The organism is Burkholderia sp. Ac-20365 (assembly GCF_017104715.1).
Classification (GTDB): domain Bacteria; phylum Pseudomonadota; class Gammaproteobacteria; order Burkholderiales; family Burkholderiaceae; genus Paraburkholderia.
The window spans coordinates 1-57,671 of sequence record NZ_JAAGPI010000025.1 but is presented as its reverse complement, the minus strand read 5'-3'; the positions used below and the strand labels follow the sequence as shown (position 1 = coordinate 57,671).

Sequence of the window (57,671 nt, the reverse complement as noted above, 5' to 3'; positions counted from 1 at the left end):
AATCGCTTTGCGCACGCGCCAGATAAGCCACACGGTACTTCTGGGTTTGTGCGATTGCAGCACCCGTAGTAGCGAATACGCCCAGCGCCAGAGCGCATGCCATCAGTTTCTTGAACTTCATTTGCTGTCTCCTTGAGTTACGACGTAATGAATTACGACGTTATGTGGTACTTCGCATGCGTTGCCGGACTTCGAGGACGATCAGTTATCCGGCAGCGGAATGTCTTCGACTGCTCCGTCAACTGGTGACCGCTTTGGCGGGCTCTTGCTGCGCGGTCTTTTTCTTCTTCTTTCCATGCTTCGAGGAAATGTCGTACGCCACAGCGAGCACGATGATGCCGCCCTTGATGATCTGCTGGAGATACGACTGGATACCGAGCAGGTTCATGATGTTGCCGAGAAAGCCCATGATGAAGGCGCCCGCCAGCGTGCCGATTGCCGTACCGATACCGCCCGAGAAACTCGTCCCGCCGATAATCGCCGCCGTCATCGCATCGAATTCGAAACCGATACCTGCATTCGGAAGACCTGCATTGACGCGGGACATATAGAGCACGCCAGCCAGCCCGACGAGCGCACCGTTCAGCAGGAAGGCCATCATCTTGATGCGGTTGATGCGGATGCCCGATGCACGCGCCGCTTCCTGGTTGCCGCCAATGGCGTAGATGTACCTGCCAAGCCGTGTGTGATTCAGCACGTACCAGGTCAGCAGCGCGATCACGATCAGAAAGATCACGGGAGAAGGAACACCCAGCACCGAGCCCTGACCCCAGCCGACATAGTTATCGAGCTCGTAGATGTTCTGCCCTTTGGTCATCATCAGCGCGGCGCCGCGCGCTGCCGTCTGCATCGCAAGCGTTGCGATAAAGGCGGGTGTATTGAAGCGCGTGACGATCCAGCCATTCACGAGGCCGCAGGCCGAGCCGATTGCAATGCCGACTATCAGCGACGGCACGAACATGCCCGTTGCCTTGAAGAAGATCACCGACAGCAGACCGGAAAGTGCGAGTACTGAACCCGCGGAAAGATCGATCAGCCCGCAGATAATCAGCAGCGTCTGGCCGAAGGCGAGAATCGTCGTGATCGAAATCTGCCGCGAGATATTGAGGAAGTTCGTCGTCGACAGAAACACCGGACTGATGATCGAACTGACGATGATCATCGCCACCAGAATCAGATAAATGCTATATCTGCCATTCGAGAAGAGCGCCCAGCGAGCAGGCGCATTGCGCGTCACGGTATTCAATTTTCGTCTCCACCAAGAGTAGCCAGGCGCATGATTCCTTCCTGGCTGAATTCGGACTCGTTTAGCTCACCTCTAATGCGGCCGGTCGCCATCACATAGATGCGGTCGCACACTGCAATCAGTTCCGGCAACTCGGATGAAATGACCACGACCGCTCTGCCTTCCTGAGCCAGCTCGAATATGATTTTGTAGATTTCGAATTTGGCGCCGACGTCGATGCCGCGAGTCGGTTCGTCAAGAATCAGGATCTCGGGATCGCAGAGCATCCATTTGGCGAGCATCACTTTCTGCTGATTGCCGCCGCTGAGCAGCCCGATCTGCGTATTGAAGTTCGGCGCCTTCACTTTCATGCGGTGACTCACACCATCTATCAGGCGCTTTTCGCGTTTTGCGTCGCGGTAGCCTCGCCTGATGAACTTGTCGAGTGACACGAGGCCTGTGTTTTCGGTGATGCTGCGCATCGGCACGATGCCGTAGCGCTTGCGGTCTTCGGACAGCATCGCGATGCGGAGCCGAATGGCGTCCTGCACGGTCCTGATACGCACCGGCTTGCCATGCACGCGGACTTCGCCTTCCGTGTACGGATCGAGACCGAACACGGTGCGAACCACTTCCGTCCGTCCTGCGCCCATCAGCCCGGCCAGACCGATGATCTCGCCCTTGCGAACACTGAAGCTGACATTCGAAAAGCGTTCCTCGTCGCCGAGTCCCTTCACTTCGAGCGCGGTCTCGCCGAACGTGCGAACCGGCTTCTCCGGATAGACGTTGTCGAGCTTGCGGCCCACCATCATCTGGATGATCGTCTCGATGTCGATGTCGCTCGCCGCACGCGTCGCGACATGGCTGCCATCGCGGATCACGGAGATATCGTCGGCAATGCGGTAAAGCTCTTCGAAGCGATGCGAGATGTAGACGATCCCCGCGCCCTTCGCTCTCAGTTCATTGATCTTCTTGAAGAGAACATCGACTTCTTTCGACGTGATCGCCGACGTCGGTTCATCGAAGATGATGATGTTCGCCTCGCGCGACACCGCCTTCATGATCTCGAGCATCTGAAGATCCGAGACGCTCAATTCCTTGAGTTTCGTATCGGGGCGGTAATGCAAGCCCTCTCTTTCGAGCAGCGCCTTCGCATCGGAATAAACCTTCTTCCAGTCGATCGAACCGAAACGTGTTCTCGGCTCGTCGCCGAGAAACAGCGACTGCGCGACGGTGATCTCGGGGATGTAGTTGAGCTCCTGCGTCACCATCGAAATCTTCAGCCGCCGCGCCGCCAGCGGCGTATCGATCTCGACCTTCTCGCCATTGACGAAGATTTCGCCGGCATCGGGCTGATAGATGCCGCTGACGATTTTCATCAACGTCGATTTGCCGGCGCCGTTCTCGCCGCAAATCACATGGACCGAGCCCTTGCGGACCGAGAAGCTCATGTCTTTCAGGGCGATGACGCCCGGAAAGCGCTTCTCGATGCCGCGCAACTCAAGAATTGGTGTGTCTCCCATCTTCATCGCCTTGTATCTGTGTGCAAGGAAGGGCCCGAAGCCCGCTCCGCCAGGAGCGCCGGGAGCGAAAGTGCGAACTTGCATGGCTGCCGTGCGACTTTTGCTCAACCGTGAACACACTCTACACATTAAAAGTTCAACATGCAACATCAATGGTTTAGTGTTACCACCAATGCGACACCGTAGAAATTGGTGAAGTTGATGGGAAGATAAGCCACAAACGCCACAAAATAGGGACTTTCAAGAATGCAGACTGGCCGTTGCGCTATCTGGCTCACCTGGGGAATGCCCTGGAAATAATGGTATAGTTTCACCATTCACAAAAGTTGGTGTTATAGTTAGATCACCAGCCAGACGTTTTCCGTCCGCAAGCCGAAGCGGCAGAACGACAAGAAGAGTTTCCGGGCGCCGGACTCCATCAACTTGACGCGAAGTGCAACCATGACCGATTTGAAACAACTGGAGCTACCGAGCCTGACCCGCGACATCCTCGGCGAGATCGAAGCCTCCCTGCGTCAGGTGAACGCCGCCGACCTCGATGCGCTCGTCGCCGAAATCGAGCGGGCTCCGAAGGTCTTCTGCCTGGGCGCCGGCAGGTCTGGCATCCTGCTGCAGGCCTTCTGCATGCGCCTCAACCATCTCGGCGTCGAGGCTTACATGGCAGGTGGATTGCCGTGCCCTCCCGTCGGCGCCAGCGATCTCATCATCGTGGCGTCGGGGTCGGGCGAGACCCGCAGCGTGTCCGCCGTCCTCGAACAGGGCCGGCAGGCGGGCGCGCGCGTTGCGCTGTTCACCGCACGCCGCTCGGGTGCCCGCTCGATGGATGCCGACGTGACCGTGGTGATCCCCGCGCCCAGCGGACTGGTGAACCGCGAACATCCGCAGAATCTGCAGCCGATGCGCACCCTGTTCGAGCAGGGCTTCTTCCTGCTATGCGAGGCGATTGTTTGCTGGCTGAAACTGAAGAAAGGCATTGGTGAGGAAGAGATGGCGCAGCGGCATGCAAATCTCGAATGAGCACCAGAAGACGCTGAACGACTGACGATCCGGCGCCCGATGTACTCCATCGGGCGTTTTGCATTCCAGGGAACGATGCGGCCGTGCACCCGGTGCTGTTGCTTTCGAGCGCAGCAGGTATCGAAAATGTTTATCGGTCAAAATCTTCCGGAGAACACGCGGAGGGCCTGAATGACCGTGTTTTATGGCTTCCGCCCGTCCGCACAGCATGCTTTGGGCCATCTGAACCCCGATTGACACGCGTGCCCGCCTTGCTATCTCATGCGCTTATCCAACGCTGGATGCGCTTCATTGAAGTCCCGTCTGGCGACGCACCATGTCAAGGGATTTTCAGCTATGGCAAAAATCATCGGCGGCCTTGCCGCATCGCACACCCCCACAATCGGCTTCGCGTTCGACAAGAACAAGCGTGACGACCCCGTCTGGGCGCCCATCTTCGAGAACTTCGCGCCGCTGTCCGACTGGATCGCCGAGAAGCGTCCCGACGTGCTGGTGACGATCTACAACGACCACGTCACGTCGTTCTTCTTCGACCACTACTCCGCGTTCGCGCTCGGCGTCGGCGAGCAATGGCAGGTCGCGGACGAAGGCGGCGGTGCGCGCGACCTGCCCGCCATCAAGGGACATCCGGAATTCGCCGCGCACATCGGCAAGTCGCTGATGACGGACGAATTCGACATGTCGTTCTTCCAGAACAAGGCGCTCGACCACGGCTGCTTCTCGCCGCTGTCGATGCTGTGCCCGCACAAGCCCGAGTGGCCGGTCAAACTCATTCCGCTGCAAATGGGCGTGCTGCAACTGCCGGTGCCGAGCGCGCGCCGCTTTTACAAGCTCGGTCAGGCGCTGCGCCGCGCGATCGAAAGCTATCCGGAAGACCTGAAGGTCGCTGTTCTCGCGACGGGTGGCCTGTCGCATCAGGTGCATGGCGAACGCTCCGGCTTCAACAACACCGCGTGGGACCAGCGCTTTCTCGACCTGTTCGAGCGCGACCCCGAGCAGCTCGCGAGCATGACGATTGCGGAGTATGCGGAACTCGGCGGTTATGAAGGCGCGGAAGTCATCATGTGGCTCACGATGCGCGGCGCGCTGTCGTCGAATGTGGTGTGCAAGCATCGCAGCTATTACCTGCCGTCGATGGCGGGCATCGCGACGGCCATCTACGAAGTCGAAGACAGCGAACCGAACCCGGCCAACGTCGAGCGTCATCGCGAGAAGATGGCAGTCGAACTGAAGAATGTCGAGAAGCTCGAAGGCACGTATCCGTTCTCGATCGAAACTGCCGTCCGCGCATACCGTATCAACGACTACCTGCATCGCATGGTCGAGCCCGAGCATCGCGAAGCGTTCAAGCGCGATGAGGAAGCCAGCTTCGAGGCAGCGGGACTCACGGAACAGGAACGCGACCTGATTCGCCGCCGCGACTGGCAAGGGCTGCTCCATTACGGCGTGATCTTCTTCATGCTCGAAAAGCTCGGCGCCGTCACGGGTATTTCCAATCTGCACATCTATGCCGCGATGCGTGGAGAAACGCTCGAGGCATTCCAGAAAACACGCAACGCGCCAGGCGCGCTCTATTCGGTTGCCGGCAAGGGTGGGCAGAACGTGTCGTGGGACAAGTCCTCGTCAGACAAGCAATAGGCTGCACGAGCGCTCATTCATTGCCACCGCTTGCGCAGTCCACGACCTGAAAGAGAAAGCAACGATGATCATTGATATTCACGGCCACTACACCACGGCACCCAAAGCGCTGGAAGCGTGGCGCAACCGTCAGATCGCCGGCATCAAGAGCCCGGCAGACATGCCGCACGTATCCGAATTGCGGATTGGCGACGACGAACTGCGCGAATCGATCGAGAACAATCAGCTGCGCCTGATGCGCGAACGCGGACTCGACCTGACCATCTTCAGTCCTCGCGCGAGCTTTATGGCGCATCACATCGGCGACTTCGAAGTGTCGAGCACGTGGGCAGCCATCTGCAACGAACTGTGCTTCCGCGTCAGCCAGCTCTTCCCGGACAGCTTCATTCCCGCAGCGATGCTGCCGCAAAGTCCCGGCGTCGATGTGAAGACGTGCATTCCCGAACTGGTGAAATGCGTCGAGCAATATGGGAATGTCGCGATCAACCTGAATCCCGATCCTTCTGGCGGACACTGGACGAGCCCGCCGCTGTCGGACCGGTACTGGTACCCGATCTACGAGAAGATGGTCGAGTACGACATCCCCGCGATGATTCACGTGAGCACGAGCTGCAATGCGTGTTTCCACACGACAGGTGCGCATTATCTGAATGCCGATACGACCGCGTTCATGCAATGCCTGACGTCGGACCTCTTCCAGGATTTCCCGACGCTGCGCTTCGTGATCCCGCACGGCGGCGGCGCCGCGCCGTATCACTGGGGACGCTTCCGCGGACTCGCGCAGGAACTGAAAAAGCCGCTGCTCACAGAACATCTGCTGAACAACGTGTTCTTCGACACCTGTGTCTATCACCAGCCGGGCATCGATCTTCTGACGCGCGTGATTCCCGTCGAGAACATTCTGTTCGCGAGTGAAATGATCGGCGCCGTGCGCGGTATCGATCCGGAAACGGGCTTCAATTACGACGATACGAAGCGCTACATCGAAGCCGCAAATGTGGATGCCGAAGACCGGTACAAGATTTACGAGGGCAACGCACGGCGTGTCTATCCGCGTCTGGACGCAGCACTCAAGGCAAAGGGAGTTTGACCATGTATGAAATGGGAGTGGTGTACCGCAACATCAAACGCGCGGACAAGGATGTCGCATCCAAACTGGGCGCGCTCGGTTCAGCCACGGTACACGAAGCGATGGGTAGAAGCGGCCTTCTCAAGCCGTACATGCGCCCGATTTACCCGCACGCGCAGGCAAGCGGCACGGCAGTCACGGTACTGCTGCATCCCGGCGACAACTGGATGATGCATGTCGCGGCCGAACAGATCCAGCCGGGCGACATCGTCGTTGCAGCAATTACGGCAGACTGCACCGATGGTTACTTCGGCGACCTGCTGGCGACGAGCTTCAAGGCGCGCGGCGCAACCGGCCTCATTATCGATGCCGGTGTGCGCGATGCCAGAGTGCTGGAGGAAATGGGTTTCCCCGTGTGGAGCAAGGCGATTTCGTCTAAAGGGACGATCAAGGCGACGCTGGGTTCCGTCAACATTCCCGTGGTCTGCGCGGGTGCTCTCGTTTCGCCCGGCGATGTGATCGTCGCTGACTTCGACGGCGTGGTGGCCGTGCCCGCTTCGGCAGCGGCAGCCGTGCTCGACAAGGCCACTGCGCGGGAAGCACTGGAAGCGGAAAAACGCGCGAAGCTCGCATCCGGCGTGCTGGGACTCGACATGTACAACATGCGCGACCCGCTGAAGCAAGCCGGCCTGCGCTACATCGACTGATCGATGGCGAACATGACGACCGATACCTCGAACACGCCGCTGACCGTCATTTCGTCGATGGCGACGCGTCGTGTGTTGACGCAGCTCGCGCAAGCGTATGAAGCCGCGTCCGGGCTGCCTGTTTCGATCGTGTCGGTCGGTGGCGTCGAAGCGTCTCGCCGTATCCGGGAAGGCGAGCACGTCGATGTCGTCGTCCTCGCCGCCGGAGCCCTCGAAAAGCTCGAGCACGACGGGCATATCGTTACCGGAAGCCGCGTCGACGTCGCACGATCGCAGATCGCCGTCGCTGTCAGGCGTGGCGCGCCGCGTTGCGACATCAGCACCGAGTCTGCCGTACGCGCTGCCATGCTGAACGCTCGCACGATCGGATATTCAACGGGACCGAGCGGAACGCATATCGTCAATCTGCTTCATCGGTGGGGTCTTGCCGATGACTTCGCGAACCGGATCGTCGAAGCGCCACCCGGCGTACCCGTTGCGAGCCTGATCGCCGAAGGAAAGGCTGAAATCGGCTTTCAGCAATTGAGCGAACTCGTCGACGAACCGGGAATCGATGTGAGCGGAGTGCTTCCGGCAGCGATTCAGGCCGTCACTGTGTTTTCCGCCGCGATCTGTTCGACATCGCAGCGACACGAAGAGGCGACCGCGTTCCTCGCCCATCTCGCCTCTCACGATGGCGACGAAATAAAAGTCCGTTACGGAATGACGGCTGTCTGACTTCGATTCAGCCGTAACGCGCTATTTCACATGCATGCGGCCTCATTTGAAATGAGGCCGCATCGTCAATCCCGCGACAGTACGCTCGCGCGTCAAACCCTGCATCTGTTTGCAGTATTTTCCACGCTGACGGATCGCGTACCATCGGCACTCGGCCTTCCGCAGCGCTGACGGGCACCTCGATTCCATTCGTCTGCACAATCGGTCGACGCGCGAAACCTTGCGCATGCACCCGCTGAGGGCATCTTCCACTCACACGGCATACAACGCCAATGCGATCCGGATGAACTGCACGCGCATTGCCGCGAAGACGGGAAAGTAGTGGAAAGCGAGTAAACCGGTACAGAAACTGCTGCAATACCATGTATGGAATTGATCTGAATGCTTTTGAAAGCGGATCATCCGCCCGACCCGGATGCATGCTGCATTGCGACCTGAACCGCCACGATGAGCAAACCTCTCTCTCGACCGGTAAGCACGGACCTGGATGACGCGACTTTGCCGGAAAGCCGTCTGCCGTCCCGCAACTTCGCTCGCGCAAGAAAAGTACTGCTCTTCATACTGGCCGTCACCGTGGCTGTTCCATTGGGATGCCTCGCCGGCTACGGCTATTACACCTATAAGCAGCGCTACAACAATGCAGTCGAAGCGAGCGAACGGATGAGCCGTGTCGCGCAGGAGCAGGCTCTGAAGGTCATGGACCTGAATACCGAACTGGTTTCCCGGGTCGATGAACTGCTCGCCGACCAGACAGACGAGCAGATCGTGCGCGACCAGGCCGACATTCATCGCCGGCTGGAGAAGATTGCAGGCGGCTTTCCGCAAGTCGCGGCCATTTCGGCATTCGGCACGTCCGGGCAGCTTCTCGTGAGCAGCCGCTTCTATCCTGTTCCTGCCGTCAACATCCAGACACGCGACGATTTCATTAATGCAAGGCACTATCAGCCGGAAGCCTATGTGTCGCTGCCGATGCAGGCGAGCGTGTCGAAGGTCAGCGTGTTCAACGTCGCGCAAGCGCGCCGCGCTGCCGACGGGCAATTTCACGGCGTCATTTCGGTTGCATTACGCCGCGATTACTTTTCCAGCTTTTATCAGAAACTCGTCGACGAAGATTCTGCGAATTTCATCGGGCTCTATCGGCGCGATGGCTCGTTGCTCACGAGCTTCCCCAATAACGCTCCCGGTCTGGATGCGCTGGAATCGAACATGCTGGCCAATGCGTTTTCCCGCAATGAGTTTGTCGGTCAGCTGGAAACATCGACTTTCTCAGACGGACAAAAGCGTTTTATCGCTTATCGCCGGGTCGACGGCTATGGCCTTTACGTCGCAGTCGGGTTTCCTGTCGCAGAGCTTTATTCGGTCTGGCTGCATCACTTCATTCTGATTTGTGCACTGGCTGGCCTGCCTTGCATCGGTATCTGGCTGCTGATCGGCTTTTCGCTGAAGCAGCTATCGACGGAAGAAAACTCCTGGATGCAATGGCGAACGGAAGCGGGCCGCCGTCTCGATGCAGAAGAAGCCGCGAGGCATTTGCAGCGCGCGAGTGCGTTGGGCAATCTGGTCGCAAGCGTCGCTCACGACGTCAACAACTACCTCGTGATCGTGAAGTCGAACATGGCCATGGCGAGGTCCAAAGGCTACCGGGAAACCACCACTGAAATGGCTTCGATTGAGCGCGCCACACGCGCTGTCGAGAGCCTCGTTCGCACCTTGATGGGTTCAGCCAGGAAGCAGCCTGTAAAGCTCACGCAGGTGAACCCCGCACATCTGCTGCCGAAAATGCAACAGGTCGTGCAGGCCACGGTAGGCGATTCCGTCGCAACCAGCATCGACGTCGCGCCCGAGATCTGGACCATCCGCACGGATGTCGCGGAACTGGAACTGGCGATCGTGAATCTGGCGCTCAATGCTCGCGACGCCATGCATCGCGCGGGAAAGTTCTCGGTGCGCGCACAGAACGTCGAGGTCGCGTCCCATAGCGTCGGCGTGCCGGCGGGCGACTACGTGATGATCTCCGCGTCCGACAACGGCGAAGGCATGAGCGCGGCTGTCGCTATGCAGGCTTTCGAACCGCTCTTCACGACGAAGACGGGCAGCGCGCATCCCGGCCTTGGCCTGTCACAGGTCATGGCCGTGTGCGAGGCAAGTGGAGGAACCGCGAAAATCACCAGTGAGCCAGGTGTGGGCACAACGGTGCGTCTCTACTTTCCGAGAAGCAGCGTGCGCGATATTGCGGCTGTGAGTGAAATTGCCGATTCATCGCCAGTTGCCGGGAGTCAACAGGTGCTGCTGATCGAAGACAATCACGAAGTCGCGGCAAGCCTGTCTGCCGTGCTCGAAATGATGGGGCACGCCGTCACACACTATCCGAGCGCAGACGACGCACTGCCCGCGCTGCAATCCGGCCAGGCATTCAAACTCGTACTGTCCGACGTACAGATGCCCGGCGACATGAACGGCATCGACCTTGCCGAATGGGTGAAGCAACATCGCCCGGAACAACCGCTTGTGCTGATGACGGGTTACGCGGACGAACTGGAAAGAGCGAAGCATATGGGCGTGCCGATTTTCGCCAAGCCTTTCGACGCCGAAGATCTCGAGGCGCTATTGGGCGCGTGAAAAATGCGGCACTGCCGGTTCAATCCGCCAGTGCCGCATTCTATTCTGGCCGCCGTATTCCCCTCGCCTTTTATCGCCCCTTGTAACTCAACGTCGCCGGATCGCTATTGCGGAAGATGGGGAACCACGGTGAGACCAATCCTCCACCTGCCTTGACGATCGTCTCGCAATCCCTGGTCTTTGTGTCACAGCGACGAAGTTCTCCTGTCGTATCCGGCGCATTGCCGGAAATGGGAATATAAAGTTTCCCTTCGGGACCAAAGACGATCGCCTGCGCGCTCGCGCGCGACGCTCCCGGTTTCGACAACGGCAAAGAATCGATCACTTTTCCGCTTCTCACATCGAACTTGAGAATCCTGTCGACATCATCCGAATCTTTGACGTTACGAAAACTGGTGACCCAGAGATAGCCCTTGTCGTCGAACGCAAGCCCTTCGGGCCGGTGAAAACCCAGATTCAGCTTTTGGTCCCGTACTGTGTCATTCGTTGCAATGACTGCATCGAGTCGATGCGTATCCGGATCGAAGCGAAGCAGATAAGCGAGAAGCGCGACCTTGGGATCGGCCGAAGTCGGGCAGCCTCGCGCCGCGACATACAACATGCCGTCGGGGCCGAACACCACGCCGCGCGGATAGAAACCAGGCTTGAACCTGCTGTGATCGAGCACGCCAATCCAGCCGCCCCACTGGTTGTATTCTCTGATATCGCCTTCGTCCTTCTTGTAGCAGTTCTGGTCGTTCGTGCTCGCGACGATGTCCGCCACGTAATAGTGGTCTTGCTGATAGGGGTGACGCCAATCCCGCGAGCCGCCTCCAAAAACAATGCCCTGCGGCGCATACGCAGCATGCCTGTCGTCGAAAGAAACCAGAAACTGTTTGAACGTACCCTTCCTGCCGTCGAACCTGAGAATATCGCCATTCTCTGTACCGAAGTTCTGATTACTGGCAATCAGTTCTCCGTCTACAAAGATAAGACCCATCACGCCATTCAATCCGTTAGGGAAATTCGTCGAAGCGAACGTTTGCACCACACCCGTCGAGATATTGACCTGTTTGATAGTGCTATCACCGACATCGCCGATAAAGATATCGATCCCGTCATTGCCACGCGACAGTGCATCGTCGGCTCTGACTGCCTGGCCTGCAAGCAATCCGCCCACGACGACAGCGCCCGTGACTAGCGTGCGCATTGAATCCATTTTCATGGCTGACCTCCATGGAACTGTGTCGAAGCATTCCTCGTATAGACCGTACCGGCTGCATCGTCGCAATAGCTCGCACCAGCCGGCGCCACCTGCCACTGACTCATTTCCTGATGATCAAGCAGCCTCCTCAATGCCTGAGTCGCATCGACACGCCGCTGCATACATAGCCAGCGAGCGCCATTGCGAAGGCACGTGAGGCCTGCAAACGTGGCGCGCGGGCATTCGGCCAGGTCAAGCGGCTATTCCGCTCCTGGTTACGATGGGTGTGAATGCTGACGCGCCGGACTTTATTTGAGTTTTATTAAAGCTCTTGAGGAGAAGCTGAAGTCCATTTGAAGCGTTGGCGCCATCCGCTGCCGTGCGAATGCCTTCGCCGCGATCGCGCCTGTCCGGCGCGCGGATTCAAACGACGTAATGCTCGACGTCCGCCTGTCCAATGCCCTCGGATTCATGATGATCCTCGTTTGATCTATTGTGCTTCTGCTTCCTGTTTTGCTACGCCTGAAACCGGTCTGTCTGTTTTTAAACGGGAGCTATTAGCTCCGGATCGAAAAGAAAAAGGCAAAGCGCGGCCATGCCTGCTTGAGCAAGGCCAGATTGAAAAAAAGGAATGAACGTCTGCTGCCCACGCGACAGACTGGCTAACCCAGGTTCCGTTATGTCGATAGTTTTATTCGGGAACCTCGGTTCGATTGAGCATAGGTCGGATGTAGACAAATGCAAGATTCGGCAAGCCGACCGTTAATGTACCCGTTGGTCGAACGTCAGCGACGGGCGCCGCGGCGTCACATGTGTACCCGGCCCTGCCTCCATCCGCTCAAGGTCGAATGGTTGCGAACGCACCCGCGCGCGTTTCGCCATCCGGAATGAGGGTCCGTGTCACAAAACCGCTTGCTGCATGGCAGCGTGAGCGCAATGCGCATCGGAAAAACCCTTTTCGAATTATGAAATTAAACTTGCAAGCGATTGATTTTCATGCATAAAAATCATCGGAGAAGCGATCTATTCCGCACACGCCACGCCCTGCTTCTTCGGTACTCTCTTATACAAGAGGTGACGGCACGACGACCTTCAGTCGCGAATCACCCGGACGCTTTTTTCATACCGTTGGAGATAACCCATGCAGCACGTCTATATCGAACCCGTACCGAAGGGCCGCTGGGGGCCGATCGACGGCTACACCGTCGAATTCAAGGACGGCACGAAAGTCACCCCGGAGATCTACCGCTCGGAAACGCTCGCGGTCGGCGAAATCAAGCTGCGCGGCTATCTGCCGCTGCTTCCGAAAGTGCGCATCACCGACAAGGCCGTGACCGAGCACTGGCAGGCAGCCGAGGAATCGCTGGCGCAAGGCTGAAGCCGGCGAGTACCCGCATCGACGCAATTCACGCGTGCTTCGCGCCCGTCACCGGGCGAGGCACGTGCACGCTTTCCCTCCTGCTCAAAGCTACTCAATGCGCCCGCGCCGATTGTCTCTAATCGGTTGCCAAAGCGTTTCGTCCGCGACGGTTTATCCCGTGCGCTGTCACCGTCATACTGATGTCCATTCGCGCAACGCAATTTCATGGGCAACGTAGATGGTGACCAGACAGATCATCGATTCAGGCGCGTACCTGCAACACTTCGAGTCCTTGCCGGATCTGTGGACGCTCGAACAGATCGACGCCTCGCTCGAAGCAACGCTGCAGGCAAGGCCGGCCGACGCCACATCGACCTGGATCTTCGCGTACGGCTCGCTCATCTGGAACCCGATGATCGAGTTCGACAAACGGATGGTCGCGACGCTGCACGGCTGGCAGCGCAGTTTCTGCCTGCAGATGACGGTGGGCCGCGCAAGCCCCGAGCGCCCGGGCCGGATGCTCGCGCTGCGCCCCGGCGGCCATACGGGCGGCATCGCATTGCAACTGCGCGACACGGCATCGGGCGACGCACTGCGGGCGATCTGGATCCGCGAGATGGTGCTCGGCTCCTACCGTCCGACATGGGCGCCCGTCACGCTCGAAGACGGTAGCGAAACGCACGCGATCGCTTTCGTCGCCGACGAGTCGCGCGAGCAGTTCCAGCCCGATTCGTCCGTTGAGACCGTCGCCCCGCTGATCGGCTGCGCGGCGGGCCCGTTCGGCAGCAATGCCGAGTATCTGTTCATGCTGCACGCCGCACTTGCGGAGTGCGGCGTGAGCGATCCCTATGTCGACGCGATCGTGCGAGAAATCGAGCGCTCGCCGTTGCGCGACGCGTGCGGCGAACGGTAAGCATCGCTTCGACGCACAACGACGCAGCATCGGCAAATTTCAGGCGATGCGTTGTCTTCACGAAAGCAGATTTGGCGAAAGCAGTTTGAGCATCTCGCCTCTATTGGAATGGCGAACGCTTGCTGAACCGGTTGCGTTGTCCGCCTCGCTGGGTCCGGCTGACATCGCTTCGTTCGCGACTACGACAAACTGAAAAACGGTGCCGCGTGGCTGGTTCTCGCTGAACCATATCTTGCCGTTATGGGCCTCGATGATAGAGCGGCAGATCGACAGACCCATCCCCATGCCATGCGGCTTCCTGGTAAAGAGCGGATCGAAGATACGGGAAGCGTCATGCGACTCGACTCCTGTCCCGGTGTCTGCCACGAGTATCTTCACGTGACCGTTCTCGTGAATGCCGGATTTAATCTCCAGTATCCGAGGCTCGTCCCTGTTCGCCATCGAATCGATGGCATTGGTGATCAGGTTCAGAAGCACCTGCTGCAACTGGATCGGGTCTCCCGTTACCTGCGGGAGGCGTTCGTTCAGATCCAGGCGAACCGTGATCCCATGTCGCTGCAGATCGCCTCGTACGAGGGCAACCGTTTCAGGGACGAGGCTGTTGAGTTCGAACGCCACCCTGTTCAGTTCTTTCTTCCTGAACATCACCCGGACCCGTTCGACGACTGCATCCGCGCGACGACCATCGGCTTCGATCTGTTTCAGCACCATCTTCGCTTCGTCGAGATCCGGCGGCGTGAGATTGAGCCAGCGCGTGCCCACCTGGGCTGACAGGACGATCGCGGCCAAGGGCTGCCGCACTTCGTGCGCGATCGTGGCCGCGATTGCATCCCCGGTCAGCAACCTTGCTTCACGCTCGCGGCGTTGGGCGAGATCGGCGCGGACCAGTTGCGTATAGAGCATCGACACTTCATAGAGCAGCACGAACAGCACGAGACAGGCGGACAGAAGCGCACTGATCCGCGCGACGTACCAGCCGAACGTAAAGCGCACTGGAACGGGAAACGCGAGCAGCGAAACTTCGATCACGTACGCGCATAGCACCACTTTCAACCAGAGATCGAGCACCGAGCGACTCCGGAACCAGAGTACAGCGAGCGCGACGATATCCAGAAACACCAGCCCTGCAGCAAGACGCGGCCAGAGCGGCGAAAGGTGGATCGGATCGAGAACGAGACGGGGCATGCGGGCGTCTTCATTTATCACGAGGTAGGTCGCGCCGCACGCAACGACCACACTCGCCACAACGCTCGAAAAAATGGCGGCCCTCGCGGAGCCACGCCACAACCATCGTGTGGGTTCCGCATCCTTCAGCAACGCATAGCCGGTGACAATGAACGGAAAGCTGACGTGCGACACGGTGTAGATCCAGGGCGTGCTCTGCAATCCGGCGCCCAGCAATCCGGTCGGCGCCAACACACCGGGAAACGTGAGCATCCACGGGATCAGCATGAGCGAAGTGAAAAGATATCCACTCGCGATCAAAAGAAGCGCGCTCGAACGCAAGATCGAGAATTGCGCGAACAGCACGATTGCCGTGATCGACCCCGTCACGAACATCGCCGTCGTGTAAGCGGGAATGAACGCGTCGATCCTTCCCAGATGCGTTTTCGCGAGCGGCCCGGCCGCCGAGCAGATGGCGACCAGCAAGGCGAGTACGACCGCCACAGCGAGCCGCTTCTGGGTCGGGCCGGGCGATAAGTCCGAGAGGAACAGATGCTGCTCGTGCGGTGCAATGTTCATGACCATTTTGCGCCTCATGTTCGCGTCTGAAATGCGCAGGAGGAAACGCGTACGGCGATGCGGTTTGCGGAACAGCCGAACTGCGAAGACTTTCGCCGCGTGCACAAGCTGAGCGCACCGGAGACTGTCATCTGAAGCGGGGCTCCGAACTGTCGTTCCGGCCCCCTTGGGTCGACAGATTACGAAGCGAAAATTGAATGTAACCCGTTTTACAGAACCCGTCTTTGAAGCGCTGGATGAATGGCGTCAACATCAGCGAGAAGATCACCAATCGCCACGCGGCCCGGAGGCAAAGCTTTCCGGGCCGCGTGCTTTACTGCGCTATCGTGCGCAACGCCGGTCTCACGCCAGCGTCTTCAGGTCCGTCACGGTGTACGACATCGACACGCGATAACCCGCACCCACACGCACAGGCGAGAGGTCCGAGATCTCTTCGCCGTCGGCCACCGGCAAGCTCAACTGCCCTTCCCCTGCCCATGCATCGACCATGCGCGGATTGTCCATGATCGACATCACGAGTTCGTGCACAGCAGGCGTGTCGTGCTGCCCTGCTGCGAGTCGCGGGAAGTGGCGCAGATTCACGATCGGACGCCCGGCGAGGCTGAGCGTCGACGGGTCGTCGACCTTGCCAGTCAGTCTGATTTCGGCACGCGCAATGCGCTGCCCCGCCGTCGATGCCGTCGCCGCGAAGCGCGCACCCGGCGCGACCTGCGCAGCAGCGAGACTGGGCGCCGCGAACGTGCGCGTCTGATGCACGGCGCCGAGGCGCTTCGGGAAGCCTTGAATCAGACCGCGCATCATCGCCGAGTCGTTGTCGACGAAGATGTACGGGCAGTAGGCAACCGGCTGGCCGTTGTACAGCGCATCCACGAGCACGAAAAATTCGCGGTACTGGTAACGCGCGGGATCCAGCAGTTCATCGTTTTCGCCCGTGAACTGCCAGTCGACGAACAGCGCGCTCGCATGTCCCGGCGACGCGGGATCGATCGTCAGACCTTCCGGCAAGGTCGCGGCCACGGCGGCGGGATCGGCCCAGAATTCGACGATCAGGAAATCGCCCGAATAGTGCCACGGCGGCGGCGGTGCGATGCTCGACAGGCCACGGGGCGAAAGAGGAACGGCGTATTGCTTCGACATGATTTTCTCCAGAATGGAATGTATTTGAACGACGAGTATCGCTGCGTATCAACTGGCCGCGGCGGCTGTCGGGCCATCGGCTGCCGGAGACGGGTTTCGTCCGGCCAGTCCGTTGCCCGCGGACCAGTTCTCGCTGGCCACTTCGATGAGGTTGATGAACACATCGGCAGGCTTGACGCCCGGGTGCCTCGCGAGTCGCGCAACAAGGTGTTCGTAGAAGCGCTGCTTGTCCTGCGCAGAACGTCCGGCTGTCAGCGTGATCTGGACCAGCAGCACGTCGGATGAACGCGTGTGCGGATACGTCGTGTTGACATGAAAGTTCGCGTCGTCGTGTTCGCTGACGGTCATGAAGAACGCTTGCGGATGCACGCCAAGCGACATGTGCAGCGTTTCGTGAATGCCCTCGAGCACAGCGGTGCGGTAAGCGGCCGGCTTGCCGCTGCGCATCGAGACATGAGTCATTGGCATGTGAAGCTCCTGAAGTGCGTTTGCTTGAAATGAATCTTAGGCTCGCACAACGATTACACCAATTCATCATCAAGCATTTCTGTGATGATTTTCACCAATGACTAAACGGAAGAAGACGCGTGGAATACGCTGAAATAAAGGGCCGATGCGCTAGCCAAGACACAAAATCAGCCGTCATCCTATGATTGACAGACAGGATGACTGGAGCCATCAAGATGAGCGCTGATTATCATTCGCCCGCGCGCCGCCTCGACCTCGACGACGTGCAGGCCTTCGTTCTGGTCGCCGACCTCAGCAGCTTCACGCGCGCGGCCGAAGTGCTCGACATCACGCAGTCTTCGATCAGCCTGAAGATGAAGCGGCTGGAAGAGCGCCTCGGCCGGCGCCTGCTCGAACGCACGCCGCGCCGCGTGCAGTTGCTGCCCGAAGGCGCGGCGTTTCTCGCGGCGGCCCGCGAGTTGCTGAGCGCGCACGACCGCGCGTTGAATCCCGTCGTGCAGGTGCAACGCAGCCTGCGGCTGGGCATCATCGATCACACGGCGGCGGACGGACTGATCCCGCTGATTGCGCGCATCTCGTCGCAGGATCCGACGCTGCGCGTCGAAGTGAAGATCGGTGCATCGAGCGAAATGCTCGCGGACTACGATTCCGGCGAACTCGACGCCGTGTTCGCGCGGCGCGACGCCACGCGCAGGGACGCGGAGAAGCTGTTCGTCGAGCATTGCGGCTGGTTTGCCGCGCCACAGTGGACGCACCATCCCGGCGAGCCGCTGCGCATCGCGTCGCTGTCGGCGCCCTGCGGCGTGCGCGCCAATGCGCTGAAAGCGCTCGACGAAGCCGGGATCAAGTGGACGGAAGTGTTCGTGGGCGGCGGCATCGGCACGGTGGGCGCTGCCGTGATGGCGGGTCTTGCCGTCGCGCCAATGACGCGGCGCGGGTGTCCGCCGCGTGCCGTCGATGTCGGCAGCCGGCTCGGCTTGCCGACGCTCGCGCCGATCGAAATCGCCGTCTATACGCGCGTGCGGGACGCCGGCATGCGGGAGACGATCCGCAGCCTCGGCGCGGCGCTGCGCACGACCAATGCGGCAGCGTAATGACGTCGATAGCGACGTCGAGCGCCTGCTTATTTCGACGCGGTGCGCCCGCCCTTGTCGATCCCGTCTGCATGCGGGCCGTGCGTCACGCATGCTTCGAGGGCAACGACGGCCTTTTTTGCAACGGCCATCGTTTCCTCACACACCTCGCGTTTCACTGAACTGGGGCAACCGCCGTTCGAGCTGACCTGATCGACGGCCGTGCGGGCCTTGCTGAGCGCCGCTTCCGGCGAGCCCGTATCGGCGATCAGCTTCGCAATATTGAACACGCTGCCGGACGGCAGCATCACGAAGTCCGGACAGGTGGACTCGGCGTGAGCCGCAGTGGCAAGCGCCATTGCAAGCGTCATTGGAACGAGCGTGGTGGCACGCGCAACGGAGCGGGAATGAATTGGCATGGCGGGCGACCTCCGAATGATCATCGACGCTAACGTCGGTTGAATCCGCGAGTCCGGGTCACCCATTCTTTTTCATTGACTGGCAGCGCCGCGCAGATCGCATGTGCATCACACGTTATAGCTGCGCATCCTTAAGGGCGACTTACACCCGCTGCACGCCCAGCTTTCTGTTTCGTCTAACGAGTTGCTCTGCATTCACGTGCAAGACTGACGCACCGCGCCGCGCATCAAAAGCGCGGATGGCATTCGAATGTGAGTTGCGCCTGGTGGCTTTCCAGCGCACGCACGCCTGTGGACGACTCCGACACGACGCTCGGCACTTCGCCGCGTTGCGCGCAAAAGTCGCTTGCGCTCTGCATGACGGCCTTGTGAGATCTCGCCCACGCGACACTGCCGCCCGCCGCCGACGCATGGAGCGTGTATTGCCCCGCATTGCCTGATTCGACAACCGGGCTGGAACTCGCACAGGCCTGCATCAGCACGGGCACCAGCACGAGCAACGGTAACCGCAGCGCGCCACGCGCTGTCACCCGCAGCCCGATCTGTTTGATCAGACCTGACAGGAAACGGCTCACTCCGGATAGGTTCACGATGACTCCACGCTGAATGCTCGCACCTGCACGTTGCGGTGCGCGACCATCGCGGAGTATGAACGGGCTGCGTCTCGCGATCAGCTAGCGAAGTTGCAACACAGTGTTCGTTCATTGCAACTTTCGCGTTTCAGCCTTGAGATGGCCCGACGCGTGTCCACTTACAGTGCTTCCTGACACAGCGACATCATTTTCTGCACCATCGTGCTCGCTTCGTTCAGTTCCATCTCGCTCGTAAAGAGTGCATTGACACTGGAAAGACGCACGGCGATGCCCGCGTTGAGCAGATCCTCGCTGGCGATCTTCAACGCGAACTGGCCGATCTTGACGCGGTCGAGCCAGTACATCTTCACATCGTTTTTGGCGAGCCAGCGGCGGCAGCATTCGACCACATGATCGACGCGCCATTCCTGCGTCAGCGCATACGAAGCCGCGGCGATGGCCACGAGGTAGCAGAGCAGCTCGGGACGCGCGCTGTCCGCGTCGTTGAATTCGGGTTTGAGCATGGGTTGTGGACCTCAATTCTGTTTGTCCAGTCTTCAATACATAGGTGCTGTTGCACTGAAAACAACCTGCGCGCACGGCCGGCGGATCCGCTTTCGCCGCTTGCCGCCGCACCCCGTTCTGCAGGGGTGATGCGAAAGTCTACCCCTTTTCGGACGCCCGCCGATTTGTGCATGCACACAGAGCGCAACCCCGAACATACAGCGCGATCAGCGCAGAGCCTGCCGTATGCCCAGCGCGACGATCACTGCGCCACACGCACGGTCGATCCATCTCTGCGCACGTCGATACGCGGCTGAAACAGACGCGTGCGACAGAAACAGCGCAACGGCTTCATACCAGCACGACGCAATCACGCCGACGGTGGCGAGCATCGCGAGAAAGGTCGGCGCCGACACATGCGCGGGCGCCGCCGTTGAAAACACCGCCGCATAAAACGCGATCGATTTCGGATTGGCGATATTGGTCGCAACGCCCTGCATGAACGCCGAACCAAATTTCGTCGATGCCGACGGCGTACGTGCGGCCAAAGGCCGCGAACCTGCCGACACAATCAGGCGCATACCGAACCACAGCAGATAGCCTGCGCCCGCGAGCTTCACGGCCAACGCGATCCACGGAAAGACCGCGAACACGATACCCACGCCGAGAATCGCGCAGGTGGCCCAGAAGAGGTTGACCACCACGATCCCCGCGACGAGCGCAAGCGCATCCGCGCGTCTGGCCGAAACCGACTTGTGCGCAACCGCGACGAAGTTCGGCCCGGGTATCACCACGCCGACTGCATAAACCGGGAAGACAGCCGCAACCGCAGAGAAATCGATCATGGAGCCTCGAAGATTATCGACGCAAGGTCGAACGACAAAAGACGGCCACTATGCCACAACGCAATCCGTCGCGAGCCTCATCTGCATTTCACCGCGTAACTCCGTTGTAAATCGCATTGCATGCGGATTACAAAGGAGAAATCGTTCCTTCGGGTTTGGTGTTCTCCCTAATAGCATCGGGTTCCTTACTAACCCATTGACTTCGATAAAAAGGGAATCCAATGAAGCGTGTTGTTCTGGCCGGCGCCGCAAGTCTTGTCGCTGCATCGCCCGCACTCGTGCATGCACAGAGTGCCGTGACGTTGTATGGACTCGTCGATGCGGGCATCACCTACACCAACAATCAGAAAGGCGCGAGCAACATCCAGCAGACGAGCGGCAAGCTGAGCGGCGGCCGTTGGGGCCTGCGCGGCGTAGAAGATCTCGGCGACGGACTGAAGACCGTCTTCACGCTCGAAAGCGGCTTCCGTCCGAACGACGGAACAGCGGGACAAGGCGGCCGCCTGTTCGGCCGGCAGGCCTTCGTGGGCGTGCAGAAAACAGGCATCGGCACGGTCACGCTCGGCCGGCAATACGAGCCTGTGACGGATATCGTCTCGCAGTACGCCGGCCCCGGCTTCTGGTCGCCATCGACGCATATCGGCGATAACGACAATCTGAACCAGACCTTCCGCATCAACAACGCCGTCAAGTTCCGCAGCGACACGATCGCGGGCTTCACCGTCGACGGCCTGTACGCGTTCAGCAATCAGGCGAACGGCAACAACGGCACGGGCTTCAGCAACAATCGCGCATGGGGCGTGGCGGCGAACTACACGAACGGTCCGTTCTCGATCGGCGGCGGCTATAACGTGCTGAATCATCCGAATGCGGCGTCGAACACGAGCGGCGCGATCGGCGGTGCATCGACCACGGCGGGCGACGACTACAGCGGTGCGTTCTTCTATGGACTGAATGGCGGCGTCGCGCGTCAGCAGATCGCAGCAGCAGGCACCAGCTATGCGCTGGGTGCCGCGACATTCGGTTTCGCATGGAGCCACACGCAACTCGACTACAACGATGGCTCGTCGCGCAAGTTCAACAACTATGATCTGAACGCGCGTTATCTGTTCACGCCCGCGTTGACGCTGATCGGCGTGTACACCTATACCGATGGCCGTGCGACCAATCTGCCCGGCACCAACGGCGCGAATCTGAAGCCGCGCTGGCACCAGTTCACGCTCGGCGTCGACTACGCGTTGTCCAAGCGCACCGATCTTTATCTCTCGGCTGCGTATCAGCTCGCAGCGGGCGATGCGTCGACACGAGTCGGCACGGGTTATCAGAAGATTGCCGCAATTGCCGATGCGGGCACGGCTTCATCGACGAACCGTCAGGTCGCCGTGTTTTCGGGTCTGCGCGTGAAGTTCTGATGGAAAGCGTCATTCGCTACAAAGGGCTGATCGTAGCGGGTGACGCGTGATCGAACGCATTGTGCGTTTGCTTTGCGCTGCATGACGCCGGACAGGCGTCATGCAGCCGTGAGATACGGCGCTTTACTTTAGCCCGCGGACTCCACTGCATCAGCGCGCCAGATGCGATGCGCGTACTGCGCCTCGTTGAACTCCGGCGCAACGTCGGCATTGATGCGGGCTTCGTGTGCAGCGAGATCGTCGATAAACAGATCTCGGCTGATGCGCCGGACCACGGCGGGAATATCGCGCTTCATGCTCGGCACGTCGCCGACGGGCAAGCCGAAGCTGACAAACGCGGCCGGATTGTAGATGTGAATATGCCTGAGCCAGGGCGCGGCACCCGGCGTCTTTTCCAGATATTCGAGCGCTTCGCCCAGATACGGATGCGCGCCCAGCGTATCGTCGCGTTCATGTGGTGCAGGTTCATGGCGATCGCGCCACAGCAGAACGTGATCCGCGATATCGGCCAGTTCGGCGCGCGCATTCAAATCGACTGCGTAACCCGTGCCCGCGATCACATGATCGAACGCGAACGTGTGGCCTGCTGCCTGAACCTCGATTCGCTGATCCACGGCATGTGCATGCTGCCATTCAGTGCCGAGGTGCAGGTAAAAATTGTCATGTCGCGTCACGCGCTCGATCGCATCGGGCGGCGGCGTCGAACCCGAGCGCCGGAAGCGCAATGCCTGCCGCCAGCGCACGGCATCGGGCAGCGCGGGATAGTTGTCGTACGCGCCGGGATACGCGCGCGAACGCGTAACAGGCACCGACGATATCGACGCACGCCGCACGAACAGATGCACATCGGCGGCGCCTGCTTCGAGCGCGGTCGCGGCGGCATCGAACGCCGACGCCGCGCCGCCGACCACCGCAAGCGACTTGCCGCGCAGCGCCGCGAAATCGATATCGTGCGATGTATGTGACAACCGCGTGGACGGCAACGCGGCCAATACATCGGGAATGAACGGCTTGCCGTTGCCCGCCACGCCATTGGCCAGAATGATCTTGCGCGTCGTTTCCACGACCTTCCACACGCGTTTGCCATCGTGGATCGACAGATGCAGGCGGAAATGGCCGTCAGCGGGTTCGATGCGCGTCAGCGTCGTGCCGTAGCGAATCGGAATCGACAGGAAATGCCGATACCACGCGAGATACGCGGCCCACTGCTCGCGCGGAATGCGTTCTATCTTCGCGTAAGCGTCGGCGCCATGCCGCGCTTCGTACCACGCCTGAAAGCTCAACGCGGGCAAGCCTGCTTCCGGCCCCGGCAATACCTTCGGCGTGCGCAGCCGCGTCATGCGCGCGCGCGTGAGCCAGACGCCGGCGAGGGACTCGTCGGGCGCACCGTCGATCACGCTCACCTTGCCGATACCCGCCCGCCGCAGCGCAAATGCAAACGCGGTGCCGCTCTGCCCGCCGCCGACGATCAACACGTTATGGTCGACATCCGGCCTGTCGGGCACCCAGTTGTCAGGATCGGGACCGATGAGGCGAAACGTATCCAGCGCGCCCTGATCCGGGTTCGTCGTTTGAGTCATGAAGTGCTCCACTGAAGTCGGTCAGGACGTCAAGGCTTCGCTCGCGTAGCGCGATACAGGCTGGCGCAAACCCAGGTTCGCGCGCAGCGTGCGCCCTTCGTATTCGCTGCGGAACAAGCCACGTCTGCGCAGTTCCGGCAGCACGAGCCGGATGAAATCGTCGAGACTGTTGGGCAGCAGCGCCGGCATCACGTTATAGCCGTCCGCGCCGTAATTGACGAAGCGCTCTTCGAGCGCGTCGACGATCTGCGCCGGCGTGCCGACCAGTTGCCAGTGTCCGCGCGCGCCCGCGATACGCAGATACAGTTCGCGGATGGTCAGGTTCTCGCGCCGCGCGAGTTCGAGCGTCAGCAACTGGCGGCTCTTGCTCGCGTTGGTTTCGGGCAGTTCCGGAATGGGTCCATCGAGCGGATAGCCGGACAGATCGAAGCCGCCCGTCACCGTCGATACGAGCGCGAGTCCCACGGCGGGATCGATGAGCGCCTGGAGCGCGTCGAACTTCTCGCGGGCTTCGCTTTCCGTGGCACCGACAATCGGCATCACGCCGGGCATGATCTTCAGATCGTCGGGCTCGCGGCCATAAGCGGCCATGCGGCCTTTGACGTCGGCATAGAACGCGACGGCATCGTCGAGACGTTGTTGCGCAGTGAAGATCACTTCCGCGGTGCGCGCGGCCAGCGCCTTGCCCGCTTCCGACGAACCCGCCTGCACGACAACCGGGCGCCCCTGCGGCGAACGCTCGACATTCAGCGGTCCGCGCACATTGAAGAACTCTCCGCGATGGTCGAGCACATGCCGTTTCGACGGGTCGAAATAGACGCCCGATGCCTTGTCGCGCACGAAGGCCTCTTCATCCCAGCTGTCCCACAGCCCTTCCACAACTTCGGCGAACTCGACCGCGCGCTCGTAACGCGTTGCGTGCGCGAGATGTTCGTCGAAGTTGAAGTTCTTCGCCTCGTGCGCACTCGACGACGTAACGAGATTCCAGCCCGCACGCCCGCCGCTGATGTGATCGAGCGACGCGAACTTGCGCGCGATGTGATACGGCTCGTTGAACGTCGTCGATGCCGTGCCGACCAGACCGATGCGCTCCGTCACGGCAGCGAGCGCCGACAGCAGCGTGAGCGGCTCGAACTGCGCAACATAGCTGTGCGCCGTGCGGCTCAGAAAATCGACGTTGTCGCCGCGCGTACCCGCGCCGTCCGCGAGAAAGATCAGATCGAATTTTGCGGCTTCGGCGGCTTGGGCAAGCTGCACGTAGTGACGAAAATTGCGCCCGGCGTCGACCGGCGAATCAGGATGACGCCATGCGGCAATATGATGCCCCGTCGGATACAGAAACGCGCCGAGGCGCAGGTGACCCTTGCGAGAACTCATGATCGTGATGAATGACGGCTCAGGTGGATGAACTCAGGCGCTCTTGCGCCACAACTGCGCGTTGTCGGGACGCGCGAGCCCGAGATGCTCGCGCAGCGTCGCGCCTTCGTACTCCGTGCGAAAGAGTCCGCGTTTTTGCAGGATCGGCACGACACCGTCCACAAAGTCAGTCAGGCCGCCCGGCAACGCGTCGGGCATCAGATTGAAGCCGTCGGCGGCGCCGCCGTTGAACCAGTATTCGATATCGTCGGCGATCTGCTCGGGCGTGCCGACGATCACCCGATGCCCCGTTCCGCCCGCCAGCGAACGGATCAGTGCACGCACCGTGTAGCCATGACGGCGGCCTTGCGCAATGGTCGCGTGAAAGAATGTGTGATTGCCGTTGCCGCCGCCCGGCAGTGCGAGGTCTTCGGGCAACGGCTCGTCAAGCTTCAACCGCTCGACGTCGATGCCCAAAGTGCCTGCCAGACGGTTCAGGCTGTAACGCCATGGAATCTGATCGACGAGTTCGTCGCGACGTCGCAGTGCGTCCGCTTCCGTCGCGCCGATGATGGTCGTCAGCCCGGGTAACACCTTCACGCCGGGACGGCCATACGCCGCTGCGCGCGTGTTGAGATCGCGCCGGTATGCCGCCGATTCCTCGAACGATTGCGACGCGGAAAACACCGCTTCCGCGTGACGCGCGGCCAGATCGCGGCCATCCGCCGAGCCGCCCGCCTGCACGACGACGGGATGCCCTTGCAGCGAGCGCGGCAGGTTCAATGGGCCTTGCACATCGAAGTGACGTCCGCGGTGCGCGACGGGATGCACCTTCGATACATCGACGAAACGGCCGCCCGCCTTGTCGCCGACGAACGCATCGTCTTCCCAGCTATCCCATAGCGCTTTCACGAGCGCGGTGAATTCGGCGGCACGCTCATAACGTTGCGCGTGGTCCGGCACGGCATCGCGGCCGAAGTTGCGCGCCGACGGCAGATCGGCCGTCGTCACGACGTTCCAGCCCGCGCGTCCGTTGCTGACATGATCGAGCGTCGCGAAACGCCGCGCGATGTTGTACGGCTCGTTATAGCTCGTCGAAGCCGTGCCGATCACGCCAATGTGAGTCGTCGCCGCTGCGACGCTCGCGAGCAGCACCGTCGGCTCCAGCGCGGTGATCGGACGGAAATCGATCTGGTCGACGATGGCCGCATTATCGGCGAGAAACACGGCGTCGAGCTTGCCCGCTTCGGCGATCTGCGCGACGCGCACGTAATGATTGACGTCGACGAAGGCGCGCGGGTCCGCGTCGGCCAGCCGCCATGCGGATGGCACGAAGCCCGAATGCAGGATGTTGACGTTCAGATGCAGGCGGCGCGGCGCTGCATGTGCCGCAGTACGGCTCATCGAAATTCTCCGTTGTGTCCGGTGCGCGCTGGCATGCGCGCTCATACAGCTTGCTGGCAGGCGTCAATGCACTTTTGGAAAGCCGTGGCGCTCGGCGAGCAGATCGAGAATGCGCCGCGTGTCGGTGACGAAGCGGCGCTCACCTAGTGTCTGCGCATCGGCGGGCGCGGGTTGGTCGTTGCCCAGCACGAGCACGGGCAGGCCTTGATGCGCGTCATCGAGCGCTGCAACGACAGCCTTGCGCGGACGCTCGAACGGCACGCGCCGCACATCGAGTCGCGCGACACGCGCCGGATCGCTCGCGAGCAATCCTTCGATAGGCGCGCCATCGGGACAGATGAAACGTTCGCCCGGATAGCGGGGATCGCTGAAACCGGGTTCGAGCAACAGAAGAAGATCACGGCTCATCGTGTAGGCACCTTGAACGTAACGCGAACATTGTCGGATGCGGCGCGCACGCGCCGCCACGAAGAAATCGGCACATCGATATGCGATCGCGCGCTATGCGTCGTCTGTCGCGATTGCGAATCACGCTAGAAAACACGGCCTTCCGTCAGATGCGTCGTCACGCCGTTCAATTCGTAATCGCCGATCACACGCGCCTTGTGCAGCAGCGGGTTGTGGCTGAAGATGGTGCGCAGGTTGCGCCAGTGACGGTCGAAGTTGTGCGCGCGCGAGGTCGCCGACGCACCGCCCGCCTCGAACATGCGCTCGGCTGCATGCAGCGCGAGCTTGCTGACGATCAGTTGCGTACGCGCCGTCGCAAGTGCGCCTTCGAGCACGAGCGCTTCCGCATCGGGCTCGCCGTTGCGGATCGCGAGCGACGAGCGTTCCAGTACGCGTGCGTTGTCGCGCACCAGCACGTCGATGCTGTGGCTATGCGCCGTCAGATCGCCGATCACCTGCTGGATGAACGCGTCTTCGCGCGCGGACGGCGCCGGGCTATGCAGCGCGGGACGGCCATGCAGCAACACATAGCGCTTTGCATCGGCGACCACGTTGCGCACGATCCCCGCGCCCACCGCGACGAGATGAAGCTGCCGCAGCGCGCCGCCGTGACGGCCGGCGAGCGTCGTCTGCACGCGCGGCGTGACTTCGTCCGCGCGCACCAGCAGGTTGTCGAACTCGAGGCTGCCGCTAGCCGTCATGCGCTGGCCCATGCCATCCCAGTCGTCGAGCACGCGAAAGCCTTCACGCTTGACAGGCACGATCGCGACCACGGCATTGCCGTTTTCGTCCTGCAGATTCAGGCGCGCGTAGTCGGAAAACGCCGTTCCCGTCGCGTAGTATTTGCTGCCGCTCAAGCGGTAGTGCTCGCCTTCGCGGCGCAGTTGCGTGGTGATTTCGCCGGGCCGCGACGTGCCCAGCTCCGTCGAAGCGCCGCCGAAAATCGCGCCATCGGCTACGCGTTCGATCTGCACTTCATTGAACGGCGTGCGCGCCGACAGCAGCAGCGCCTCGGTCTGATCGAAATGAATGCGCAGCGCGTGCGCGACGTTGCTTTCTTCGGCGCCAAGCGTCGCGATCACATGAAACACGTCTTCCAGCGAGCCGCCCAGGCCGCCCCATTCGACGGGCAGGCGCAGACGTCCAAGGCCGGATTGCCGGAACAGCGCGAAGCCGTCGAACGGCAATTCGCGCCGCGCCTCGCGCGATGCAGCGCCTTCGCCGATGGCGCGCGCAAGCGCGGGCAAGCCGGCGAGCGCCGTCTGGAGCCGCGCACGCGCGGCACGATTCGTGAGGTCTTGAGCGGGCATTGCGTGTTCCTTGTACTGGAGATGCCGGGCGTCGATATTCGTCGACAGACAGGCGAGCCAGTATAGGGACGCATCCGCGTGCAGATAACAACCGATTTGCGCTTACGTTATTCGCATGCGTGCAATGACGCGGCGCATGGCTTGCGTTGGTTTCCGCGCGGCGCTGCAAAATGGAAACTGGCGCGACAACGGACACAACGATCACAGGCATCGCATTTTCGGCAAGGCAACAGTGATGCGCACGCTGACGACGCTACGGGTATAGGATGGAAAGCATTAAACGATCAGTATCAGGAGGCGCCATGAAAGCGATCTGTCCGCTGCACGGGCCGACGACGATCATCCGCACGAACGCGTACGGATTTCCTGTTTACGCATGCTGCTGCGAAGACGTACCCTATACGACGCCACCCGACGCGTGTACGCGCGCGCCCACGCAGCAAGGTTCCGACCCGCGCCAGCAGCCTGAGCAACAGGAAACGAACAAGGAAGCGCGCTGACGATCGGTCGCGCGCGCTTAAGGCAGCCAGATCGCTGTGCAGTCGCCACTGAATGGCCACGAACGCACCTCGCGTCCGCCTGTTTCACTCGCAATTGCAGGCGGAAACCAGTCGATTCACAGCTCGCGCGCAGATCGCCCGCATCACCTCGGGATCGACAAACTCTTCCACGTACGCGGTATTCGCAATCAGCGTCCCATTGAAAACCGATACCGACACGTTCGGAAACTTCGTCGAGAACCCGCACGCATACTCGAAGCCCGTAACGCGCAGCCGCTGCATCGGCCAGTGAAAGCGGACTGCCTGCATGTCGGACATGTTGAGCGCGACGGGAGCCTGTCGCGTGCTGCCGAATGTCGTTGGGTAGTTCTCGTAGTCGTGAAAGATGAGGCCGTTGGTCACGCCCTCATGAATTTCCAGAAAGATATGCCGCGCGATGTCGAACAGCGGTTGATCGAGATCGGGCACGGGTGTGATGTGCCCCGTGATGGCTGTCAATACGAGCTCCGGCGATACATGCGGCTCGAGCCTGCGGCGCATGTCCACCGACGAGCGCATGAGAATCCGCCGCGAAGCGTCTTTGGTCACTTCGCCGATAGCCTGCGCGAACGCCGCGAGCAGCAGCGAATGCACGGAACAACCCTGAATGTGAGCCGCCGCGCTGACCTGTTGCATCTGTCGGGCACCGATGACGGTCCGTTCGAGACGATGCATGATGGGCCTGCCATCGTACGGTGCGCGCAGACGGATTTCGGTGAACGCGCCCGTAAAAGGAGCGCGATCGCCGATGTCGTCTTTCTCAAGCGACGCCAGGCTTCGGCGCACGGCTGTATCGACGGGAACCGGAAAGGGCTGCGCAGCCAGTCTCGGGATTTCCCCACGCACGAGGCAATCGCAGATATGAGCAAGACACGAATGCAGTTCCACCAGCGATGTCGCGTCCGTGACCGCATGCGAGCTGAGCATGAAGACATCGAGCGAGTCATCGCCGGCGATTACGTGGATCCGGTACACGGCTCTGCGCGTATCGAGTTCGGCATTCAACAGCGTCGCGTACAACGCTTCAGCGGAACAGGCTTCGGGAGACAACCAGGATTTCACCGCGGACGCATCATCCGTGCGCGCAACGAACTGCCCGTTCTCGACCACCGAGCGCAGAATGCCGTAGCGCGCTTCGAGATAGTCGACAGCGGTTTCGAACTGCTCCCTGCTCACCGCTCCCGCAATGGTGGTCCGGCTCACCACGAGCGTGCGCGTGCGGATATACGTCAACTCCGTCGCCGAGGCGTTGCGATAGATATGCCTTGCGGCGCGCGTTTGATCTCGTGACGGCCGTTCGCAAATCGTCGACATGGTCGGCTCCTGAAACACAGTCTGAAAATGACACGACAACGCGGCGAATCTGGCGACGGCGATGTTCGATGCCTGTCGCCAGCATTCGCCGCAACAGCTTTTACGAGTGCTGGAAGAGCGAAATCTTCTTCGCCTTGATCATCGAACGAACTTTCGACACGAACGGCGCCTGCGGGTCCTGCGTGCAGGCCTGGGCCACGGTTTCAGCGACGGGATGCGCGGTATCGACGACCATCGTGTCCGTTTCCTTCACGCCGAGCTTGTCGACGCCGGCGACCCAGTACACGAGCGCCGGGCGATACACCTCGTCCACCGACACATAGTCGGCACAGGTCATTTTCGCGGGAGAGACTTTCGTCGTCGTTTGCGCGCTGGCGGCTTGCGCAGCGGCGAGACAGACCAGGACCAACAGGATTTTTGCGGGCTTCATATATGACTCCATCAATTGAAAAAGGCAGACACGTCGCAGGTTTTGCGACCAGGGGCCGTTAACCGGCGTGTGTCAGCCGGTATGAATAGCATCGTAGAGACGCAGAATTAGCCCTGCATTACCGGCTGATCTGCTCGCGCTTCCGGCATCGCGCTATGCATTTGCTTGCGCAATCGTCCAGCCGAGTCCGCGCACATTGCGGATCAGCGATTGCCCGAACTTCTTGCGCATCGAATGGATCAGCACGTCGACTGCGTTGCTCTCCACTTCCCGTCCCCAGCCGTACAGCCGGTCTTCGAGCTGCCCGCGCGACAGGATCATGCCGGGCTTTTCGAGGAAGGCATGCATCAGCGCGAACTCGCGTGCCGACAGCGATGACGCAACGCCATGGCGATTCAGCGTGCGTTTCTCCAGGTCCAGATTCAGCGATGCATCGCCGATCGCGGAAGTCGCGTAACCCGCCCTGCGGCGCAGCACGGCGCGGATGCGGGCGAGCAGTTCGCGCACGTCGAGCGGTTTGAGCACGCAGTCGTCCGCGCCGCTTTCGAGACCGCACACGCGCGCGTCCAGATCGTCTGGCGCGCTGAGAATCAGCACAGGCACGCTGTTGCCCGCGGCGCGCAGCGCGCGGAGCACGGCGAGACCCGTCGTGTCGGGAAGACCGAGGTCGAGCAGCACAATGGCGTAATACGCTGCGTCGATTGCGCTTCGCCCCGCTCTGCCGTCGCGCACCCAGTCGACGTTGAACTCCGCGGTCTTCAACGCGCGGCACAAATCCTTTCCGGCCTGTGTATCGTCTTCGATCAATAACGCACGCATGATGTCCTACCGTCCGTTCGAGTGTTTGCCCAATACGACCTCGCCGGCAAAGCCGCGTCTCGCGCGATAGCTGCACGCGCCGGACAATCCGGCAAGTGCAGCAACCGCAACGACGCGAGCGATCGTGAACAGATTTGAAGGTGTCGAGAAGTCTTTCATTTGCAGCATGGCCCCTGGCAAACCGGCGATCGCGACAATGCAACGGACAGGCACAGGCTTGCCGGCTTGCGAGCGACGCGCGGATACATGAAGAATGAGCAGACGGCGGACAAGCGGGTCTGGAATATCGGTGCGCAGCCAGCCGTCAGAACGCCGTGGCCCGTCGCGGCGCTATCCCGTCAGCAAGACGTGCGGGACAGAGCTGGAGCGTGTATTCCCGCCGGAAGTACGTTCCGTGCGGCGGGCCCCTACCAATTTGGCGTGGGGTGAATTGTGTAGAATGAGCCCGGGAATTCCATCCCCCGAACAGGGTATGAAACGCTTCGTTTTGCCGGTCGGAGAGTCATGTGGCCAGGTCCGACGTGTCAGACGTGATCGATCTCATCTATGCCGCCGCCCTGGGCGAAGACGCGGCATGGTCGGACCTTGCACCGCAGCTATGCACGATGTTTCGCGCGCAACGGGTTTCGCTGGGGGCGCCTGACCGCTCCGGCGTAATCCGCTACATGCTCGGCGGCGATAACGAATACGCCCATGCGTACGCCTCCTACTACCACCGTGTCGATCCCTACCGGCAACGGGCCGAAAAAATCTTCCGCAGCCTGAATGGCGCCACGCTGCATGCCGTGATCGGCGAGCACATCGTGCCCGACAAGATGTTGCTGAATTCCGAGTTCTACTGTGATTTCGCGCGCGCGGCCGGGTTTCGCCACCTGCTGGGCGGCATGCTCGGCGTGCGCGCGGCCACGCCGATCGGCTTGCAGCGCGACGCGCAGGCGGGACCATTCGACGAAGACGATCAACGCCTGCTGCTGATGCTGCCGCCGCACCTGCAGCGCGCGCTGCAACTGGACGAGCGTCTTGCCATCGCGAACCGCACGGAGCTTGGCACGGGCGCGCTCGACATGCTGGCGATCAGCGTGGTGATCGTCGATGGCGCGATGCGCGTGCTGCATGCCAACGCAGCGGCCAACAGGCTGATGGACGGCGGCCGCTGCGGCCTCGCGATGGCGCAGGCCGGACCGTATCCCGGCATTGGCGGAGTCACGCTTCACGCGCGGCATCCCGACGATCATTCGACGCTGGGCAAGCTGATCGCATCGGTCGCAATGGGGGGCGCGGGCGGCGCGCTCAGATTGCGCAATACACGCGACGAGCCTGCGCAGCATGCATCGCTTGCGGTGCTGGTTTCTCCCGCGGTCAGCCAGTTTCTATCGGACATGCGCGACGCGTGCCATGTGTTTCGCGGCGCGGCGACGGTGGTCATACGTCAGTTGAACCACGCGTTGCGGCCGCCTCCGGGCCTGATGAGCGAACTGTATGGCCTCACGAAAGCCGAGGCCGATGTGGCATTGCGCTTTAGCGGCGGCGCGACGGTCGAGGATGTGGCGCGAGTCAGGCAGGTATCGCTCGAAACGGTTCGCACGCAGGTGAAGACCATTCTGCGCAAGACGAACGCCGCGAGCCTTCGTGATCTGGAGCGGATCATCGCGATCAGTTCGGCGTTGTTGCCGGCCGAGTCCTGATTGGCGGGCTGCTCGCCGTGCGTCATTCGCTGCTAATTCTTTCCTTGTACTGTGCGACTGAAAATCGTGATTCAAGGAGATTTCATGAGCGCACTGACGGATGAACGGATCTGCACGCTGAGCGAGATCGCGGCTGATTGCTTTGATGTCGATATGCTGGATGCTGATGCGCCTGAGCGGCGCGTGCTGGTTGCGCCGGCTGATATCGTTCGGGCGCTGGAGAGTGCCTATGATATGGGGCTTGTGGCTGGGTATCAGTTGATGCGGGCGGGGGCGGGTAGGTGTTGATTTTTGCTGAAGGCTCAGGGGTTTTGGTGTCTTGCGACGCTGGGTCGGTTTGCTTTTGTTTTTGCTGGCATCCGCGTTTTGTCTTGCCTGCTTCAGGCGTTGCCCCTGTGCGGGGCGGCACTTACTTTCTTTGCCGCCGCAAAGAAAGTAAGCAAAGAAAGCGGGCTAACACCGCCCGTTCTTAACCACCGCCTGAGGGCCCCCAACCGGTCCTCCGCTTCACACGGCAACCGGCTATTTGATTCCCGTTGCCAGCGCCTTGAAACGGCGCCTCACCCGCTTCACACTCCCGCGTCGCTTCACGCGCGATCAAATCTCCCACGTTCTATAGCGGCAAACTGTGTGTTGGCTGTCGCGCCGCACACGCATCACTCCGGACTGAAAAGCACGATCGGTGTCGTAGGAGCGCTGAGGTGTGGAGCACTACGACTTACACACAGTTTGCCACCTGGGCGGCGGTAACCATTTGCTGCCGTTTGCTACGTTACGGGTACTTGAAGCGGGTGAGGCACGCGTTTGGAGCGCTGGCAACGGACGGCGACTGAGAAGTTGCCGTTTGAAGCGGAGGAACTGTTGGGGGCCCTCAGGCGGTGGTCAAGAGCGGGCGGTGTTAGCCCGCTTTCTTTGCTTACTTTCTTTGCGGCGGCAAAGAAAGTAAGTGCCGCCCCGCACAGGGGCAACGTGTGAAGCACGAAGGCTCATCGCGGATGCCAGCGCAAACCCAGGCAAACCAAACGCAGATGCCAGCGCACAACAACAGCAAAACCAAAACCAAAACCAAAACCAACCCCTACACTGCAACACACACCAACCCCACCCGCCTGCGACCAACATCCACTTCATCAAAAAGCATACGCTCAACGGCCCCCCTATCCACCTTCCCCTGCTCAGTAAGCGGTACGAAATCAGCCTCATTCAACCTGACCGCGTCAGCAACCAACTCTCCAAAAGCCATTCTCAACGCCCGTTCGCACCGCGAAACATCCACATGCCGCCCGCCCCAGGGCTCAACAACTGCATTCCATGCATGCTCGCCATCCGCAGCACTGGCGGCAAACGCCACCGCATAGCGCACATCCGGTAATCTGCACAGCACATCTTCGATATGCACCGGCCCAATGATCCGTTGATTGATCTCAGCAACATCGGACTCGCGGCCAATCACATGAAGATAACCCTCATCGTCGATCAGACCGATATCCCCCGTCAGGCACCAGCCTTCCTTGAACTTCAGCGCGCCTTCCTTCGCCTGATTCCGGTATCCCTGCGCAACAGCAGGCGATCTGACTTCGATGCTGCCCGGCTGTCCCTTCTCCGCCAGCGTGCCGTCGACGCAACGCAAACGCACTTCGACGCCCGACCGGATGCGCCCCGCGCTATCAAGATGCGCCGGACTCGAAGCGTACTCGACAGGCGGCAGCACACTGACGAGCCCCGCCTCGCTCGCGCCATACATGTGCGCGAGAACCGGGCCGAAGCGCTCGGCCGCCCGTTGCCGCAACACGGCCGGCGCCGAACCGCCGACATGCGCAATCGTACGCAGTGACGTCAGATTGCGTCGCTTCACGTCAGGGTGATCCATCATTTCGAAGAGTTGCGGCTCGACGAGAAACAGGTCGGTGATCCGTTCGGACTCGATGGCGGCCAGCGTGGCAGGCGCGTTGTATTCGGGTTCCAGCACCACTGTGCCGCCACTCATCAAGGTCGTGTCGACGAGCACCTGCGACAGATACGCAAGCGGACCATTGATCAACTGACGACGACGCTCGTCACGCGTTGCCGTCACCATCGACGAGTATGCCGCAAACGAACGGCGGCTCGCTTTCGGCACGCCCGTCGTCCCGCCCGATGAAACGATCACCGCGAGTTCGAACGGCATCGCGCGACTTTCGAGCGGTTGGTCCGATTGCACATTCGCGAACCGGTCCAGATGTACCCATGCACTCTCGTAGCCCACCGAGACAATGCGCACATCGACCGCATCGTGCACGAGATGCGCGGTCTCCGGAAAGACGACAAGCAGCGTCGGATTGATCCGCGCGAGCAAGGTCGCGCGACGCTCGGCACTCGCGAGCGCAGGCAGGAACATCGTCGCCGCGCCAAGCAGGTTCGCCGCATAGCGGACCACCAGCGCGTCGGGGCGATTCGGCGCGTGCAGCGCGACAATCGCGCCGCGACCGATGCCAAGCGCGCTGAGCGCACGTGCATAGCGGTAAATCGCATTGCGCAACAGACTCCCGCTCAGGTCAGTTCCCTGATAGCGGATGACGGGTTCGCTGGCGCGCGTGCGCAACTCTTCGAGCAACGTGTCGATGTACGGGCGACAGACTGCTTTTGCATGCTCTTCCATGGGCTCCTCCTGCGTTGTGAGCGAGCCCGATCCCAATGGACGCCCAGATGAGCGTCCCGCATCCGGGCTCTGTTGCCCATATCTTGCGTGCCGAGAATGAGACAGGAATTAGAGCGTCACGGCCCACGCCCCGACTGAACAGGAGATGACGATGACGGGCATTATCAGAATCGATCGTGTCGCCATCACAGCGGATGTTCTGATGACCACTTACGCGTTCTACGACGAACTGTTTGGCGCCGAGGTGGGGTCGCCGAACACGTGGTGCACGGAAAACTGCTGGTGCGGCAGATCGCATTGGGCGGCGCGGTGCTGAGCATTCATCAGCGCGGTAACAATGTGAAGCTGGTCGCCAAACGGCCGACACCCGGCGCGGCAGATATCTGCTTCCGCTGGGGCGGCACGATCGGCGAAGCGCTCGAGTTGCTGAAATCGAAGCACATCGCCGTGCTGGAAGGACCGACGCCGCGCAGGACAGCCGACCTGAAGCCGAGCGAGTCGATCTTCTTCCGCGATCCCGACGGCAACCTTCTGGAACTGATGGCGGCGTCGCGCCGCTAGCCGGGTATCGGATGCGATTGGCCGGGGATCGGCCAGCCGCGATTGTCGGTGGGCACGAGCTGGGTTTGAAACGCGACGAACAGCGCCTGAAAACGCCCGTCCACTTCGACCATCACCGCGCCGTCCTGGAACGTGCCGTTTTCCGACGAATGATCCCGCACGCGGCTGCCCGGTTGCGGCTTGGGATTGCCCTGGTTCATATGGGTTTCGTGCAGGCCGTCGTGCTGCGGCTCGAACAGAAAACCGAAGCCGTAGACCGTCACGCTCTTTAACGGCTTCCAGCCGCGCCGCATGTCGTTGCCACTCTTGCCCGGATACAGATAATCGACGGGCGCCGCCGACATATCCAGTTTCAGCATGCCGTTGACGAGCGCATTGATGTCGTTGTGCTCGGTGGCGGTATCGAGCGCGATGGGCCGCATCGCCGACAGATCGACTAGGCGCGGATCGTGCACATAGTCGAGCTTTGGAAATCCCGCCTGCGTGAGACCCGGCGGCAGCTTCGCGAGATCGGCCACCATCGGGTGATCGAAATACTGATTCCACGAATACAGCACGTGATAACCGGCGGGCCCGGTGAGCGAACTATCCGACTTCACGTTCGTGACGATGCGGAATTCGCCGCCGTTCGCATCGTCCACGACGATCACGTAGTGCGGGTCGCCCTTGTAGCCGTCGAGAAAGGGCACGCCGAGCTTCAGCGTGCCCTTGAACACGACATAGACGTTTTGTTGCGGCATCTCGGTTCCGTCACAGTTGATCGCTTACAGCAGCGCGATCACCCGCACGTCGCCCTGCTCCGCCGACGCCACGACCTTGCCCGCCACACGCCGGAACGTGATCGACACCGATGCATCGCCGACCCGCAGATCGCCGATCTCGATCCAGTCGATGCCTTCGGGCAGCATCGGCTGTTCGATCAGCACTTCGCGGCGCGCGGCGTCGATCGTGATGCCCAGACACGCTTCAAGCATCATGAACGGCGAGCCGGCCGCCCAGGCCTGCGGCAGACACGCGACAGGGTAAGCCGTCGGCGGTTCGCCGCGACGCCGCGGGAAGCCGCAGAACAGCTCCGGCAAGCGCATGTCGAAGTTGACGGCCGCCTGGAACAGCGCCTGCAGCAGACGCACGGCCGCCGCCTTCGCGCCATAGCGCGCCAGCCCACGCGCGCACAACGCGTTGTCGTGCGGCCAGACGGAGCCGTTGTGATACGCCATCGGATTGAAGCGTGGCTGGCCCGCCGCCAGCGTGCGCACGCCCCAGCCCGTGTGGAACAGCGTCGATTCGAGTGCACGCGCCACCGCCTCGCCGCGTTCGCGGGCAGGCAACCCGAATGCGAGCAGATGGCCCGCGTTCGACGCCAGCACGCGGCACAGCTCGCCCTTGCCGTCGAGCGCGATGCCGTAGAAGCGCGAATCGTCCATCCAGTACTTGTCTTCGACGCACGCACGGATCGCCGTGGCGCGCTGCGTGTAGCGCACGGCGTCGTCGGCCTGGCCGCGCAGCATCGCGAACTGCGCCATCGTGTCGAACGCGGCGCTCGCGTAGGCCTGCACCTCGACGAGCGCGATCGGCCCTTCGGGGAAGCGGCCGTCCGCGTGGAAAACGGAATCGTGACTGTCCTTCCAGCCCTGGTTCGCGAGCCCGCCATCCGATGCGCGCTGATAGTCCAGCAGCCCGTAGACATTGCGGTCGCACACGCCCGCCACCCACTTCGCAGCGAGTTCGAGCGCCGGCCACAACTCGTCGACGAGCGCCGTGTCGCCCGTGCGCGCCACGTAGGCGCCCGCCAGCACGATGAAGAGCGGCGTCGTATCGACCCCGCCGTAGTACAGCGCGAACGGCACCTCGCCCGTCGCAGCCATTTCGCTGCGGCGCATTTCGTGCATGATCTTGCCGACCGCGGCATCGCGGAACGCTGAATCTTCCTTCGCCTGATGTTCGGCGAGGAAGCGCAGCACGCCGCGCGCGAGGCCCGGCTGCAACCACAGCATCTGCAGCGACGTGATGACGGCGTCGCGCCCGAACGGCGTCGAGAACCACGGGATGCCGGCATACGGATACGGGCCGGTGTCGAGATCCGTGGTCAGCAGATTCAGGTCCGCCTGCGAACGGTCGATCCACGCATTGAACAGCGGATTGCTCGACCGCACGCGCGCCGATGCACGGCGCCGTTCGCGCATCACGAGGTGGGCATCGACGAGCGCCGCACGCACGGCCGTGCGGCCCACGCGCGGCCGCGCCGCGTCAACCTGCGATACATGCAGCTCCGTGACGGTATGCGTTGACTGCGGCACGTGAATATCGGGCTCGCCCTTGTGCGCGGCGACCTCCACGGCCACCGACAGATAGATGGACACACAGGCCTGCGCGGGCAGTTGCACCGAATAGTCGGCGCGGCCGGCCAGCAGCTTGTCGGGCATCGGCGAGAACGCGACGCGCACATGGCGCGCGACGTCGTCAAGACCGACATAGCCGAGCAGCACTTCGTTCTTGTGCACGCGCGGCGCTTCGACGGTGCCCTGCTTCGCGCGCTTCAGGCCGCGCACTTCGAACATGTCGCGGAAGTCACTGCCGAAGGAGATGGACAGCGGCACGACGGCGTCTGTGGTGCCGTAGTTGGTGAGCTCGATGGCTTCGTTCATCACCGTGCCCGACAGCACGCGCACCCGTTCGACGTGGATCACGCCTTCGGGTGTGCTGTCGCCGCCGAGCGGCGGCAGCGGACGATTGGTCAGATGCGCGGTGAATGACGTGTTGTCGCTGCTGACGCTGCCTGACAGGAGCGACGGCGCGCGTCCGCCGAAGGTCAGGCGCAATTGTGACAGCACGCGTGTGTCGTTGACGAACAGGCCGTCGTCATGGCCGGTGACGTCGCCGAGGGGATCGTTGACGATGAACGTGCCGCCCGATTTCAGCACGTGCTGGGTGGCGCTCGCGACGTTCAGGTTTTCTGGCGCGATGAAGGCGCCGTCGTTTTCGTCGCCGCGATAGTCCACGCCGCCTTGATGGGTCAACCCGCCGAGTGCTTCTGGATCCTGCATCAGCTTGCTCCTGTGCTAGTGGATTCGTTTCGGTGATTGTAGAAGGTTCGAGCGGATAGTGGCGCAGATGGGTTGATTCTTTATGTTTTTTCTTGCATGGCACGGGTCGTGCTGTTGTTCTTTTTTTTGAATGCTTCAGCGGGGCAGTTTTGGTTTTTTTATCAGTCGTGGATCTGGATATATTTCCTTGAATTAATTCGGTATCCTGCTTTATTTGCTGTGCATGCGTTTTTCGCTGGCATCCGCGATTTGTCTTGCCTGCTTCAGGCGTTGCCCCTGTGCGGGGCGGCACTTACTTTCTTTGCCGCCGCAAAGAAAGTAAGCAAAGAAAGCGGGCTAACACCGCCCGTGCTTGACCACCGCCTGAGGGCCCTCAACGGGTCCTCTCCTTCACACGGCGTTCTGCCATTCACTGCCCGTTGCCAGCGCGCTTATTGAGCGCCTCACCCGCTTCAATTGCCCGTAGCACAGCAAGCGACAGCGAATGGTTTGCGCCGCCCAGGTGGCAAACTGTGTGTAGGTCGTAGCGCTTCACACGTCGGCGCTCTTACGACACCGATCGTGTTTTTCAGTCTGGAGTGGTGCATGTACGTCGCGAAAGCCGACACACAGTTTGCCGCTATAGAACGCGGGAGATTTGATCGCGCCGGTTGCGACGTGGGAGCGTGAAGCGGGTGAGGCAACAATTCGAAGCGTTGGCAGCGGGCATCGAGAGGCGCGCTGGCGCGAACAGGACGGGGCCGTTGGGGGCCCGTGGGGAAAGGTCAAGAATTGGCGGTGTGAGCGGCTTTCTTTGCTTACTTTCTTTGCCGCGGCAAAGAAAGTAAGTGCCGCCCCGCACAGGGGCAACGCCTGAAGCACGAAGGCATATCGCGGATGCCAGCAACAACAACTACAACAGCAACAGCAACAGCAACAGCAACAGCAACAGCAAAAAAACAAAAAACAAAAAGCAAAAACAAAAAAGGCGCCGCTCCCCTCTTGCGAGAACGACGCCTACGCTTTCAAACCACACCGCGGATAGCGGCCATCAAAAGCGAGCCTGACAAACTAAAACCAAAAAAAACCTCACCGCCTGGCGATCGGCTTCGCTTCCCGAGGCGTCTCACCAACAAACAGCTGACGCGGACGGCCGATCTTCTGCTCAGGATCAGCGATCATCTCATTCCACTGCGCGATCCACCCAACCGTGCGCGCCAGCGCGAAAATACAGGTGAACATCGCGGTGGGAATCCCCAGCGCCCGCTGCACAATACCCGAGTAAAAATCGACATTCGGATACAGCTTGCGCGACACGAAATATTCATCTTCCAGCGCGATCTTTTCCAGCGCCATCGCGAGCTTGAACAGCGGGTCATCATGCAGACCCAGTTCGTTCAGCACCTCATAGCACGTTTCGCGCATCAGCTTTGCGCGAGGGTCGTAGTTCTTGTACACGCGGTGACCGAAGCCCATCAGCTTCACACCCGAATTCTTGTCCTTCACCTGTTCGATGAACTTCGGAATGTTGTCGACCGAGCCGATTTCTTCCAGCATGTTCAGCGCCGCTTCGTTCGCGCCGCCGTGCGCCGGGCCCCACAGACACGCAATACCGGCCGCGATACACGCAAACGGATTCGCACCCGACGAACCCGCCAGACGCACCGTCGAGGTCGACGCATTCTGCTCGTGATCGGCGTGCAGGATCAGGATGCGGTCCAGCGCGCGCACCAGCACGTCGTTGACCTTGTACTCTTCCGCCGGGTTCGAGAACATCATGTGCATCAGGTTTGCGCTGTACGACAGATCGTTGCGCGGATACACAAACGGCTGGCCAATCGTGTACTTGTACGCCATGGCGACGAGCGTCGGCAGCTTCGCGATCATGCGGATCGCCGAGACATCACGGTGCAGCGGATTGGAGATGTCGAGCGAGTCGTGATAGAACGCCGACAGCGCGCCCACTGCAGCGACCAGAATCGCCATCGGGTGCGCGTCGCGGCGGAAGCCACGGAAGAAGAAGTGCATCTGCTCATGCACCATCGTGTGCTTCGTGACAGTGTCTTCGAATTCCTTCTTCTGCTGCGCGTTCGGCAGTTCGCCTTTCAGCAGCAAATAGCAGGTTTCGAGAAAGTCCGCGTTTTGCGCGAGGTTATCGATCGGGTAGCCGCGATACAGCAGTTCGCCCTTGTCACCGTCGATGTACGTGATCGCCGAGTTGCACGACGCCGTCGACATGAAGCCAGGATCGTATGTGAACTTCCCCGTCTGCCCGTACAGCTTGCGAATGTCGATCACATCCGGACCCATCGATCCTTTATAAACCGGCAGTTCGATTTTTTCGTCGCTATCGGAAAACGACAGCGTGGCTTTGGTCGTTGATACGTTCATCTCGGATTCCTTTCGACATTGCATTGCATATGACATGCGAGGCCGGGATGCGCTGCACTCGAAGCGCGCATTGAACAACTGTTTTGCCCGCTGGCTAGTGCACCTTTTGCCGCACCCGGCAGCCGTCAGCATTCTACGGCGCGCAGAGCGATTGATTGCATCGCTCCCACGCAACAATCCATCTCGTACCAAGCAATACTCGACGAGCAGACAAGGCTCTCCACTGACAGACAAATGAAAGTATGCGCACAGGCTGCAACAATGTTTTGCTGCGGGTCGGGACGCCAAATACGATTGCGTTTGAGATACTGGACCTGTGTTTAGCTTCCCCTGCAAACACATTGCTGTCTTGGACCCGCCGCTCGAACGGCGGGTCTTTTTTAAAGTCAGACAAAGGAATGACCAAAAATGAACATGAACATCGACACGCTCTTTCCCGCGACCGAAGAAGCCGAAGACATCGTCGTCACGGCACTGAACCATCAGGACATCGTGCTCGCGATGTCGGCCGCGCTCGCAACGGAAAAGGTCGCCGTGCTGCACATGCTGTATCCGCGCACGGACGCGCGCACGCACCGCAGCCTGGACGAACTGGTCGACCGTCTGCATGGACATGGGCTGCATCAGGTCGCACGCCTCGTGTCGCAGGAAGCGCACTATCTGGTGTTCAAGGAACCGCTGAAGGCGTGGAAAGCCTTCAACGAAATTCGCCACGATTCACTCGCGATCGGCGTGCATCTGTATTACTGCGGCCTCGTCGGCGAATCGGCGGAGCGCGCGCTCGATATCGACGCGCACGCGAAGGACTGACGCTTCAAAACAGGCTCAACGCGTGCCTTGAATAAACGCGTCGACGAAACGGTTGAAGGCGGCGGGATGCGCGAGGTTCATGCCATGCGATGCGCCCATCACCGTTTCGCGCCGCGCGTCGGGTAACCACGACGCAAGCGTCTCGGCCGCGCGGCGAAACATCAGCGGACTCTTCTCGCCGTCGATCAGCAGCACCGGGCACTTCACCTCTTTCGCGCTGTCGGGCGTATAAGCCGGCAGCGGATCGCGGAACTGGCGCGCGAGCGTATGCGCGTTGTCCGTCGCCATGCGCCGGAAGCCCGGCGTGCTCTTCGCCCAGAAACCGGGGCGGCTCACGGAATCGACGAACAGTTGCAGGCCTGCGTCGACCTCTCCTTCTTCGATCAGTTGCGCGGCGCGCGCCCGCAGTGCATTGACCGTCTCCGGCAAGCTGGCCGGCTCTCGTCCCGCAATCTGCAATGGGCCGCCGGGATCGGCGAGCGTCAGCGTCTTCACATGCTGCTGATGGCGTCGCGCGAAGTGATACGCGACACAGCCGCCACGCGAATGCCCGACCACATGCGCGGGCCCCGCGCCGAAGCGCTCGATGAACTGTGCGACTTCATCGGCGTGATTGCTCCAGCTAAAAGGGATCGTGGCGGGTGTATCGATGACGGGCCAGTAGTGCGTAAGGCTCACGGCCACGCATCGGTAACGCTTTGACAGACCCGCGAGTTGCGGCTCCCAGTAGCGGTAATCGCATAGCGAGCCATGCACGAACAGCAGCAGTTCGCCTTCGCCCTGTTCGACATACGGCATACGCAGGCCGTTGGGCAATTCGATGGAAAGCGCAGAAGAAGCGGAAGTCTGATTCACACTGAAAGAGGCAAATGAAAAGGCGCGCATTATCCATGATAAGCGCGCCGGAAAAGCCTCATTTTTGCACGGTACAGCGAAGCGCGCGGGGCATGCTCACGAACCAGAGAACCGTTGCGAGCACCACATCAAGCTCGTTGTAAGCAATGTCAAACGATTGCGTCAATCGTACGTCGACATATCGAGCAGTCCTGCGCTCGCCGCCGCGCCTGCGCCGCGCACCGCGCACGTGAGCGGCTCGTCGGCCACGCGCACGTCGAGGCCCAGTTCGTTGCTGAAATAGCGCGCCATGTTGCCAAGCAGCGCGCCGCCGCCCGTCAGCACGATGCCCGCGTCGGCGATATCGGTGACCAGTTCGGGCGGTGCGTTTTCCAGCGCGGCCTTCACGGCGACCAGCACCTGGCGCAGCGGCGCGGCGATCGCGTCCACCACATCCTGCGTCGACAGTTCCACTGTGCGCGGCAGGCCGTCGTCCACGCCGCGCCCCGTCGCGCGCATCGTGTCCGGCGGCACGATGGCCAGCGCCGAACCGATCGTCTTCTTCACGAGTTCAGCCGTCTGCTCGCCGAGCAGCACGCCGAAATTGTTGCGCACGTGCTTGATGATGGCCGCGTCGAACTGATCGCCGCCCACGCGAATCGAGCCGTTGTACGCGGTGCCGCCCAGCGCGATCACGCCGATTTCCGTCGTGCCGCCGCCGATATCGACGACCATCGAACCGGTCGCCTCCGACACCGGCAAGCCCGCGCCGACAGCGGATGCCAGCGATTCGTCGATCAGGTTCACCTTCCACGCGCCCGCGGCGGCGGCCGCTTCGCGGATCGCGCGGCGTTCCACTTGCGTCGCGCCCGACGGCACGCAGATCGTGAACGCCGTGCGGCGCGCGAAGAACGGACGCGGGCGGGCCATGTCGACGAATTGCCGGATCATGTGCTCGGCAGCGGGGAAATTGGCGATCACGCCGTGGCGCATCGGCCGCACCGCTTCGAGGTTCACAGGCACACGGCCGATCATCTGCTTGGCCTCGCTGCCGACCAGCGCGACGCGCTTGCGTCCCGCCGACTCGTGCTTGTCGAAGCACACCACGGAAGGCTCGTTGAGCACGACGCCGCCGTCATCGGTGTAGATGAGCGTGTTGGCGGTGCCGAGATCGACCGCAACGGAGTCGCGGAACAGGCGTCCAAAAAGCGATGACTGCGCAATCGATCTGGCCATGTTCAGGCTCTTTTGAAAGAAGTGAGCTGCCTGTGCGGCAGCGGGAATGTCAAACGTACGGCCCAACAAAGCGACGCGTTCGTGCGTCGGAAACTTTTTCCGGCTATTGAGCGCATATCGGCAGATGCCCGGCGAACTTTAGGAGGATGACTTCGAAACTGTCTTCCGGCCGCTTACAGGCGGCCGTGTCGACGGGTCGGGGAAAGGATCGGAAAGCGCGGGTTTTTAGCGGCGGGCCAGCGGTTCGAGTGCGCGCACGAGGGCTTCGCGGCCCAGTTCGACGCCTTCGCCGGAAATCGTGTGGCCGACGCCCGGCAACGCGAAAGCTTCGACATCGAAGCCCGCGTCGTGCAGCGCGTGCGCGGCACGTTCGGTTTCGTCGATGGAGATGACGGCGTCGTCTTCGCCGTGGATCAGCGTCACGGGCGTGGCGCTCTTCGCAGTGATGGGCGATGCAAGCCGCCCCGAAAATGCGACCACTACGCCTGCGCCCTGCGAGTTCGTCGCCACGTGATGCAGCGACATCATCGAGCCCTGCGAGAAACCGACCAGCGCGAGCTGACCATAGCCCAGGCCGTAATGCGCGAGTTCGGCGTCGAGCATCGTCTGCAACGCGGGCCATGCGGCGGCGACGCGTCCCGGACGGTTCTGTTCGTCGACGTTACGCAGGCTGAACCACTGGCGGCCGCCGAAGCCGCCGTCGAAGGGCTCGCTGCCGTCGAGCGACGTGAAGGCCGTTTGCGGTAGCGCTTCGCGCCAGATATCCGCGAGCGGCACGAGATCCTGAGCATTGCTGCCGACGCCATGCAACAGCACGACCAGCGACGTCGCCGGTGCTTCAGCCGGCGCGAGCCGCCAGCCGTTGTCGAATTGTTCCCAGGCCATCGCCTTCTTCCTTTCGCTTACTTTCGTATCGCGCCCGTATTGCGCCCGTATCGCGCCCGTCTTGCGCGGCGCGCACCGCGGACATTGCGCCGCTGCCATGTCACGCGCAGGCGGGAGCATACGACGCGTATCCCGATTTTGCGTGATATTCATACAAAACGTCGGTGGCGCCCAACACTCGATATCGCCGCGCCTCGCGGCACTGGACAACGCAATTCTGATTCGCTCAACGCGCGCGCCCGTGCGTCTGACCGATGCCATCCGGCGCTTGCGACTATCATCGGCATGTTGCGCCGCGCGAGCGTGTCTCGCAACGCCTGTCGCGCGCCGCCCTTTCATCGCCGGAGATCCGCTTGAGCGAACCCAACCAACCCGACGCGTCGCCCGCCCCTGCGAAGCCCGCCGGTCCGCCCGGACCACCTGCGCAGCCGCCGCTGCAGGGCGGCCAGCTCGTGCTCGCCACCTTCGCCGTCGCGCTCGCCACGTTCATGAACGTGCTGGATACGTCGATCGCGAACGTTGCGATTCCAACCATTTCGGGCAATCTGGGCGTATCCGTCGATGAAGGCACGTGGGTCATCACCGTGTTCGCCGCTTCGAACGCCGTGTCGATTCCGCTGACTGGCTGGTTCACGCAACGCTTCGGGCAGATCAAGCTGTTCGTCGGCGCGATTCTCGGCTTCGTGATCGCGTCGTGGCTGTGCGGCGTCGCGCCGTCGCTGCCTATTCTGCTATTTGCGCGCGTGCTGCAAGGCGTGGTTGCGGGACCGCTGATTCCGCTATCGCAGGCCATTCTGCTGAGTTCGTGGCCGAAAGAAAAATCGTCGACGGCACTCGCGCTATGGGCGATGACGGCGACCGTCGGCCCGATTGCGGGCCCGGCGCTCGGCGGCTGGATCACCGATAGTTACTCATGGTCGTGGATCTTCTATATCAACATTCCCGTCGGCATTTTTGCGGCGGGCGTCACGTGGATGATCTATCGCACGCGCGAAACGCCCACGCGCAAGCTGCCTATCGATATCGTCGGCCTCGGGCTGCTGATTACGTGGGTCGCGTCGCTGCAGATCATGCTCGACAAGGGCAAGGATCTCGACTGGTTCGGCTCGCCCGTGATCGTCGTGCTGGCAGTGACGGCCGTGATCAGCTTCGCGTTCTTCCTCGTGTGGGAATTGACGGAGCCGAATCCGATTGTCGATCTGCGGCTCTTCACGCAGCGCAACTTCCTTGGCGGCACGATCGCGATCTCGGTTGCCTATGGTGTGTTCTTCGGCAACCTCGTGCTACTGCCGCAGTGGATGCAGGAGTATCTGAACTACCGTTCCGTCGATGCCGGCCTCGTGACCGCACCGCTCGGCATTTTCGCGGTGATTCTCGCGCCCGTGATGGGCCGCGTGCTGCCGCGCTCGGACGCGCGCATCATCGCGACGCTCGCGTTCGTCGGCTTCGCGATCGTGTTCTTCATGCGCTCGAACTACGTGGTCGAGATCGATACGTGGCATCTGGTGCTGCCCACCTTGCTGCAGGGCATTCCGATGGCGATGTTCTTCGTGCCGCTGACGGCGATCATCCTGTCGGGGCAGCCGGGCCCGAAGATTCCGGCAGCGGCGGGCCTGTCGAACTTCGTGCGGGTGTTTTGCGGCGCGGTAGGCACGTCGATCGCGGGTACCGCATGGAACAACCGCACGATCCTGCATCACGAGCGGCTCACCGAACAGGCCAACGCGAATAATCCTGTGTTCATGCATCAGATCGACAACACGCAGACGTTGCTGCACATCAGCCCGTCGTCGTCGAATGCGCTGTTCGATTTCACCGTGAACACGCAGGCCGCGATGATGGGGCTCAACGACATCTTCTACGCGTCGGCGATCATCTTCGTGCTGATCATTCCGCTGATATGGATCACGCGGCCCGCGCGCGGCGGCGGTGGCGCGGATGCTTCCGGCGCGCATTGATGTGAACGCGCGGCTGAAGCGCGAACGGAAAAGTCAGCGGAAAAAACGCGCGGGCGTTTCGCCCAGCGCGTCCTTGAACACTGCGATAAACGACGACACATCGCCATAGCCGACCTCGAGCGCCACCTGCGTGACGCTCGCGCCGGCGCCAAGACGCATCAGCGCCGTCAACAGACGCAACTGCTGGCGCCACTGACCGAACGTCAGCCCCGTTTCCTTCGAGAAAAGACGCGCCGCCGTGCGCGCCGTGATCGACGCCTGCTCGGCGAAATCGTCGAGCACTTTGGCGCGCGCCGGGTCGGCTGTCAGCGCATCGGCGATATGCCGCGCGCGCAGATCGCGCGGATAGATCAGCGACAGCGCCACTTCCGGCAGGCGCGGCAGACGGTCAGCGATCACGGCGAGCAGCCGCGACTGCTCCGCGTCGGCGGGCGTGGTTGCATCGAATTCGCAGGCTACGCCGAGCAGTTCATCCATCAACCCGTCCACGGCGACCACGCAGCAGCCCGATGGCACGGGCAGCGCGCCCTCGTCCGCGTACAGCACGCGCAGCGCGACGGGCATCGCCGCCGACATCCGATGCAGCACGCCCGGCAGCATCCAGACGGCGTGTCGCGGCGGCGCGACCCACAGCCCGTTTTCCGAATGGACGGCCAGCACGCCCTGCGCAATCTGCACGAACTGCGCGCGCCGCAGGCTCTGCCACGGCTGATCGAGCGCATCGTGACGCGCGCCCAGCACGAAGGCGGCGCGCGGGACCGAATCGGGATCGACGGGAATGCGGCTCATGACCTGTCCGTTTAGCCCTGTTGGGGACCTAAACCAGTCAAGACTAGCATGCAGGCGCCGCGCATGCTTCATTGCGGTGCAGCGAAGCTGCGCTACAGAAAATTATGGAGGAACATCAAAGTCTGCTGGCAAACTTGACCGGAAGGGCGATGGCACCGTTGGACTTTCACGCGTGAGACGTGGTCAAAGTTTGCGGCATCAACCGCGTTCGTCGAGGCTAAGTGATTTCGGCTTAGCAAAGTCTGCGGGAACGCCGATCAACAACGTTTATAGCGCGAATCGAAAAAAGGGCCTCATTAGAATCATGCTGCATCGCGTCAGATGACCGGAATAGCTGAGAATTGAACTATGCGCCGGCTCGGATTGCATGGTTCTGCGCTTGCGATCGGAGACAACAGCAACCCGATCTGCGGTGCAGACAGGCTAGTACTTGTAACAATCGAATAAGCTCAAAGGGGATCATTCATGCATGCACTGCCTGGGACCGGAGTCCGTAGCAGGTTTAAATAGTCGGCCCTGAACAATTCGCTTAGTCGGCCACTCAACTCATGCTGTTTGCACGACGGCAACGGTATGGTTTAGCAAGGCGATGAGGACGAGGGCGTAAAAAAGCTTCAGCTTCCTGAGGATCATCCGCAGATTGTGACCTGCGCCGCACAACACTGCCTGCATCGCGTCGCCGCGCGCGCCTTTGAGCCAGTTGCGATCGAGTTTTCCGTCTGTTTTCATGTGACCGATGGCAGGCTCGATTGCGCTTCGCCGCTTGATCATCGCGCGTAGTCCGCGCGTGATACCACGCCGCAAACCCGGGTGGTAGATCGTCACGCCGTCGATGGCGACACCCTTGTAGCCGCGATCCACGACGGCGACTTCTGGCGTGACGTCGCTGAGGATCGCCGCCTGCTCCAACGCTTCGGCCAGCGTGTGACCATCGTACGGATTGCCCGGCATCGAGCGCATGCCAACTACCAGTCCTTCCTTGTGCGTCGTCGTGATCGACATTTTCACGCCGAACTCATAGGGCGTACGCGCCTTGCCTTTGGCCAGACATTCAACTTCCGGTGCATGCAGCGCGTAGAGCTTGCTTTTGTCCTTCGGCTTCTGCGAGAGAATCCGCTTCGTGCGGTCAATCAGTTCTTGCAAGGCAACGCGGCCTGACTCTGCCACCTGGGTGACCTGTCTCTCCACATCACGCATCACCCGTCCCACGCGCGAGCGCAGCGTGCGCAACGCCTTCCTCATACGCTTGTACTGCTTCGCGTGAGCGTAGCGGCCAATCTGCAGTCCCAGACGCGGCGCCTCGCGGTTGTAGTTCTGCCGCAGCTTCAGCCCGTTGCGGGCCGCAGCCTTCACCAGATGTTCGCGACACCGTTCGAGCAATCGCGAATCGGTTGGATGGGCAATCGCCTTCGGCATGACCGTCGTGTCTACAATCACGCGCTTCACGCTCGAGGCCTTGATCACACCGGCGCGTCTGGCGGCTTCGATCGTCTCGGCCAGCAGTTCTTCAACGCCGGCTTCGCCCAGCCGCTTGCGCCAGCGCGTCAGGCTCGACGGGTCGATCGGCGGCTCGGTCTGCAAGTACGTTTCGCCCGTGAATACCTGCCAATACGGGTTCTCCACCCATTGCCAGACGACCTCTTCGTCCGACAGATCGAACGCGTGCTGCAAATACAGTAGCCCGGCAATCAGACGCGGCGAACTCGCGGGCCGCCCTTTGCTGGACACGAAGCTCTCGCTCATCAGCATGCCCAGCCGTTCCCAGTTGATGAGTTCGGCCAGTCGCACCAACGGATGCTTCAGATTGATCTGTTCACGCAGCGGATGCCGGAAGAAATCTTGTTCTGACACAGGCGTCTTCGGACCCATCTGCACCTCACCAGGAATTGCAGGATTCACGCATCAATATGCCAGGTCCTTGCAATTCCCACAACACCATTTCCGACCCAAAGCCCCACTGTAGAAGGCTCTGCAGATTGTTCAGGGTCGACTAACGCGACGTGAACGACGGCTTATGAGGTCCAGCGGTCATGCGTGCGCGCGTCCTGCCCGTCAAGCGATCGGCCATTGCTGCCGTTCGCGTTAATGACGGTTCCCGCTCGCTGCGGGCCGAGTACACCCACGCCCGCGATTCGGGAGCTGCCTAGCAAAACCTCGCCGCTAACAACACGAATATCACGTGTTCTTTATGCGACGAGTCTCGTTTTGCTCGCCGGACATCAACCGCATGAGAATAGGCAGTGACTCTCGAACGAACGGATTATCCGGCTCTATAGAGTTCCAGAATGCCAGCCGGCCAGCAAGCGAACTCAATGCTGTAGGCGACAATCTATTTCGTTTCAGATATTCTAAAGGCCCCATTTTTATTATGTAGTACACCTGTTGTCGGACTTCCCTCTTGTAAGTTCGCGGCAGAGAGACCTTTTTTTCCCCTACGATGAGGCCAGTTATAATCTTACGGCTGCTCCCAGTTTTAAGCTTGGTCTTTTCCTCATTCACATAGAAGCCTTCACCCTCGCAGATTGATCTGATTTCGCCAACGAAGGCAGGCGAGATATCATTTCCCGAAAATACCAAATCATCGGCATATCGCGAGTATTTCAAATTTTGGCTCTTCGCCAGAGAATTCAATCGTGAGTCTAATGTCGAAGCAATAATGTTGCTGAGCATAGGACTGGTTGCAGCACCCTGCGGCAGTCGATCTCGCAAAACGCAAAGCTTTGCGAGAAAATACGCAATTTCCGGCGCATAGCCCAAACTTTCAAACAATTTCAAGACACGCGTCATTTCAATCGAATGGAAGAAATTTCGCAAATCCATTTTCAAGATCGAATTTTCACCAACGTGCACCAGTGCATTTGTTTTTATGTTTTTTCCGTGCAAATAGGAATGTACGTTGTTCGACGTAGGTATTTTTAAAAGAATGTTCTTTAAGATCCAACGTTGGCACTCTAGCAAGGAGGGATATGGTGCCTCAATGAGACGCGTCCCACCTCGTCGCTTAATCAAGTCAAAACTTCTATAATGATGTTCTGACGCAAAAATGATTGAGGCAAGATGGTGACGTGTTCGCCCAAGAAGCGCCGCCAAGTGCTCAAAACTGAATATTACTGGCAAACTAGAGTCGGCAAGTGTAGCTGCGTACCGACAAAGCTCGGCGCTCCGCGCACTCTCCAACCCGATCTCTTCAAAATACTTCCGCCAATCGCTGCCTGAGGAAAGTTTCATTGGGAAGGGCCCGTAGGTTACTATTCTATTATTTGAAAACTATATAAATATATATATTAGCTTGCTGCATAAAGTAGCCTCAGCCAATCGGAGCGAGTCAACTCCTTGTCTAACCTACGGGCGCGACGAGTCTACCGTAGAACTTTCTGATTGACTACAGCCACTCGCAAAGAGTTTGGCAGTTCCGACCATCGAGGAACATAAGCTTCGTTCACTGGCAATTGCGGGGCGAGGAATTCATCGGGAATTGTACGAACAACATGACAAGGTCGTGCATCTTCCCTCTTCGTCGTGCGATACGCGAAAAGGCTTCCGAGAAATTCAATGCCGGACGGAGTCAGGCTTGCTACCTGCTCATTTTTGATTACTAGGCCGAGGCCGATGAGACGGTCTAGAGCAATGCCAAGATCAACAGGATCCATCAGTGTCGCCTTGTAGGCTTCATATAGATGCGATGATCCGTCAACACTGCGCCCCAGAAGGCGTATTAATGAAAGCTCTGACTTCGAAAGGTTCATGTGCTCGTCCAATCATACCGATAAAACATCCTGTCCCTCGGGGATCCATTTGCATATTCTGGCCACCAGAATATCGGAAATGTAGAATTTGGAATGTTTTCGTTAGATCCAAATAAGCTCTCCGATTTTCCGTACCCGAAGTTCGGCAATGCCTCAATACCAACAAATGGAGCCAATCGCGCCTCCATTCGCGACATCGCTCCGATAGACGCATTCAAATCACTTCCTGTGTAGATCTCGGTAATGCCTTTTTTTAAAGGGCTGTGAACGAACACATCTTCGACAAGGGGTGAAAAACTCGGAATGGCGCTTTCCATGCCGGCAATAAACGCCACATATATTTTGGGCGTTGACTCAGATGATTTCCAGTTTTTTTGAATATACTCAATGCGACCGCGAAGCGTCTTCCCCGTGCCAAAGAATTCGTCAATTAAGACAATATTTGGATGGCTCGCACCTAAACTGTTAAATTTAGTAGCGGAATTGATTAATGGAAAGGTCAATCTTTCTTTTGCGAGGTAGGGTTTAAGCGCGTGAAGAACCGCTTGGCCACTGTCGGCAAAGTTATCCCAGCTTACAGCAATGATTTGAGTATTGACGGGCTTGAGAAGCCAAGCGCCAGAAATCTGCTCGACAATTGCTGAAAAGGCGTGCTCATAGTCCGACGCAGTGTAATAGGTAAAATTCTGTATGGCATCGAGAATCAGATTTGCTTCTTGCTCGTCCTCCGCTTCATTCAACAATGCCTTGAACAGGGCGCTTCTGTCACGAATCCATGCGCACTGAACTGTAAGGTCGATTACTCGCATTGCAATTTGTTTGCTGTCGGCCCAATTCATTTTTTTGGCTAAAATCGCGGACGTTGCATAACGGACTTGCTTGGGGAGCCGAGACTTTGAACGGCAGCCAGTGAGTCCTTGAGGTGAGAGATCATCGCATAGATCCGAGCCAACAGATCTTTTTGCTCGTCGGCCACTTAGGTGACTCACCTTCTTGAGAACGGTTTTTGGGAAGAGGACGTCCGCTGCTCAAGCGAAGCCGACAGTCGCACGGCCGAGCAGCCGTGGTCACGAGCGACGGCTATTGGCCGCGTGTTGCCCGACACGGGTGGCTGCGACTGGGCCATTATCCGTCGCCGTATGCTCGGGAGTCTTTCAGCATCGCCGCAACGAAGTCCTCGAGCGACCCATACGAAAGCCATTTTGGGTACTTATCCGCGAATGAGCCTCCGTCTGACTCGACCCAAATGAGGTGCACAACGACGTACGCCCCGTCGAAAAGGACCACAACGATGTCATCGTTGTCAATGCGTCTGCCCTTGACGGTGGCCCCGCGGCCAAAGAGGGGATGCCGCGCGGTCACTTCCCTATCTAACTGACGTTGCAGTCCGATAGCTTCTTGCTCCGAAGCAAGTGAACGCCACGGAGGGAGCCAGTCTAGTTCGTCGATGCCCATTTGGAGGTCGCGCAGGTTACCGAAAGTGGCCGGCCCGAGCTGAACCTTTCTATTCGAACTTCGGGGGTGGCTCAATTGTCCACAATCTAGGCGTCGGCGTCGAGCGACCGTTCATGGCCGAACTCGGAAATCCGACGCACAGCAGGACTCCCGCGCTGAGACTCTCGGGCCAACTTCCCCCTAAGTTCAAGCATGACCTACTCCTCCGACCTCGACGCGTCCCTTGTCCACTCCGGTGGAACTAGCCCCAGTTGCCGTGCAGTGACCGTCGGCAGACGCAGCACGACCGTGCCAGGCGGTGGCCCCCAAATGTTGTTGAGCATGATCACATCGACCTTCACACCCTCAAGTTCCAGATAGACGGCGTCCTCGTTTTCGAACAGTTCCGTGTAGAGGGTCCAGCCGGGCAGTTCGCCTGCCTGCTTCTGAAACCGGATCGTGCCTTTGGTGCCCATGAGTCTTCCTCCGAGAAGTTCAGTCGACATGCTCGGTAAGACGTTGGCCTACCGCGAGCATGATCGCATCACAGGGACGCTACGCCATAACCCTGCCGCGGGAATCGCGGGCTACCGCAACAAAGCTGATTAAATTGCAAAACGCGTCCTTTGGCGTGATCGGTCGGATATCACCCTCTTCGTCGAGCCAGTGGCTGGAGAAGTGAGACCACGCAGCGGTCTCCCAGGGGTCGGCTGCGTGGTCCGAGCGCCGTCATAATCCTTTTGATGACAGGTAGCGGTCGATCGTGGCTATCGAACTGATAATGTACAAAGTAAAGCTGGCATCCGATTTCCACGCCGAAGATCCCACCGCGTTGCTACCATCCGTTTGCCGCGCTGGGAGTGCGGGCTACGCTGCCCCCCCCTTTGCCAGTGCTTTCGTTATGCGCCGCGTTGCAGACCCACGCCTTGGGGTGTCGAACGCTTCCTCGCATTTCGCTGAGGTGCCATGCTGTATTGGTAACCCTTGTTTGATTGACCGTTACCATTCGAGCAAAGATCTTAGACGAACCATTAGCCAGTCCGTCTCCACTGAACTCGTCCACTGCTTGCCCTCAATTCCACGCCGCAAACGCTCCAGTGTCACGTCGCGAGAATTCTCTGGATACTTCGATGCCTCTCTGCGCGCGACTCCAACCAGTTGCTGTGCGAGGTCCTCACATATATCCCACCGCTCGAACCGTTCTTCTTCCGTCAGACCAACGACAAACTTGCCGTCAATAAGTCGACCAGCGAGCTTCGGATGAGCGCCCGCCAGCGACGATGGCGTGACGTCTCGAGGAAAATCTTCGGGTACAGGTTTAATCATCTGGGATCGGCGATAGCGCGTTTGATGGGTTGATCAGGTTCGTTATTTGCGGGAGTGTCCACCCAATCACCCGCGCACGTCTTGGTGCACACAGACCCGATCTTCGAGATCAGTGCGCCGGAGGCACTGGCGCAGTTGAAAGAGAAACTGTATGAAATGCGACACATTGAATTCCGCCATTGTCACCTCCAATATCTTCAGCCGATCGAGGGCGAAGACCGATGACGGTGCTCGCCCGTCAGGCAACGCATGCGGTGTATAGCCTTCCGCGGACAGTATCTGCAGGAGCCGGGACACCTCAGGGATAAGACGTCCGTCATCGTCGAACCGGGAGTCCCTACGCCAGCAGTCCGAGCGCGCCGGAAGAGCCGATTCCCATCGTTCGACTCGCGAGCTGATGCACGGGCACAATCGCGGACCCCAACGTTGCGAGGAGTTAGCCGGCCAGTTCCGGGGCACTTGAACTGAGTCCTCCAATCCGGTGGGACCGCTCTGTTCCGCATACCGCCTAGGTGCTTCGTCCGCCCGTGCGCTGATCCCGGTCATGCCGCTCTTCCTCAGTCCTCGGCCCGTGATGTGCTATCACAGATCAATCACCAACGCCGGATTAAACGTCGGGTTTTCCCACTCGAGGCCGCCCGGATTCCGTGCCATCAGACGGTTTTTCGCGTAGCCGCGCGGATTGGCAATGACGCGCGTCCGACCGACGCGGTAATCGAACGAATCGTGCACATGGCCGTGGATCCACATATCGGCAGACTCGAGCAGAGGTCGCAGATCACTGACGAATGCTGCACTGACCGGATCATCCGCGAAGCGTGGATGGACCGACAGCGGCGCTACGCCGTGGTGGGTCACAACGACCGTGCGACCGTCGAAGCGCATGGCAAGTTGCTCCCTCAGCCAACGCAGCGCTCTTTCATGTTCGGCCAGCGCATGTTCCGGCCGGAACCGTCCGCCTGCGTTGAAACGGATCACGCGATGGTCATGCAGCATACGTCCGGCCTGCGCCATGCTCCGGTCGCGCGTGCCGTTGAGTGCATAGTCGGTCCACAGGCAGCAGCCAAGAAACCGCACGTCACCCATCACCAGCGCGTCGCGCTCAAGGTACCGAACCGCAGTGCCAGCCGCCCGCGTGCGGATACGCTCGGCCAGCGCATCGTATTCCGTACCATAGGCTTCGTGATTGCCGTGCACGTAGATCACCGGCACGGGCCAGTGCGCGAACTGTTCAATAGCATCAGCGCCCTTCGCAACGTCTCCCGCAAGCACCAGCACGTCGGCGTCAGACGGCGTGACCGGGTTATAGCCCGGAAAACTCTGATGCAGGATTTCCAGATGCAAGTCTGAGGCGATCTGAATGCGCATGCCGTCAGACCGGGTCGGCAGTACTGGCCGCCGGCTTGCGGCGGCCAGTCCCCGACGTCCGCCTGGCGCCGGTCGGGAAGATACGCTTGCCGCTGGAGTGCCTGGCGGCGACACCGATGGGTAGAGAGAACTGCTTGCCCGCTGCCGTCGTGAAGCGCGCAAACGACACCAGCGGATGCTGGTCGTCGAAGGCTTCCGTCGCACCGAGGTGGATTTCTCTCAGCGGCTCCAGCTTCCATTGTGTGGCGTCCCTTTGCCGCCCGGCGCTCAGCACGGCGGCGCCCCGCACTATCTGGCCATCCGAATCCAGCTGCGTCAGTGTCGCGGCGGCACTTGATGCGAGTTCCACCATCGCAACCCGGGGAAGACCGCGTTTCGTAGCAGCAAACTGCAGGATCAGCACATCTCCGCCACCCCACATCTCGGCAACGGCCCACAACGCTACACCCCCAGTCAATCCGGGCGCCACCGGCAGACGGTTCTGGTCACAAGTCAAAAACATACGATCACTTTTCTTAACGACAAGCTTGCCAACCCTGCACAACGTGCGTTGGTCTGGCAAGCGTGAATGGAGATTACTTCGGACCCGGTATTTCCTTCCGGTCCTGCGTATGGCAACCGACGTTCGCGTCACTCGCGTTCAAACAGCGAACGAAATACGACCTTAGTAGAGACGTAAATCTGCCACCTTGACCGAACACAATAAAAAAACCCGCTGACGACCGCCCAGCAACCTTCTCAAGCCGAATATCAACATCTAATTCCCAGTGTACTGGGAAGACAAATTATAGCGGGAAATTGAGAGTGCTCCCATTTCACTGGGAGCAGAATTTGGAAGGGGCGCAGGAAACCTTTGGCGTGCTGCTGCGGGAACGCCGTCTCGCGGCCGGGTTGACGCAGGAGCAACTCGCATTTGAGGCATCGATTCGCCGAAACTACGTCAGCATGCTCGAACTCGGACAGCACCAACCCACATTGACCATGCTGTTCTCGCTGGCGATCGCGCTGGGTTGCGCGCCCAGTGAGCTGCTTGCCGATCTTGAAGCACGGCTTGCCAAAGCCAGGCGCCGAAAGGCGCGGTTAAAGCGACAGCGTCTGACTACGCCGACTGCGACAACTACACCCAAGAAGGCCCCCCGCACCAAGACGCGTTGATAAACGCTAATACCGGATGACTGCGACGGGGTGGCCAATGTTCAACAGCCCCGCACCATCCGCAACCGGTGCAGCGTGCGTAATCTGTCGGCGGAAAGGAGCGTCAGCATCCTGCCGCGCGTGAATCTCGGCGGTATACGCAGCAACTCGCCGCTCACGCAAGCTGGCCAAGCGCTCCGTTTTCCGGTGATAAGGGCGTTTATCACCGGAACGGGCTTCGTTACCGACCGAAAAACGGTTGCCTAACGTTCGGGCCGTGCGTGAACCAGACTGTGCACTAGACTGAATGGATCGCCCGCCTTCTTCCCACCGGGCGCAGGAGTCGCCCCATGGCCCGTCCCGCCGCCGTCTCCGCCGACCAGATCCGCGCCACCGTGCTGGTGATGCTCGCCGAGGCGGGCGACGCCAATTCGAACGCCAACCCCTCCGCCGGCGCCGCGGGTGCCGCCGCACCCGTGACCCGCGAACGGTTCCGCCGCGCCGTCTCCG

General features: G+C 60.5%; 52 protein-coding genes (1 of these 52 running past the window's edge). 18 read left to right on the top strand and 34 right to left on the bottom strand.

The window, feature by feature from the left end:
* From G3O01_RS30965 to G3O01_RS30955, 3 genes are all read right to left on the bottom strand, one after another.
* Positions 1–121: the start of a sugar ABC transporter substrate-binding protein gene (locus G3O01_RS30965; protein ID WP_205810736.1), read on the bottom strand. 836 nt of this gene lie to the left of the window's left edge; 121 of the gene's 957 nt are visible here — the first part of the coding sequence; it begins with the start codon at positions 119–121; its stop codon lies beyond the left edge, outside the window.
* A 117-nt stretch (positions 122–238) separates the two neighbouring features.
* Positions 239–1,237, bottom strand: coding sequence for an ABC transporter permease (locus tag G3O01_RS30960; protein WP_346779231.1), 999 nt, complete (start codon positions 1,235–1,237; stop codon positions 239–241).
* A gap of 5 nt (positions 1,238–1,242) precedes the next feature.
* Positions 1,243–2,748 (bottom strand): sugar ABC transporter ATP-binding protein, encoded by a 1,506-nt coding sequence (locus G3O01_RS30955; protein ID WP_241024404.1) that lies wholly within the window; start codon positions 2,746–2,748, stop codon positions 1,243–1,245.
* A 441-nt stretch (positions 2,749–3,189) separates the two neighbouring features.
* Between G3O01_RS30955 and hxlB the strand changes: the two genes are divergently transcribed.
* The 6 genes from hxlB to G3O01_RS30925 all read left to right on the top strand — a co-directional run bounded on the left by hxlB (position 3,190) and on the right by G3O01_RS30925 (position 10,515).
* Entirely contained in the window at positions 3,190–3,765 is a 576-nt protein-coding gene (gene hxlB, locus G3O01_RS30950) for a 6-phospho-3-hexuloisomerase (RefSeq protein ID WP_205810730.1), read from the top strand.
* Positions 3,766–4,101: 336 nt separating this feature from the next.
* Positions 4,102–5,403, top strand: a complete 1,302-nt coding sequence (locus G3O01_RS30945) for a gallate dioxygenase (protein ID WP_205810722.1) — start codon at positions 4,102–4,104, stop codon at positions 5,401–5,403.
* Between the two features lie 64 nt (positions 5,404–5,467).
* Positions 5,468–6,493: an amidohydrolase family protein gene (locus G3O01_RS30940; RefSeq protein WP_205810713.1), complete on the top strand. Its 1,026-nt coding sequence runs from the start codon at positions 5,468–5,470 to the stop codon at positions 6,491–6,493.
* 2 nt (positions 6,494–6,495) lie between these two features.
* Complete coding sequence (gene ligK / locus G3O01_RS30935; RefSeq protein ID WP_205810711.1) at positions 6,496–7,179, top strand: 4-carboxy-4-hydroxy-2-oxoadipate aldolase/oxaloacetate decarboxylase; 684 nt, start codon at positions 6,496–6,498, stop codon at positions 7,177–7,179.
* Between the two features lie 12 nt (positions 7,180–7,191).
* Complete coding sequence (locus G3O01_RS30930) at positions 7,192–7,896, top strand: substrate-binding domain-containing protein (RefSeq protein WP_205810709.1); 705 nt, start codon at positions 7,192–7,194, stop codon at positions 7,894–7,896.
* 447 nt (positions 7,897–8,343) lie between these two features.
* Positions 8,344–10,515, top strand: a complete 2,172-nt coding sequence (locus tag G3O01_RS30925; RefSeq protein ID WP_205810707.1) for a hybrid sensor histidine kinase/response regulator — start codon at positions 8,344–8,346, stop codon at positions 10,513–10,515.
* A gap of 70 nt (positions 10,516–10,585) precedes the next feature.
* Here G3O01_RS30925 and G3O01_RS30920 read toward each other — a convergent pair whose 3' ends face one another.
* Positions 10,586–11,674: a hypothetical protein gene (locus G3O01_RS30920; protein WP_205810705.1), complete on the bottom strand. Its 1,089-nt coding sequence runs from the start codon at positions 11,672–11,674 to the stop codon at positions 10,586–10,588.
* 1,165 nt (positions 11,675–12,839) lie between these two features.
* On the opposite strand from G3O01_RS30920, the gene G3O01_RS30915 reads away from it, so the two are divergent.
* The gene (locus G3O01_RS30915) at positions 12,840–13,076 is read left to right on the top strand and encodes a hypothetical protein (RefSeq protein ID WP_205810703.1); all 237 of its coding nucleotides are present in this window, start codon (positions 12,840–12,842) and stop codon (positions 13,074–13,076) included.
* Positions 13,077–13,296: 220 nt separating this feature from the next.
* Positions 13,297–13,971, top strand: a complete 675-nt coding sequence (locus G3O01_RS30910) for a gamma-glutamylcyclotransferase (protein ID WP_205810701.1) — start codon at positions 13,297–13,299, stop codon at positions 13,969–13,971.
* Positions 13,972–14,028: 57 nt separating this feature from the next.
* On the opposite strand, the gene G3O01_RS30905 is transcribed toward G3O01_RS30910, so the two are convergent.
* The 3 genes from G3O01_RS30905 to G3O01_RS30895 form a co-directional block, all read right to left on the bottom strand.
* Complete coding sequence (locus tag G3O01_RS30905; RefSeq protein ID WP_205810693.1) at positions 14,029–15,714, bottom strand: MASE4 domain-containing protein; 1,686 nt, start codon at positions 15,712–15,714, stop codon at positions 14,029–14,031.
* A 342-nt stretch (positions 15,715–16,056) separates the two neighbouring features.
* Positions 16,057–16,851, bottom strand: a complete 795-nt coding sequence (locus G3O01_RS30900) for an acetoacetate decarboxylase family protein (protein ID WP_205810686.1) — start codon at positions 16,849–16,851, stop codon at positions 16,057–16,059.
* Between the two features lie 48 nt (positions 16,852–16,899).
* On the bottom strand, positions 16,900–17,319 hold the full coding sequence (locus tag G3O01_RS30895) for a tautomerase family protein (RefSeq protein WP_205810684.1): 420 nt from the start codon (positions 17,317–17,319) through the stop codon (positions 16,900–16,902).
* Between the two features lie 215 nt (positions 17,320–17,534).
* Here G3O01_RS30895 and G3O01_RS30890 point away from each other — a divergent pair, with 215 nt between their 5' ends.
* Positions 17,535–18,413: a LysR family transcriptional regulator gene (locus G3O01_RS30890; protein WP_205810682.1), complete on the top strand. Its 879-nt coding sequence runs from the start codon at positions 17,535–17,537 to the stop codon at positions 18,411–18,413.
* Between the two features lie 29 nt (positions 18,414–18,442).
* On the opposite strand, the gene G3O01_RS30885 is transcribed toward G3O01_RS30890, so the two are convergent.
* From G3O01_RS30885 to G3O01_RS30870, 4 genes are all read right to left on the bottom strand, one after another.
* Positions 18,443–18,811 (bottom strand): hypothetical protein, encoded by a 369-nt coding sequence (locus G3O01_RS30885; RefSeq protein ID WP_205810673.1) that lies wholly within the window; start codon positions 18,809–18,811, stop codon positions 18,443–18,445.
* 227 nt (positions 18,812–19,038) lie between these two features.
* Positions 19,039–19,401: a hypothetical protein gene (locus G3O01_RS30880; RefSeq protein ID WP_346779230.1), complete on the bottom strand. Its 363-nt coding sequence runs from the start codon at positions 19,399–19,401 to the stop codon at positions 19,039–19,041.
* A 161-nt stretch (positions 19,402–19,562) separates the two neighbouring features.
* Positions 19,563–19,907, bottom strand: coding sequence for a hypothetical protein (locus G3O01_RS30875; RefSeq protein WP_205810671.1), 345 nt, complete (start codon positions 19,905–19,907; stop codon positions 19,563–19,565).
* A 207-nt stretch (positions 19,908–20,114) separates the two neighbouring features.
* Positions 20,115–20,732, bottom strand: coding sequence for a LysE family translocator (locus G3O01_RS30870; RefSeq protein WP_205810669.1), 618 nt, complete (start codon positions 20,730–20,732; stop codon positions 20,115–20,117).
* A gap of 221 nt (positions 20,733–20,953) precedes the next feature.
* On the opposite strand from G3O01_RS30870, the gene G3O01_RS30865 reads away from it, so the two are divergent.
* A complete protein-coding gene (locus tag G3O01_RS30865; protein WP_205810668.1) occupies positions 20,954–22,144 on the top strand; it encodes a porin in 1,191 nt (396 codons plus the stop codon).
* A 128-nt stretch (positions 22,145–22,272) separates the two neighbouring features.
* Here G3O01_RS30865 and G3O01_RS30860 read toward each other — a convergent pair whose 3' ends face one another.
* From G3O01_RS30860 to G3O01_RS30840, 5 genes are all read right to left on the bottom strand, one after another.
* Positions 22,273–23,724, bottom strand: coding sequence for an NAD(P)/FAD-dependent oxidoreductase (locus tag G3O01_RS30860; protein ID WP_205810666.1), 1,452 nt, complete (start codon positions 23,722–23,724; stop codon positions 22,273–22,275).
* Positions 23,725–23,745: 21 nt separating this feature from the next.
* A complete protein-coding gene (locus G3O01_RS30855; RefSeq protein ID WP_205810664.1) occupies positions 23,746–25,101 on the bottom strand; it encodes an LLM class flavin-dependent oxidoreductase in 1,356 nt (451 codons plus the stop codon).
* A 33-nt stretch (positions 25,102–25,134) separates the two neighbouring features.
* Entirely contained in the window at positions 25,135–26,484 is a 1,350-nt protein-coding gene (locus tag G3O01_RS30850; RefSeq protein ID WP_205810662.1) for an LLM class flavin-dependent oxidoreductase, read from the bottom strand.
* 63 nt (positions 26,485–26,547) lie between these two features.
* Positions 26,548–26,892, bottom strand: a complete 345-nt coding sequence (locus tag G3O01_RS30845; RefSeq protein WP_205810661.1) for a DUF3088 domain-containing protein — start codon at positions 26,890–26,892, stop codon at positions 26,548–26,550.
* Between the two features lie 125 nt (positions 26,893–27,017).
* The gene (locus G3O01_RS30840; protein WP_205810659.1) at positions 27,018–28,241 is read right to left on the bottom strand and encodes an acyl-CoA dehydrogenase family protein; all 1,224 of its coding nucleotides are present in this window, start codon (positions 28,239–28,241) and stop codon (positions 27,018–27,020) included.
* Between the two features lie 302 nt (positions 28,242–28,543).
* On the opposite strand from G3O01_RS30840, the gene G3O01_RS30835 reads away from it, so the two are divergent.
* Complete coding sequence (locus tag G3O01_RS30835; protein ID WP_205810657.1) at positions 28,544–28,741, top strand: hypothetical protein; 198 nt, start codon at positions 28,544–28,546, stop codon at positions 28,739–28,741.
* A gap of 84 nt (positions 28,742–28,825) precedes the next feature.
* Here the strand turns inward: G3O01_RS30835 and G3O01_RS30830 are convergent, their stop codons facing one another.
* From G3O01_RS30830 to G3O01_RS30820, 3 genes are all read right to left on the bottom strand, one after another.
* On the bottom strand, positions 28,826–30,094 hold the full coding sequence (locus G3O01_RS30830; protein WP_205810655.1) for a hypothetical protein: 1,269 nt from the start codon (positions 30,092–30,094) through the stop codon (positions 28,826–28,828).
* Between the two features lie 100 nt (positions 30,095–30,194).
* A complete protein-coding gene (locus tag G3O01_RS30825) occupies positions 30,195–30,524 on the bottom strand; it encodes an HdeA/HdeB family chaperone (protein ID WP_205810653.1) in 330 nt (109 codons plus the stop codon).
* Positions 30,525–30,677: 153 nt separating this feature from the next.
* Positions 30,678–31,343, bottom strand: coding sequence for a response regulator transcription factor (locus G3O01_RS30820; RefSeq protein WP_205810651.1), 666 nt, complete (start codon positions 31,341–31,343; stop codon positions 30,678–30,680).
* A gap of 506 nt (positions 31,344–31,849) precedes the next feature.
* Between G3O01_RS30820 and G3O01_RS30815 the strand changes: the two genes are divergently transcribed.
* Together G3O01_RS30815 and G3O01_RS30810 are read left to right on the top strand one after the other, a co-directional pair.
* Positions 31,850–33,028 carry a response regulator transcription factor gene (locus tag G3O01_RS30815; RefSeq protein ID WP_205810649.1) on the top strand — a complete coding sequence of 393 codons (1,179 nt, stop codon included), beginning with the start codon at positions 31,850–31,852 and terminating at the stop codon, positions 33,026–33,028.
* Positions 33,029–33,112: 84 nt separating this feature from the next.
* On the top strand, positions 33,113–33,316 hold the full coding sequence (locus G3O01_RS30810; RefSeq protein WP_205810647.1) for a hypothetical protein: 204 nt from the start codon (positions 33,113–33,115) through the stop codon (positions 33,314–33,316).
* 790 nt (positions 33,317–34,106) lie between these two features.
* Here the strand turns inward: G3O01_RS30810 and G3O01_RS30805 are convergent.
* Positions 34,107–35,666, bottom strand: a complete 1,560-nt coding sequence (locus tag G3O01_RS30805; protein WP_205810645.1) for an AMP-binding protein — start codon at positions 35,664–35,666, stop codon at positions 34,107–34,109.
* A gap of 264 nt (positions 35,667–35,930) precedes the next feature.
* Between G3O01_RS30805 and G3O01_RS30800 the strand changes: the two genes are divergently transcribed.
* Positions 35,931–36,227 carry a hypothetical protein gene (locus tag G3O01_RS30800; protein ID WP_241024402.1) on the top strand — a complete coding sequence of 99 codons (297 nt, stop codon included), beginning with the start codon at positions 35,931–35,933 and terminating at the stop codon, positions 36,225–36,227.
* On the opposite strand, the gene G3O01_RS30795 is transcribed toward G3O01_RS30800, so the two are convergent.
* Both G3O01_RS30795 and G3O01_RS30790 read right to left on the bottom strand, forming a co-directional pair.
* Positions 36,224–36,967, bottom strand: a complete 744-nt coding sequence (locus tag G3O01_RS30795; RefSeq protein ID WP_205810644.1) for a YukJ family protein — start codon at positions 36,965–36,967, stop codon at positions 36,224–36,226. The genes G3O01_RS30800 and G3O01_RS30795 overlap by 4 nt on opposite strands.
* 24 nt (positions 36,968–36,991) lie before the next feature.
* Complete coding sequence (locus G3O01_RS30790; RefSeq protein ID WP_205810636.1) at positions 36,992–39,271, bottom strand: amylo-alpha-1,6-glucosidase; 2,280 nt, start codon at positions 39,269–39,271, stop codon at positions 36,992–36,994.
* Positions 39,272–39,343: 72 nt separating this feature from the next.
* On the opposite strand from G3O01_RS30790, the gene G3O01_RS30785 reads away from it, so the two are divergent.
* Positions 39,344–39,709, top strand: a complete 366-nt coding sequence (locus tag G3O01_RS30785; protein ID WP_205810634.1) for a hypothetical protein — start codon at positions 39,344–39,346, stop codon at positions 39,707–39,709.
* Between the two features lie 630 nt (positions 39,710–40,339).
* On the opposite strand, the gene gltA is transcribed toward G3O01_RS30785, so the two are convergent.
* A complete protein-coding gene (gltA, locus tag G3O01_RS30780) occupies positions 40,340–41,641 on the bottom strand; it encodes a citrate synthase (protein ID WP_205810633.1) in 1,302 nt (433 codons plus the stop codon).
* A gap of 408 nt (positions 41,642–42,049) precedes the next feature.
* On the opposite strand from gltA, the gene G3O01_RS30775 reads away from it, so the two are divergent.
* Positions 42,050–42,451, top strand: coding sequence for a hypothetical protein (locus G3O01_RS30775; RefSeq protein ID WP_205810631.1), 402 nt, complete (start codon positions 42,050–42,052; stop codon positions 42,449–42,451).
* 15 nt (positions 42,452–42,466) lie between these two features.
* Here G3O01_RS30775 and G3O01_RS30770 read toward each other — a convergent pair whose 3' ends face one another.
* The 3 genes from G3O01_RS30770 to G3O01_RS30760 form a co-directional block, all read right to left on the bottom strand.
* Entirely contained in the window at positions 42,467–43,249 is a 783-nt protein-coding gene (locus tag G3O01_RS30770) for an alpha/beta hydrolase (protein ID WP_205810862.1), read from the bottom strand.
* Positions 43,250–43,468: 219 nt separating this feature from the next.
* Complete coding sequence (locus G3O01_RS30765; protein WP_205810629.1) at positions 43,469–44,521, bottom strand: rod shape-determining protein; 1,053 nt, start codon at positions 44,519–44,521, stop codon at positions 43,469–43,471.
* A 225-nt stretch (positions 44,522–44,746) separates the two neighbouring features.
* Complete coding sequence (locus G3O01_RS30760) at positions 44,747–45,406, bottom strand: dienelactone hydrolase family protein (RefSeq protein WP_205810627.1); 660 nt, start codon at positions 45,404–45,406, stop codon at positions 44,747–44,749.
* Positions 45,407–45,759: 353 nt separating this feature from the next.
* Here G3O01_RS30760 and G3O01_RS30755 point away from each other — a divergent pair, with 353 nt between their 5' ends.
* Entirely contained in the window at positions 45,760–47,364 is a 1,605-nt protein-coding gene (locus G3O01_RS30755) for a DHA2 family efflux MFS transporter permease subunit (protein ID WP_205810625.1), read from the top strand.
* A gap of 33 nt (positions 47,365–47,397) precedes the next feature.
* On the opposite strand, the gene G3O01_RS30750 is transcribed toward G3O01_RS30755, so the two are convergent.
* The 8 genes from G3O01_RS30750 to G3O01_RS30715 form a co-directional block, all read right to left on the bottom strand.
* On the bottom strand, positions 47,398–48,153 hold the full coding sequence (locus G3O01_RS30750) for an AraC family transcriptional regulator (RefSeq protein WP_205810623.1): 756 nt from the start codon (positions 48,151–48,153) through the stop codon (positions 47,398–47,400).
* A 546-nt stretch (positions 48,154–48,699) separates the two neighbouring features.
* The gene (locus G3O01_RS30745; protein WP_205810861.1) at positions 48,700–50,022 is read right to left on the bottom strand and encodes an IS5 family transposase; all 1,323 of its coding nucleotides are present in this window, start codon (positions 50,020–50,022) and stop codon (positions 48,700–48,702) included.
* A 306-nt stretch (positions 50,023–50,328) separates the two neighbouring features.
* Positions 50,329–51,381: a retron St85 family RNA-directed DNA polymerase gene (locus G3O01_RS30740; protein WP_205810621.1), complete on the bottom strand. Its 1,053-nt coding sequence runs from the start codon at positions 51,379–51,381 to the stop codon at positions 50,329–50,331.
* A 131-nt stretch (positions 51,382–51,512) separates the two neighbouring features.
* Positions 51,513–51,899, bottom strand: a complete 387-nt coding sequence (locus G3O01_RS30735; RefSeq protein ID WP_205810614.1) for a hypothetical protein — start codon at positions 51,897–51,899, stop codon at positions 51,513–51,515.
* The gene (locus G3O01_RS30730) at positions 51,896–52,738 is read right to left on the bottom strand and encodes a hypothetical protein (protein ID WP_205810612.1); all 843 of its coding nucleotides are present in this window, start codon (positions 52,736–52,738) and stop codon (positions 51,896–51,898) included. Before G3O01_RS30730 ends, G3O01_RS30735 begins: the two co-directional genes overlap by 4 nt.
* An 813-nt stretch (positions 52,739–53,551) precedes the next feature.
* A complete protein-coding gene (locus tag G3O01_RS30725) occupies positions 53,552–53,839 on the bottom strand; it encodes a hypothetical protein (RefSeq protein WP_241024400.1) in 288 nt (95 codons plus the stop codon).
* A gap of 1,402 nt (positions 53,840–55,241) precedes the next feature.
* Complete coding sequence (locus tag G3O01_RS30720) at positions 55,242–56,027, bottom strand: metallophosphoesterase (RefSeq protein ID WP_205810610.1); 786 nt, start codon at positions 56,025–56,027, stop codon at positions 55,242–55,244.
* 4 nt (positions 56,028–56,031) lie between these two features.
* Positions 56,032–56,529, bottom strand: a complete 498-nt coding sequence (locus tag G3O01_RS30715; RefSeq protein WP_205810608.1) for a hypothetical protein — start codon at positions 56,527–56,529, stop codon at positions 56,032–56,034.
* A gap of 302 nt (positions 56,530–56,831) precedes the next feature.
* Between G3O01_RS30715 and G3O01_RS30710 the strand changes: the two genes are divergently transcribed.
* Positions 56,832–57,182, top strand: a complete 351-nt coding sequence (locus tag G3O01_RS30710; RefSeq protein WP_346779229.1) for a helix-turn-helix transcriptional regulator — start codon at positions 56,832–56,834, stop codon at positions 57,180–57,182.
* The last annotated feature ends 489 nt before the right edge of the window (positions 57,183–57,671 follow it).

Bases quoted from the DNA above. Each gene is read 5' to 3' on its own strand.
- G3O01_RS30955 (WP_241024404.1), bottom strand. From the start codon at position 2,748: ATGGGAGACACACCAATTCTTGAGTTGCGCGGCATCGAGAAGCGCTTT.
- hxlB (WP_205810730.1), top strand. From the start codon at position 3,190: ATGACCGATTTGAAACAACTGGAGCTACCGAGCCTGACCCGCGACATC.
- G3O01_RS30945 (WP_205810722.1), top strand. From the start codon at position 4,102: ATGGCAAAAATCATCGGCGGCCTTGCCGCATCGCACACCCCCACAATC.
- G3O01_RS30940 (WP_205810713.1), top strand. From the start codon at position 5,468: ATGATCATTGATATTCACGGCCACTACACCACGGCACCCAAAGCGCTG.
- ligK (WP_205810711.1), top strand. From the start codon at position 6,496: ATGTATGAAATGGGAGTGGTGTACCGCAACATCAAACGCGCGGACAAG.
- G3O01_RS30930 (WP_205810709.1), top strand. From the start codon at position 7,192: ATGACGACCGATACCTCGAACACGCCGCTGACCGTCATTTCGTCGATG.
- G3O01_RS30925 (WP_205810707.1), top strand. From the start codon at position 8,344: ATGAGCAAACCTCTCTCTCGACCGGTAAGCACGGACCTGGATGACGCG.
- G3O01_RS30915 (WP_205810703.1), top strand. From the start codon at position 12,840: ATGCAGCACGTCTATATCGAACCCGTACCGAAGGGCCGCTGGGGGCCG.
- G3O01_RS30910 (WP_205810701.1), top strand. From the start codon at position 13,297: ATGGTGACCAGACAGATCATCGATTCAGGCGCGTACCTGCAACACTTC.
- G3O01_RS30905 (WP_205810693.1), bottom strand. From the start codon at position 15,714: ATGAACATTGCACCGCACGAGCAGCATCTGTTCCTCTCGGACTTATCG.
- G3O01_RS30900 (WP_205810686.1), bottom strand. From the start codon at position 16,851: ATGTCGAAGCAATACGCCGTTCCTCTTTCGCCCCGTGGCCTGTCGAGC.
- G3O01_RS30895 (WP_205810684.1), bottom strand. From the start codon at position 17,319: ATGCCAATGACTCATGTCTCGATGCGCAGCGGCAAGCCGGCCGCTTAC.
- G3O01_RS30890 (WP_205810682.1), top strand. From the start codon at position 17,535: ATGAGCGCTGATTATCATTCGCCCGCGCGCCGCCTCGACCTCGACGAC.
- G3O01_RS30885 (WP_205810673.1), bottom strand. From the start codon at position 18,811: ATGCCAATTCATTCCCGCTCCGTTGCGCGTGCCACCACGCTCGTTCCA.
- G3O01_RS30875 (WP_205810671.1), bottom strand. From the start codon at position 19,907: ATGCTCAAACCCGAATTCAACGACGCGGACAGCGCGCGTCCCGAGCTG.
- G3O01_RS30870 (WP_205810669.1), bottom strand. From the start codon at position 20,732: ATGATCGATTTCTCTGCGGTTGCGGCTGTCTTCCCGGTTTATGCAGTC.
- G3O01_RS30865 (WP_205810668.1), top strand. From the start codon at position 20,954: ATGAAGCGTGTTGTTCTGGCCGGCGCCGCAAGTCTTGTCGCTGCATCG.
- G3O01_RS30860 (WP_205810666.1), bottom strand. From the start codon at position 23,724: ATGACTCAAACGACGAACCCGGATCAGGGCGCGCTGGATACGTTTCGC.
- G3O01_RS30855 (WP_205810664.1), bottom strand. From the start codon at position 25,101: ATGAGTTCTCGCAAGGGTCACCTGCGCCTCGGCGCGTTTCTGTATCCG.
- G3O01_RS30850 (WP_205810662.1), bottom strand. From the start codon at position 26,484: ATGAGCCGTACTGCGGCACATGCAGCGCCGCGCCGCCTGCATCTGAAC.
- G3O01_RS30845 (WP_205810661.1), bottom strand. From the start codon at position 26,892: ATGAGCCGTGATCTTCTTCTGTTGCTCGAACCCGGTTTCAGCGATCCC.
- G3O01_RS30840 (WP_205810659.1), bottom strand. From the start codon at position 28,241: ATGCCCGCTCAAGACCTCACGAATCGTGCCGCGCGTGCGCGGCTCCAG.
- G3O01_RS30835 (WP_205810657.1), top strand. From the start codon at position 28,544: ATGAAAGCGATCTGTCCGCTGCACGGGCCGACGACGATCATCCGCACG.
- G3O01_RS30830 (WP_205810655.1), bottom strand. From the start codon at position 30,094: ATGTCGACGATTTGCGAACGGCCGTCACGAGATCAAACGCGCGCCGCA.
- G3O01_RS30825 (WP_205810653.1), bottom strand. From the start codon at position 30,524: ATGAAGCCCGCAAAAATCCTGTTGGTCCTGGTCTGTCTCGCCGCTGCG.
- G3O01_RS30820 (WP_205810651.1), bottom strand. From the start codon at position 31,343: ATGCGTGCGTTATTGATCGAAGACGATACACAGGCCGGAAAGGATTTG.
- G3O01_RS30810 (WP_205810647.1), top strand. From the start codon at position 33,113: ATGAGCGCACTGACGGATGAACGGATCTGCACGCTGAGCGAGATCGCG.
- G3O01_RS30805 (WP_205810645.1), bottom strand. From the start codon at position 35,666: ATGGAAGAGCATGCAAAAGCAGTCTGTCGCCCGTACATCGACACGTTG.
- G3O01_RS30795 (WP_205810644.1), bottom strand. From the start codon at position 36,967: ATGCCGCAACAAAACGTCTATGTCGTGTTCAAGGGCACGCTGAAGCTC.
- G3O01_RS30790 (WP_205810636.1), bottom strand. From the start codon at position 39,271: ATGCAGGATCCAGAAGCACTCGGCGGGTTGACCCATCAAGGCGGCGTG.
- gltA (WP_205810633.1), bottom strand. From the start codon at position 41,641: ATGAACGTATCAACGACCAAAGCCACGCTGTCGTTTTCCGATAGCGAC.
- G3O01_RS30775 (WP_205810631.1), top strand. From the start codon at position 42,050: ATGAACATGAACATCGACACGCTCTTTCCCGCGACCGAAGAAGCCGAA.
- G3O01_RS30770 (WP_205810862.1), bottom strand. From the start codon at position 43,249: ATGCCGTATGTCGAACAGGGCGAAGGCGAACTGCTGCTGTTCGTGCAT.
- G3O01_RS30765 (WP_205810629.1), bottom strand. From the start codon at position 44,521: ATGGCCAGATCGATTGCGCAGTCATCGCTTTTTGGACGCCTGTTCCGC.
- G3O01_RS30760 (WP_205810627.1), bottom strand. From the start codon at position 45,406: ATGGCCTGGGAACAATTCGACAACGGCTGGCGGCTCGCGCCGGCTGAA.
- G3O01_RS30750 (WP_205810623.1), bottom strand. From the start codon at position 48,153: ATGAGCCGCATTCCCGTCGATCCCGATTCGGTCCCGCGCGCCGCCTTC.
- G3O01_RS30745 (WP_205810861.1), bottom strand. From the start codon at position 50,022: ATGGGTCCGAAGACGCCTGTGTCAGAACAAGATTTCTTCCGGCATCCG.
- G3O01_RS30740 (WP_205810621.1), bottom strand. From the start codon at position 51,381: ATGAAACTTTCCTCAGGCAGCGATTGGCGGAAGTATTTTGAAGAGATC.
- G3O01_RS30735 (WP_205810614.1), bottom strand. From the start codon at position 51,899: ATGAACCTTTCGAAGTCAGAGCTTTCATTAATACGCCTTCTGGGGCGC.
- G3O01_RS30730 (WP_205810612.1), bottom strand. From the start codon at position 52,738: ATGAATTGGGCCGACAGCAAACAAATTGCAATGCGAGTAATCGACCTT.
- G3O01_RS30725 (WP_241024400.1), bottom strand. From the start codon at position 53,839: ATGTCGACTGAACTTCTCGGAGGAAGACTCATGGGCACCAAAGGCACG.
- G3O01_RS30720 (WP_205810610.1), bottom strand. From the start codon at position 56,027: ATGCGCATTCAGATCGCCTCAGACTTGCATCTGGAAATCCTGCATCAG.
- G3O01_RS30715 (WP_205810608.1), bottom strand. From the start codon at position 56,529: ATGTTTTTGACTTGTGACCAGAACCGTCTGCCGGTGGCGCCCGGATTG.